Source organism: Paeniglutamicibacter sp. (assembly GCF_046714615.1).
Taxonomy (GTDB): Bacteria; Actinomycetota; Actinomycetes; order Actinomycetales; family Micrococcaceae; genus Paeniglutamicibacter.
In genome coordinates this window covers 1-52,006 of sequence record NZ_JBKKAP010000151.1, presented here as the reverse complement: position 1 = coordinate 52,006, position 52,006 = coordinate 1, and the positions used below count along the sequence as shown (strand labels likewise).

The 52,006-nt window shown below is 66.2% G+C and carries 43 protein-coding genes and 1 pseudogene; 16 read left to right on the top strand and 28 right to left on the bottom strand.

The annotated features are described in order from the left end of the window. Positions 1 to 24 precede the first annotated feature (24 nt). The 4 genes from ACLQ7E_RS18435 to ACLQ7E_RS18420 all read right to left on the bottom strand — a co-directional run bounded on the left by ACLQ7E_RS18435 (position 25) and on the right by ACLQ7E_RS18420 (position 4,908). Complete coding sequence (locus tag ACLQ7E_RS18435) at positions 25 to 1,110, bottom strand: formimidoylglutamate deiminase (protein ID WP_411734033.1); 1,086 nt, start codon at positions 1,108 to 1,110, stop codon at positions 25 to 27. Further along, positions 1,107 to 2,378, bottom strand: coding sequence for an allantoate amidohydrolase (locus ACLQ7E_RS18430; RefSeq protein ID WP_411734032.1), 1,272 nt, complete (start codon positions 2,376 to 2,378; stop codon positions 1,107 to 1,109). The genes ACLQ7E_RS18435 and ACLQ7E_RS18430 overlap by 4 nt, the downstream gene beginning before the upstream one ends. Positions 2,379 to 2,444: 66 nt before the next feature. Continuing rightward, positions 2,445 to 4,124, bottom strand: a complete 1,680-nt coding sequence (gene hutU / locus ACLQ7E_RS18425; protein ID WP_411734036.1) for a urocanate hydratase — start codon at positions 4,122 to 4,124, stop codon at positions 2,445 to 2,447. Between the two features lie 97 nt (positions 4,125 to 4,221). After that, a complete protein-coding gene (locus tag ACLQ7E_RS18420) occupies positions 4,222 to 4,908 on the bottom strand; it encodes an IclR family transcriptional regulator (protein WP_411734031.1) in 687 nt (228 codons plus the stop codon). Between the two features lie 212 nt (positions 4,909 to 5,120). Here ACLQ7E_RS18420 and hutH point away from each other — a divergent pair, with 212 nt between their 5' ends. The 4 genes from hutH (at position 5,121) to ACLQ7E_RS18400 (ending at position 8,841) form a co-directional block, all read left to right on the top strand. Next, entirely contained in the window at positions 5,121 to 6,683 is a 1,563-nt protein-coding gene (gene hutH / locus ACLQ7E_RS18415; protein WP_411734030.1) for a histidine ammonia-lyase, read from the top strand. 32 nt (positions 6,684 to 6,715) lie between these two features. After that, positions 6,716 to 7,339: a HutD family protein gene (locus ACLQ7E_RS18410; protein WP_411734029.1), complete on the top strand. Its 624-nt coding sequence runs from the start codon at positions 6,716 to 6,718 to the stop codon at positions 7,337 to 7,339. A gap of 182 nt (positions 7,340 to 7,521) precedes the next feature. Continuing rightward, positions 7,522 to 8,178 carry a LysE family translocator gene (locus ACLQ7E_RS18405; protein WP_411734028.1) on the top strand — a complete coding sequence of 219 codons (657 nt, stop codon included), beginning with the start codon at positions 7,522 to 7,524 and terminating at the stop codon, positions 8,176 to 8,178. A gap of 57 nt (positions 8,179 to 8,235) precedes the next feature. Then, positions 8,236 to 8,841 carry a HutD family protein gene (locus tag ACLQ7E_RS18400; RefSeq protein ID WP_411734027.1) on the top strand — a complete coding sequence of 202 codons (606 nt, stop codon included), beginning with the start codon at positions 8,236 to 8,238 and terminating at the stop codon, positions 8,839 to 8,841. A gap of 32 nt (positions 8,842 to 8,873) precedes the next feature. Here the strand turns inward: ACLQ7E_RS18400 and ACLQ7E_RS18395 are convergent, their stop codons facing one another. Continuing rightward, positions 8,874 to 9,140, bottom strand: coding sequence for a hypothetical protein (locus ACLQ7E_RS18395; protein WP_411734026.1), 267 nt, complete (start codon positions 9,138 to 9,140; stop codon positions 8,874 to 8,876). Between the two features lie 197 nt (positions 9,141 to 9,337). Here ACLQ7E_RS18395 and ACLQ7E_RS18390 point away from each other — a divergent pair, with 197 nt between their 5' ends. The 3 genes from ACLQ7E_RS18390 to ACLQ7E_RS18380 all read left to right on the top strand — a co-directional run bounded on the left by ACLQ7E_RS18390 (position 9,338) and on the right by ACLQ7E_RS18380 (position 11,234). Continuing rightward, positions 9,338 to 9,856: a toxin-antitoxin system HicB family antitoxin gene (locus ACLQ7E_RS18390; RefSeq protein ID WP_411734025.1), complete on the top strand. Its 519-nt coding sequence runs from the start codon at positions 9,338 to 9,340 to the stop codon at positions 9,854 to 9,856. A 9-nt stretch (positions 9,857 to 9,865) separates the two neighbouring features. Beyond that, the gene (locus ACLQ7E_RS18385; protein WP_411734024.1) at positions 9,866 to 10,729 is read left to right on the top strand and encodes a DUF4097 family beta strand repeat-containing protein; all 864 of its coding nucleotides are present in this window, start codon (positions 9,866 to 9,868) and stop codon (positions 10,727 to 10,729) included. A gap of 106 nt (positions 10,730 to 10,835) precedes the next feature. Then, positions 10,836 to 11,234 (top strand): hypothetical protein, encoded by a 399-nt coding sequence (locus tag ACLQ7E_RS18380; protein WP_411734023.1) that lies wholly within the window; start codon positions 10,836 to 10,838, stop codon positions 11,232 to 11,234. Positions 11,235 to 11,252: 18 nt separating this feature from the next. Here the strand turns inward: ACLQ7E_RS18380 and ACLQ7E_RS18375 are convergent, their stop codons facing one another. From ACLQ7E_RS18375 to ACLQ7E_RS18365, 3 genes are read right to left on the bottom strand one after another with little or no spacing between them, the layout of a single operon-like run. Continuing rightward, complete coding sequence (locus tag ACLQ7E_RS18375) at positions 11,253 to 12,665, bottom strand: alanine racemase (protein WP_411734021.1); 1,413 nt, start codon at positions 12,663 to 12,665, stop codon at positions 11,253 to 11,255. Then, on the bottom strand, positions 12,662 to 14,284 hold the full coding sequence (locus ACLQ7E_RS18370) for an FAD/NAD(P)-binding protein (protein ID WP_411734020.1): 1,623 nt from the start codon (positions 14,282 to 14,284) through the stop codon (positions 12,662 to 12,664). The genes ACLQ7E_RS18375 and ACLQ7E_RS18370 overlap by 4 nt, the downstream gene beginning before the upstream one ends. Further along, positions 14,281 to 15,273, bottom strand: a complete 993-nt coding sequence (locus ACLQ7E_RS18365) for a pyridoxal-phosphate dependent enzyme (RefSeq protein ID WP_411734019.1) — start codon at positions 15,271 to 15,273, stop codon at positions 14,281 to 14,283. Before ACLQ7E_RS18365 ends, ACLQ7E_RS18370 begins: the two co-directional genes overlap by 4 nt. Before the next feature lie 326 nt (positions 15,274 to 15,599). Here ACLQ7E_RS18365 and ACLQ7E_RS18360 point away from each other — a divergent pair, with 326 nt between their 5' ends. Then, positions 15,600 to 16,064 (top strand): peroxiredoxin, encoded by a 465-nt coding sequence (locus ACLQ7E_RS18360; RefSeq protein WP_411734035.1) that lies wholly within the window; start codon positions 15,600 to 15,602, stop codon positions 16,062 to 16,064. A gap of 1,086 nt (positions 16,065 to 17,150) precedes the next feature. On the opposite strand, the gene ACLQ7E_RS18355 is transcribed toward ACLQ7E_RS18360, so the two are convergent. Next, positions 17,151 to 17,675 (bottom strand): hypothetical protein, encoded by a 525-nt coding sequence (locus ACLQ7E_RS18355; RefSeq protein WP_411734018.1) that lies wholly within the window; start codon positions 17,673 to 17,675, stop codon positions 17,151 to 17,153. Here ACLQ7E_RS18355 and ACLQ7E_RS18350 point away from each other — a divergent pair. The 3 genes from ACLQ7E_RS18350 (at position 17,665) to ACLQ7E_RS18340 (ending at position 23,754) form a co-directional block, all read left to right on the top strand. Then, a complete protein-coding gene (locus tag ACLQ7E_RS18350) occupies positions 17,665 to 19,548 on the top strand; it encodes a biotin carboxylase (RefSeq protein ID WP_411734017.1) in 1,884 nt (627 codons plus the stop codon). The genes ACLQ7E_RS18355 and ACLQ7E_RS18350 overlap by 11 nt on opposite strands. A 122-nt stretch (positions 19,549 to 19,670) precedes the next feature. After that, the gene (locus ACLQ7E_RS18345) at positions 19,671 to 20,954 is read left to right on the top strand and encodes a serine hydrolase domain-containing protein (protein ID WP_411734016.1); all 1,284 of its coding nucleotides are present in this window, start codon (positions 19,671 to 19,673) and stop codon (positions 20,952 to 20,954) included. 61 nt (positions 20,955 to 21,015) lie between these two features. Further along, positions 21,016 to 23,754, top strand: coding sequence for an aminotransferase class I/II-fold pyridoxal phosphate-dependent enzyme (locus ACLQ7E_RS18340; RefSeq protein WP_411734015.1), 2,739 nt, complete (start codon positions 21,016 to 21,018; stop codon positions 23,752 to 23,754). A 57-nt stretch (positions 23,755 to 23,811) separates the two neighbouring features. On the opposite strand, the gene ACLQ7E_RS18335 is transcribed toward ACLQ7E_RS18340, so the two are convergent. The 5 genes from ACLQ7E_RS18335 to ACLQ7E_RS18315 all read right to left on the bottom strand — a co-directional run bounded on the left by ACLQ7E_RS18335 (position 23,812) and on the right by ACLQ7E_RS18315 (position 28,140). Continuing rightward, positions 23,812 to 24,300, bottom strand: a complete 489-nt coding sequence (locus ACLQ7E_RS18335) for a universal stress protein (protein WP_411734014.1) — start codon at positions 24,298 to 24,300, stop codon at positions 23,812 to 23,814. 53 nt (positions 24,301 to 24,353) lie between these two features. Next, entirely contained in the window at positions 24,354 to 25,541 is a 1,188-nt protein-coding gene (locus tag ACLQ7E_RS18330; protein WP_411734013.1) for a TerC family protein, read from the bottom strand. A gap of 491 nt (positions 25,542 to 26,032) precedes the next feature. Then, a complete protein-coding gene (locus ACLQ7E_RS18325) occupies positions 26,033 to 26,581 on the bottom strand; it encodes a ferritin (RefSeq protein ID WP_411734034.1) in 549 nt (182 codons plus the stop codon). 227 nt (positions 26,582 to 26,808) lie between these two features. Beyond that, a complete protein-coding gene (locus ACLQ7E_RS18320) occupies positions 26,809 to 27,651 on the bottom strand; it encodes an alpha/beta fold hydrolase (RefSeq protein ID WP_411734012.1) in 843 nt (280 codons plus the stop codon). Between the two features lie 264 nt (positions 27,652 to 27,915). Next, positions 27,916 to 28,140 carry a helix-turn-helix domain-containing protein gene (locus ACLQ7E_RS18315; protein WP_411734011.1) on the bottom strand — a complete coding sequence of 75 codons (225 nt, stop codon included), beginning with the start codon at positions 28,138 to 28,140 and terminating at the stop codon, positions 27,916 to 27,918. Between the two features lie 347 nt (positions 28,141 to 28,487). On the opposite strand from ACLQ7E_RS18315, the gene ACLQ7E_RS18310 reads away from it, so the two are divergent. After that, on the top strand, positions 28,488 to 29,858 hold the full coding sequence (locus ACLQ7E_RS18310) for an NAD(P)-binding protein (protein ID WP_411734010.1): 1,371 nt from the start codon (positions 28,488 to 28,490) through the stop codon (positions 29,856 to 29,858). Positions 29,859 to 30,554: 696 nt separating this feature from the next. Here ACLQ7E_RS18310 and ACLQ7E_RS18305 read toward each other — a convergent pair. The 5 genes from ACLQ7E_RS18305 to ACLQ7E_RS18285 form a co-directional block, all read right to left on the bottom strand. Further along, positions 30,555 to 31,634 (bottom strand): LacI family DNA-binding transcriptional regulator, encoded by a 1,080-nt coding sequence (locus tag ACLQ7E_RS18305; RefSeq protein WP_411734009.1) that lies wholly within the window; start codon positions 31,632 to 31,634, stop codon positions 30,555 to 30,557. Positions 31,635 to 31,672: 38 nt separating this feature from the next. Beyond that, positions 31,673 to 32,560 carry a glycerophosphodiester phosphodiesterase family protein gene (locus ACLQ7E_RS18300; RefSeq protein ID WP_411734008.1) on the bottom strand — a complete coding sequence of 296 codons (888 nt, stop codon included), beginning with the start codon at positions 32,558 to 32,560 and terminating at the stop codon, positions 31,673 to 31,675. A gap of 1 nt (position 32,561) precedes the next feature. After that, positions 32,562 to 34,352, bottom strand: a complete 1,791-nt coding sequence (locus ACLQ7E_RS18295) for an ABC transporter permease (RefSeq protein WP_411734007.1) — start codon at positions 34,350 to 34,352, stop codon at positions 32,562 to 32,564. Beyond that, entirely contained in the window at positions 34,349 to 35,476 is a 1,128-nt protein-coding gene (locus tag ACLQ7E_RS18290) for an ABC transporter ATP-binding protein (RefSeq protein WP_411734006.1), read from the bottom strand. Before ACLQ7E_RS18290 ends, ACLQ7E_RS18295 begins: the two co-directional genes overlap by 4 nt. A gap of 61 nt (positions 35,477 to 35,537) precedes the next feature. Further along, positions 35,538 to 36,617 (bottom strand): extracellular solute-binding protein, encoded by a 1,080-nt coding sequence (locus ACLQ7E_RS18285; protein ID WP_411734005.1) that lies wholly within the window; start codon positions 36,615 to 36,617, stop codon positions 35,538 to 35,540. A gap of 277 nt (positions 36,618 to 36,894) precedes the next feature. Here ACLQ7E_RS18285 and ACLQ7E_RS18280 point away from each other — a divergent pair, with 277 nt between their 5' ends. Further along, on the top strand, positions 36,895 to 38,325 hold the full coding sequence (locus ACLQ7E_RS18280; protein WP_411734003.1) for a glycerophosphodiester phosphodiesterase family protein: 1,431 nt from the start codon (positions 36,895 to 36,897) through the stop codon (positions 38,323 to 38,325). A gap of 316 nt (positions 38,326 to 38,641) precedes the next feature. On the opposite strand, the gene ACLQ7E_RS18275 is transcribed toward ACLQ7E_RS18280, so the two are convergent. Both ACLQ7E_RS18275 and tdh read right to left on the bottom strand, forming a co-directional pair. Continuing rightward, on the bottom strand, positions 38,642 to 39,841 hold the full coding sequence (locus tag ACLQ7E_RS18275; protein ID WP_411734002.1) for a glycine C-acetyltransferase: 1,200 nt from the start codon (positions 39,839 to 39,841) through the stop codon (positions 38,642 to 38,644). Between the two features lie 47 nt (positions 39,842 to 39,888). Continuing rightward, positions 39,889 to 40,935, bottom strand: coding sequence for an L-threonine 3-dehydrogenase (gene tdh / locus ACLQ7E_RS18270; protein WP_411734001.1), 1,047 nt, complete (start codon positions 40,933 to 40,935; stop codon positions 39,889 to 39,891). Between the two features lie 130 nt (positions 40,936 to 41,065). On the opposite strand from tdh, the gene ACLQ7E_RS18265 reads away from it, so the two are divergent. Then, positions 41,066 to 41,974 (top strand): LysR family transcriptional regulator, encoded by a 909-nt coding sequence (locus ACLQ7E_RS18265; RefSeq protein WP_411734000.1) that lies wholly within the window; start codon positions 41,066 to 41,068, stop codon positions 41,972 to 41,974. A gap of 41 nt (positions 41,975 to 42,015) precedes the next feature. On the opposite strand, the gene ACLQ7E_RS18260 is transcribed toward ACLQ7E_RS18265, so the two are convergent. Genes ACLQ7E_RS18260 through ACLQ7E_RS18250 form a run of 3 tightly spaced genes read right to left on the bottom strand, consistent with a single transcriptional unit; the run spans position 42,016 to position 43,723 of the window. Continuing rightward, positions 42,016 to 42,945 (bottom strand): aminoglycoside phosphotransferase family protein, encoded by a 930-nt coding sequence (locus ACLQ7E_RS18260; protein WP_411733999.1) that lies wholly within the window; start codon positions 42,943 to 42,945, stop codon positions 42,016 to 42,018. Then, positions 42,942 to 43,337: a VOC family protein gene (locus ACLQ7E_RS18255; protein WP_411733998.1), complete on the bottom strand. Its 396-nt coding sequence runs from the start codon at positions 43,335 to 43,337 to the stop codon at positions 42,942 to 42,944. Before ACLQ7E_RS18255 ends, ACLQ7E_RS18260 begins: the two co-directional genes overlap by 4 nt. After that, positions 43,334 to 43,723 carry an ArsR/SmtB family transcription factor gene (locus ACLQ7E_RS18250; RefSeq protein ID WP_411733997.1) on the bottom strand — a complete coding sequence of 130 codons (390 nt, stop codon included), beginning with the start codon at positions 43,721 to 43,723 and terminating at the stop codon, positions 43,334 to 43,336. Before ACLQ7E_RS18250 ends, ACLQ7E_RS18255 begins: the two co-directional genes overlap by 4 nt. A gap of 226 nt (positions 43,724 to 43,949) precedes the next feature. On the opposite strand from ACLQ7E_RS18250, the gene ACLQ7E_RS18245 reads away from it, so the two are divergent. After that, positions 43,950 to 45,008, top strand: a complete 1,059-nt coding sequence (locus ACLQ7E_RS18245; protein ID WP_411733996.1) for an SH3 domain-containing protein — start codon at positions 43,950 to 43,952, stop codon at positions 45,006 to 45,008. A gap of 121 nt (positions 45,009 to 45,129) precedes the next feature. Further along, positions 45,130 to 46,929, top strand: a complete 1,800-nt coding sequence (locus ACLQ7E_RS18240) for an HNH endonuclease signature motif containing protein (RefSeq protein ID WP_411733995.1) — start codon at positions 45,130 to 45,132, stop codon at positions 46,927 to 46,929. A 159-nt stretch (positions 46,930 to 47,088) separates the two neighbouring features. Here the strand turns inward: ACLQ7E_RS18240 and gatB are convergent, their stop codons facing one another. The 4 genes and pseudogenes from gatB to ACLQ7E_RS18220 all read right to left on the bottom strand — a co-directional run bounded on the left by gatB (position 47,089) and on the right by ACLQ7E_RS18220 (position 52,004). Beyond that, entirely contained in the window at positions 47,089 to 48,597 is a 1,509-nt protein-coding gene (gatB, locus tag ACLQ7E_RS18235) for an Asp-tRNA(Asn)/Glu-tRNA(Gln) amidotransferase subunit GatB (RefSeq protein ID WP_411733994.1), read from the bottom strand. Continuing rightward, positions 48,597 to 50,174: pseudogene (gatA, locus tag ACLQ7E_RS18230) on the bottom strand (Asp-tRNA(Asn)/Glu-tRNA(Gln) amidotransferase subunit GatA). The gene gatB and the pseudogene gatA overlap by 1 nt, the downstream one beginning before the upstream one ends. Before the next feature lie 3 nt (positions 50,175 to 50,177). Further along, the gene (gene gatC / locus ACLQ7E_RS18225) at positions 50,178 to 50,474 is read right to left on the bottom strand and encodes an Asp-tRNA(Asn)/Glu-tRNA(Gln) amidotransferase subunit GatC (RefSeq protein WP_028272567.1); all 297 of its coding nucleotides are present in this window, start codon (positions 50,472 to 50,474) and stop codon (positions 50,178 to 50,180) included. 102 nt (positions 50,475 to 50,576) lie between these two features. Then, positions 50,577 to 52,004, bottom strand: coding sequence for a CitMHS family transporter (locus ACLQ7E_RS18220; protein WP_411733993.1), 1,428 nt, complete (start codon positions 52,002 to 52,004; stop codon positions 50,577 to 50,579). Between the last annotated feature and the right edge of the window lie 2 nt (positions 52,005 to 52,006).

The following is a 52,006-nucleotide window of genomic DNA, read 5'->3' as shown; positions in this document are numbered from 1 at the left end:
GGGCCGCTCGCCGGCGGGGCGCACCTAATCGGTGCGCACCACCAGGAAGTCGTCGTTGTCGGCAAGCCCCAGGGACCGCAGCCCGCCCTCCCGGGCGGCGGCGGAGATCTCCGTGGGCGAGAACCGTCCGCGTTTCCCGCTGCGCAGGCGTTCGGCATGCTCCAGGGCGCGCTGCTCGAGGTAGGGGTCGAGCACCGCGTGCTGGTCGCTGCCCAGGGCGATGTGCGCGCCGGCGTCGGCAAGTTCCCTGGCGGGTCCGATACCGTCGCCCAGGTCGGCCTCCGTGGTGGGGCACATGACGATGCCGGCACCTCCGGCGCCCAGCGCCGCGATGTCGGCATCGCTCAGGTGCGTGGCGTGCACCGCCGAGAGTCGTGAATCCACCAGTCCCGAGCGCTCCAGCAACCCGGTGGGGCTCAGCCCGTAGGCCGCGTGGCAGGCGTGGTTTTCGGCCGGCTGCTCGGAAAGGTGCACGTGCAGCGGCAGCGTGGGGTCCAGCCGGGAGGCAATGTGCTCGAGGTCGGCGGGAGCCAGTGCGCGCACCGAATGGATGGCCGCCCCCAGGGTGAGCAGCCCGGCGCCCGCATCGAGTTCCTTCAGCGCCGCGGCCAGGCGCCCGTGGCGTTCGAGCCACCCGGCGGCGGTGCCGTCGCTGAAGCGTCGCTGGGTCTCATCGAGTTCCAGCACCGACCCGTCGGCGGCCAGGCCGCCCTGCAGGTAGCAGGTGTCCAGCAGCACCAGGCGGATGCCTGCGGCCAGGGCGGCGCGGCCCAGGGCCAGCTCCATGGCGTGCGGCTCGGTGTCCATGCCGTGGGCCCCATAGGGCGTGCCGTCGTTCCGGTGGTGCAGGTAGTGGAACTCGCCCACGGCGCTGTAGCCGGTGGCCACCATCTCCGCGAAGACCGCGGTTGCCAGCTGCTGGTACCCGGCGGGGGTCAGCGAGTGGGCAGCCGCGTACATGTGCTCGCGCCAGGTCCAGAAGGTGCCGACTCCCCCGTCTGCGCCCTCGTGGGTGCGGCCGCGCAGGATCCGGTGGAAGGCGTGGGAGTGCGCGTTGATCGGCGCGGGAACCTTTACCGTGTTGGTTCCGGTGGTCTCTTGCGTGCTCACAGCAGGTCCTCCAAGACGTCGGCGAGTGCGGCGACGCCAGCATCGGCGTCATCGTGCTCCACGTATTCCTCCGGCGAGTGGCTGATGCCCGAGGGGTTGCGCACGTAGATCATGCCGGAGGGAACCTCCGCGGCCAGCACGCCCGCATCGTGTCCGGCCCCGGTGGGCAGCAAGGGGGCCGCCGGGATCAGCCGGTGCACGGATTTGGCCAGCGCGCGGGTCAGTGCGGGATCGAAGTTCACGGTTCCGGAGAGGGATTCCTCGGTGAGCACCACGGTGCAGCCCTCGAAGGCGGCGATCCTTTGGGCCTGGCCGTGGATCTTTTCCACCAGCATCGCCGTTACCGCATCGTCGGGGTGGCGCACATCCAGCCAGAGGTCGACCCTGGAGGCAATCACGTTCGTCCCGCCGGGGACAGGTTCGAGCCTGCCCACGGTGGCCCGGGCATCGGCCTGCGCACGCGCGACCTCGCGGACCTTCACCACGAGCTGGGCCGCGGCGATCATGGGATCGGCCCGGTCCACCATCAGCGTGGTGCCCGCATGGTTGCCTTGCCCGGCAAAACTCAGCCGCCAGCGTCCGTGGCCCAGGATGGAGTTGCCGATGGCCACGGCGGGTCCGCGGCCCGCTGCGTCGGTGTGTTCCTCGGTGTTCAGCCCGCGGCCCTGCTCCACGTGCAGTTCGATGAAGTCGCCGATTCTAGCCAGCGTCGCCTCGTCCCTGCCCATCAGCGCGGGGTCCAGCCCGTTGGCCGCGGCGACGTCGGCGAAGGTGTTGCCCTGTGCATCGCGCAGGTTCAGCGCCTTCGCCGGGTCGATCGCGCCGGTGAGCAGCCGCGAGCCCAGGCAGGCCACGCCGAAGCGGGAGCCCTCCTCCTCGGGGAAGACGGCCAAGGCCAGGGCCCTGTTGCGCTGCAGGTCGCCGGAGGCCTCGCGTGCCGCCAGCACGTCGAAGGCCGCCAGCGCGCTGGCCACCCCGAGCGGGCCGTCGAAGGCCCCGCCGCCGGGCACCGAGTCCAAGTGGGATCCGGTGACCAGCGCCCCGCGGCGCGAAGCGGCATCCCGGGCCGAGCCGGGCAGGTCCCACCAGGCCCAGATGATGCCGTTGGCATCGGTGGAGACCTCCAGGGAACGGGATTCGGCTTCCGCGACAAACCACTCGCGCAGCGTGATCTCCGCCGAGCCGTACACGGGGCGCGAATAGCCCCCGCGCACGGCGTCTGGGCCAATGTCGTTGATGGCGGCAAGGAGGGAGTTTACGGTGCTCAAGAGTGGGTCATCTTCTTTCGGCAGGAGGCGTGGGGAGGCGGTGCGGGCAACCTTACCCGCACCCGGTCATTCCGACATCGGGATGCGCACGCCGCGCTCGTGCGCGACCTCGATGGCACGCTCATAGCCGGCATCAACGTGGCGGATCACGCCCATGCCCGGGTCGTTGGTCAGCAGCGCCTGAAGCTTGGCGGCCGCCAGCTCCGAACCGTCCGCGACCGAGACCTGTCCGGCGTGGATGGAGCGGCCGATGCCGACCCCGCCGCCGTGGTGGATCGAGACCCAGGTGGCCCCGGAGCTGGTGGCAGTCAGGGCGTTGAGCAGCGGCCAGTCGGCGATCGCGTCCGAGCCATCCTTCATGGCCTCTGTCTCGCGGTAGGGCGAGGCCACGGAACCGGAGTCCAGGTGGTCGCGGCCGATCACGATGGGGGCCGAAACCTTGCCCTCGGCGACCAGCTTGTTGAACAGCACACCGGCCTTGGCGCGGTCGCCGTAGCCCAGCCAGCAGATGCGGGCCGGCAGGCCCTCGAATTCGACGTGCTCCTGGGCCGCATTGAGCCAGCGGTGCAGGTGCTCGTTTTCCGGGAAGAGTTCCTTCAGCGCCTCGTCGGTGACGCGGATGTCCTCCGGGTCACCTGAGAGTGCCACCCAGCGGAATGGGCCAAGGCCCTCGCAGAAGAGCGGGCGGATGTAGGCCGGTACGAAGCCGGGGAATTCGAAGGCGCGGTTGTAGCCGCCCTGGCGGGCCTCGTCACGGATGGAGTTGCCGTAGTCAAAGACCTCGGCGCCGATGTCCTGGAAGCCGACCATCGCCTCGACGTGGGCGGCCATCGAGGCCTGGGCCTTTTTCGTGAAGCCATCGGCGTCGGCCTTGGCCTCGGTGTCCCACTGCTCCAGGGTGTATTCCACCGGCAGGTAGGACAGCGGATCGTGCGCGCTGGTCTGGTCGGTGATGATGTCGAAGGCCACGGTGCCCGCCTTTTGGCGACGCAGCAGCTCGGGGAAGACCTCGGCGGCGTTGCCGACGTAGCCCACCGAGAGCGCGCGGCCCTCGTTCTTGGCTGCGGCGACCTTGGCCAGTGCCGCATCCAGATCCAGTTCCACCTCGTCGAGGTAGCGCTTGGATTCGCGGCGGCGCAGGCGCTCCTCGGAAACGTCAACGATCAGCACCGCGCCGCCGTTAAGCGTGACTGCCAGCGGCTGGGCACCGCCCATGCCGCCGCACCCGCCGGTCAGCGTCAAGGTGTTGGCCAGCGTGCCGCCGAAGCGCTTGGCGCCGATCGCGGCGAAGGTCTCATAGGTGCCCTGCAGGATGCCCTGGGTGCCGATGTAGATCCAGGAGCCGGCGGTCATCTGCCCGTACATCATCAGGCCCTCGGCCTCGAGCTTGCGGAACTCGGGCCAGGTGGCCCAGTCCCCCACCAGGTTGGAGTTGGCGATCAATACGCGCGGCGCCCACTTGTTGGTGCGGAAAACACCGACCGGCTTGCCCGACTGGATCAGCAGCGTCTCGTCCTCCTCCAGGTCCGTCAGCGTCTTGATGATCGCGTCGTAGGCCTCCCAGGATCGGGCGGCGCGACCGGTGCCGCCGTAGACGACCAGGTCCTCGGGGCGCTCGGCGACCTCCGGGTCAAGGTTGTTCATCAGCATGCGCAGCGGGGCCTCGGTGGCCCAGGACTTGGCGGTCAGCTTGGTGCCGCGCGGAGCGCGGATAACGCGGGACGGATCGTGCTGGGTGAAGCTCATGGACTGGTTCTCCTTGTCGGTGATGCTCAAACTGGTGGTGCCCTGTGGGTTGTCGTTGGGGGGGGTCATTCGATGTGCAGGTGACGTGGGAGTCGGGCTAGTTCCCGAGGCCCGCGCCCAGAAGAGCGCGGGCCTCGGCGGCGACCAGTTGCCCGATGCGCTCGATTTCCGCCGCGTTCATCCGGTAGCTGGGGGCCACCACGGATATCGCGGCCACGGGTCCGCCGTCCACCGCAGCGCCGGCTGCCCCGAGCTGCCGCAGGGGCGCGGCGATTGCCGTGACGTCGGCCTCGACTCCCTTGTCGGAAACCACGTACCCGGCTTCCGGGGTCTTTCCGGCGAACACGACGCCCAGGCTGGATCCCTCCAGGGGAACGCTGCGGCCCACCCACGAGGCGTGGCGCACCGAGTGTGTGCCCTCGGCGATGGCCAGGTACACGGCGTGGTCGTTGCCCGTGCCCTGGTGGCCACGCACCGAAAGGTAGGCTGATTCGCCGGTCGCGTCGACCAATCGCTGAAGTGCCGGTGCAGCCAGGTGGATCAGCGACTCGTGGCTCAGCGCCTGGGCGCCGAGCTGCACCAGGCGCAGGCCGGGCCGGTATTCGCCGTCCGTGTCCTTGCGCACGAAGCCGCTGTTTTCCAGGGTCCGCAGCAGGCGCAGGGCCGTGGAGGCCGAAAGTTCGGTCTCGCGGGAGACTTCGGCCAGCGATACCGCCCCGGCATCGCAGACTGCGCCCAGCAGCTGCAGGGCTCGTTCCACGGTTCGGGTTGCCGGTTCTGCCACGGTTTTCCTCCATCTAGGTGATTCGGTGTCTGAAACACTTGCCTTTGGGTGCTATTTGGCGCCCTCGGACGAAATTCGACGCCCTGGGGGCTTGCCCCGGAGCCGATGATGCGTTTCACTTATTGAAACGCTAATTTCATCCCTTGGCAAGTGTTTGCGAGATCCGGCTCACATGACACCTCGGAAATTCCACCTTTCAGAAGGAAAAACCCATGAATGCCAGCATCACCATTTCAACCGGCGCGTTGAAGCCCGAGGACGTCGTAGCCGTTGCACGCCACGGTGCGCAGGTGGAACTGGGCGCCGAGGCCCTGGCCGCCATCGAGTCCTCCCGCGCCGTGATCGACGCACTGGTCAGCGACAGCGTCCCGCACTACGGCGTCTCCACCGGCTTCGGTGCACTGGCCACCAAGCAGATCCCGATCGAGCTGCGCGCCCAGCTGCAGCGCTCGCTGATCCGCTCGCACGCTGCATCCTCCGGCGCCGAGGTGCCGCGTGAGGTGGTCCGTGCGCTGATGCTCAACCGCATCTCCACCCTGGCCACCGGGCGCACCGGGGTCCGCCCGATCGTGGCAACCACCTACGCCGAAATCCTCAATGCCGGGATCACCCCGGTCATCGGCGAGTACGGCTCGCTGGGTTGCTCCGGGGACCTGGCCCCGCTCTCGCACGCCGCCCTGGCCCTGATGGGCGAGGGACCGGTTCGCGACGCCGCGGGCACCGCCATGGACGCCGCCGAGGCACTTACCGCAGCAGGCATCACCCCGGTGGTCCTGGCCGAGAAGGAAGGGCTGGCGCTGGTCAACGGCACCGACGGGATGCTCGGCATGCTGCTCATGGCGGCGGCCGACCTGCATGCGTTGGTCAGCATCGCCGACCTCTCGGCAGCCATGAGCATCGAGGGGCTGCTGGGCACCGACGCGGTCTTCGCGCAGGACCTGCACGCGCTGCGTCCGCACCCGGGCCAGCGCGACTCGGCGGCGAACATGCGCACGGTACTTGCAGGCTCGACCCTGATCGAGGAGCAAAAGGACGGCTCCCACAAGTTCACCCGCGTGCAGGACGCCTACTCGCTGCGCTGCGCCCCGCAGGTGCACGGCGCGGTGCGCGCGACCCTGGCGCACGCCGAATCCGTGGCTGCCATCGAGCTGGCCTCGGCCATCGACAACCCGGTGGTCACCCTCGACGGGCGGGTCGAGTCCAACGGCAACTTCCACGGCGCCCCCATCGGCTACGTGCTGGACTTCCTGGCCATTGCCGTGGCCGACCTGGCCTCCATCTCCGAGCGCCGCACCGACAGGTTCCTGGACAAGTCCCGCAACCACGGGCTCAACGCCTTCCTGGCAGACGACCCCGGGGTGGACTCCGGTCACATGATCGCCCAGTACACCGCCGCCGGCATCGTTTCCGAGCTCAAGCGCCTGGCAGTCCCGGCCTCGGTTGACTCGATCCCGTCCTCCGCCATGCAGGAAGACCACGTCTCGATGGGCTGGCACGCGGGACTGAAGCTGCGCAAGGGCATCGACGGCCTGGCCCGCGTGCTGGCCATCGAGCTGCTCACCAGCGCCCGCGCACTGGACATGCGCGACGGAGGCCTGGAGTCATCCAAATCCTCGCCGGTGATCACCGCGGTGCGCGAGGTCATCCGCACCCGAGTCGAGGGTCCTGGTACCGATCGCTTCATCTCCCCCGAGATCGAGGCCGTCTTCCAGCTGGTTGCCGACGGTTCGCTGCTGGCCGCTGCCAACTCCGTGGCCGACGTACCGCTGGCCTGATGTCCATTTCCCGTTCCACCTCAGGTCAGATCGTGGGCACTGCACAGAACCGTGACCTTTCCCCCGGCACCGTCATTGCCTATTCCGGACTTCGGCACGCCCCTTGGCGCAATGGCGGCGGGGTGACCCGGCAGATCGCTTCGGGACGGCTGAATCGCTCCGGAATCCCGGAAGCAACCTCAGGGGACGATTGGGACTGGCGTCTGAGCATTGCCGATGTCGACAGCCCAGGGAACTTCTCCGCCTTTGTCGGGATGAGCCGGATCCTGACCGTCATCGAGGGCGAGGGCCTGATGATGAGCATCGACGGGATCGAACGGCGGCTGGAAAAGTACAGTCCGTTGGGCTTCGACGGCGGGTCCGCCACCAGTGCGACGCTGCCCGACGGACCGATCAGGGACTTAAACTTGATCGCCCGCACCGGAACGGTGACCGGGCATGTTGCCATCGTGGAACTGTCACCGGAGCACCCCCTGCAACTCACCGGCGGCAGGCTCGGCGTCCTTCTCCAGGGCCAGGCCAAGGTGCTGGTGGGCGGGAAACAAGCCGGGGCCCTGGAACGCTACGACACGATCGTGGGCGGCGGGGAATCGACGCCCTCCATCAGTGGCCGCGGCTTCGTGGCCGTGGTTTCGCTGGAGCCCGCCGAGCCATAACGGCATCGGCTCCTCGATGGGCGGGACCAGGTCAAGAATTCGTTGACCTGGCCCGCCCGCTTTGGTTGCCTTTCCGACGCGCTTGCTCGCCTCGTCCACGGCGCCTTCCACCAACCCGAGCGGCAGCCCAAGCGCCACGTCAAATTGGCATGCACGGGCAGCGGCCCCAGATAATGGTTTCCATGCCTTCTTCGTCTCTCCTTGGCTTCGCCGGGGTCGCACTTGTCGTGGTGCTGGCCCCCGGACCCGACACCTTCCTGCTGCTGCGCTACGCCCTGAACCGTCCGCGCAACGGGGTCGCCGCCGCACTGGGCATGATGGTCTCGATCATGGGTTGGGCGGCACTGGCGGGCCTGGGCGTTGCAGCCCTCTTGCAGACCTACCCGGCCATCCACCAGGGCATCGCCATCGTCGGCGGAGCCTACCTGCTCTACCTCGGCCTCGGATCGCTGATCAAGGCCCGTTTCCTGGCCGGCGCGTCAGCGGCGACAGCCCGCACCACGACCAGGAAAGTGGCAGCGGCTGAAACCGAATTCACGCTGGTGCAATCGGCGAGGGCGGGTGCCCTCTCTGCGGCACTGAACCCGAAACTCGGGCTGTTGTTCCTGGCATTGATGCCGCCGTTTATTCCTGCCGGATCCAACATGCTGGGCTCGGCGTTGCTCCTTGGAGCCATCTTCGCGACCATGGGCTTCGCCTACCTGATGGTGCTGACCGCGATCGCGGCCAGGGCCATGGCCTGGTTCAAGAGCCCGACCGTGGGCATCTGGCTCGAACGGGTCTCATCGGGAGCGCTGGCCATCATGGGCGTCGTGGTGCTCCTCGGCGCGTTCACCTAACCGCACCGACCGCGGGCCGGACGCGGCATTTCCAGGCCTCCCACTAGACTTCTTTTCATGACGACAACGAACCGCTCCCTGGCAGCCGGAACCATCTTGCACCTGGCCGACTCCACCAAGCGGAAGTGGGCCCACGGGGAAATCCGGGAAATCGCCGCCGGAAAGCTGGGCACCGACGCGACCCTCTTGCCGGCCGAAGGCACCGAGTGGGATTGGCGCCTGAGCGTGGCCTCCATCGAAGCCGCCGGGGAATTCACGCCCTACGACGGCTTCGACCGAACGCTCACGGTGATCGCCGGCGAGCTGCTCGAACTCACCATCGACGGGTCGGCCCACGCGGTGGAGGCACTTCGTCCGCTGAGGTTCTCCGGCGGCAGCGCCGTTGCCGCCGCCCTGCCCACGGGAGACGTGCTGGCATTGAACCTGATCACGCGCGCCGGTGCGGTGCGTGGCAACGTGCGCATCGTGGAGCTGTCCAAGAAACGCGAACAGCACCTTTTCGGCGCCCAATTCGGCGTACTGCTGCAGGGAAAGGCCACCGTGCTGCGCGAAGAATCGGAAGAACCACTTGAGCTGCGCGACACCGTGATCGGCGGCGAGGAAGACTCCCCGCGCATCATTGGCCGCGGCTTCATGGCCGTGGTGTCCCTCGACCTGCCGTAAAGGCTTGGGCCGAGGGGTCGTGAAGTCCTCGGCTAGTTGTTCAGGCCCGGCTTGACCGGAACGAACCCGACGACATTCTTGCGGTGAATGGCCTTCTCCGGCATGCGCTTGAAGCCCTTCGCATCCATCTTGTTCTGCAGGCGGAATTCGGCCAGGGCCGCGTCATAGATTTCGTTCATCCGGCTGCCGGTGACCTCTTCCTGGGTCCCGTCGGTGAACGTGATGGAGATGGTGAGCTTGGCGGGGAAGTGTCGGCTCATCCGGACGTTGCCGTCGGTGTCCTGCTTGAGATTGATCATTTGTTGCCTTCTTTCGTAAACGGGTTCCCTCAGTCTTCACCAGGCGCGCCGGAATCCGTCATTCGCCACCGCAGGGGGAACCGACTTTCTCGCCACATTCCCGCGCATCGAGGCGCGACCGGGGGCGGCCCCATAGTGCAGTCGCTGGGCCAACTCACGCCATTGACATGACGTCACCGTGGTGTCATTCTGACATCGTGAACATCTCCCGTTACGTCAAGAACCTGCAGAACCAGCTTTCGGCCGCCGCCCAGGCCTCTGGTTCCGAGGCCCAGGAGATCGCCGAGCGGCTGGCTCCGACCCTCGATGCCTCGGTGCGCCTGCTGCTGCTCGAAGTGCTTTCGGACGCCGCCGCAGAAATCACCACCGAGCTGGCGCCCGGCTCGGTCGATGTGCGGCTGCGCGGAGCCGGCCCGGAATTCGTCGTCACCGTTCCTGAGTCCTCCTCGCCGGCCCCTGCCGCCGAAGGTGCAGCCGTCCCCGCCGGGCCGTCGCTTCGGGAGCAGGCCGAGGACACCGAATCCGCGACCGCGCGCCTGACCCTGCGGCTTCCCGAAGGCATCAAGGCCCAGGTCGAGGCGGCAGCGGCCCGCGAACAGCTTTCGGTCAACACGTGGCTGGTGCGCGCCGTCTCGGCCACACTCAACACCCCGCCCGGCGCCTCCGCGCAGCGCCAGAGGAATTCCGGCCATCGCTTCACCGGCTGGGTCAGTTAGGACAACGCCATGTACACCTTCCAGCCCACCGGCCAGGTCACCGCCTCCATCGACCTGTCCATGGGCAACATCCGCATCCTGGCCGGCGACGGCGAGACCCTCACCGTGCAGGTGGATCCGTCCAACCCCGCCAAGGCCGCCGACGTCCGCTCGGCCGAGTCCACGCTCGTCGAATTCACCGGCGACCGGCTGGACATCGTCCAGCCCAAGTCCCCGCGCGTCTATTCGTGGTTCAGCAGCGGCAGCTCCATTGACCTGCTCGTCCGTCTCCCCCGCGGATCGAAAATCCAGGGCACCACCGCGTACGGGGCCATCCGCACCGAGGGGGCGCTGGGACCATCGACGCTCAAGACCTCCTACGGGGACATCGCCGTCGAGGCGGGCGAGGACCTGCGGCTGCGGACCAGTTACGGCGACGTCACCCTCAACCGCGGCACCGGGCACACCGACATCCGCGGCGGGAAGGTCCGCGTGGGGCAGGTCGACGGCACCGCCGCGATCAAGAGCTCCCAGCACGGCACGTTCGTGGGTCTGGCCACCGGGGACCTGCGGGTCGCCTCCTCCTACGGCGACATCGAGATCGACCGCGCCCTGGCAACCGTCGTGGCCAAGACCGCATACGGGACGGTGCGCATCCACGACGTCGTGCGCGGGGCCATCGACATGCGCAGCTCCTACGGCGAGCTGGAACTCGGGGTGCGCGAGGGCAGCGCGGCCTGGCTGGATCTGGAAACCAGCCACGGCGCCGTCCGCAACCACCTCACCACCACCGACTCCGCCCCGGGAACCGACGAGCCGACCGACATCCTGCAGGTCACCGGCCGCACCTCCTACGGCGACATCGTCATCCGCCGGTCCCTGCCGGTCCGCTGACCGGGCTTGAAGCACAGCTTCACCGTTCCGCCGCCACGGGTCCACGGCGCAGCCCTGCCGCTAGACTTGTTGTTTCATTGCCAGCAACGGACGGTCATCGGCAGCCATGGACTACAACGACTTCGAGCTTGTTGCCTTTTGGGTGCTCGCCCTCGCGGCCGCACTGCCGTTGGCGGCCATTGGCATCCTGGTGCATGTGCGTGGCGGCGCCAGGGCCCCGGGGCTGTATCTGGTCCTGGGCACCACCGCCTCGATCGTGTACGGATACTTCGCCGGTCTGCTCGTGGGCACGCTGTTCCCGCCTCCCTACGTCCCCGGACTTTCCGAGGGCAGGGGCCTGGACCTGCGCGGTTTGGCCCTGATCTTCGGTTCCTGGATCGGCGGTGCCCTCGGGGTCCTCACTACCCTGGTCACCTTCGCGGTGTCCAAGACCGTGCAATGGCGCCGGGCGCGAAGGGCGCTGCAAGACCTGAACGCCGGGCTCCCGGGGACCTCCCCTCACTGACGCGCCGCCCCGCACGCCTCAGACTCGCAGCACTTTATCCTCGATCTCATCGGGAACCCAGGCGTCCCCGTCCCAGAGCACGTTGACAGCCAGCGGCAATTGGTGCGAGGCGCTCTCCACGATGTGCATGAGATAGCCCGCGGTGTTGGGAAAAGCCATGACGTCGTTCGGGGCGGCCCCCAGCGGGAACTCAAACCTCCGGCGCAGGATCAGTTCTTCCTCGATGCAGTAGGCGCCCACCAGGAAGCCGCTAAACGGTTTGCGCGGGCGCCGTGGTTCGGCCGTGTGGATGAGGATCGGGTCGAGCAGGAAGTCGGCCGAGGTCGAACGGCACTGGGTCCTGTTCATGTGAAGCCCCAGCAACGGCACGCCGTCGCTGCGTTCCTTCCCAAACGCGACCGTGGCCAGCGTCAGGCCGCACCCGTCCAACAGGGAACGCCCCGGTTCGCAGCGCAGCTGGATATTGCGCTCGACCAACAGCTCCGCGATGTTGCGTCCTCTTCCGGAGGGTCGGGCGGCAAGGATCGCATCCAGCCATTCCCCGCGGACCGGGCTCTGGTGGTAGGGATAGACACCCGCGCTCGGTTCCTTGCCGAAGGCCCCGAGCGAATCGAATTTCCAGGTGATTTGCTCCGCCCCGGAGGGTTGCTCGGCGAGCGCTTCCCAGAACTCGGTCCATTGGGCAGCGCTGTCCAGATAGGACATCGGGATGCCACCACCCATGTCGATGAAGCCGGGAGCATGCCCCAGGTCCACCAAGGCATCGGCCAGGTCCACGGACTCCACCAGCACAAGGGCACGATGCTCGGCGCTGTAGCCGCCGAGATGGAAGTGGATCCCCACGACCTGAAACTGCGCGGGGTCCTGCTGCCCGGCCAGGTATTCGAGCCAGTGGGCGGCCCGCAGGCCAAAGCGGGTGGGCGGCAGCAGGGCGTTGTCCGAGGCCAGGCGCAGGGCGACTCGGGCCCGCACCCCGCAGGACACGGCGACTTCCCGCAGATCCTCGGCCTCGTCCCGGTTGTCCAGGCTCACCACCACGTCGTTTTCCACGGCAAGCCGGAGCAGTGCCGGCGATTTGACGGCAGCCGTGACAATGATTCGCCCCGGGTCCACGCCCCGGCGCAGGCACTGGTCGAGTTCGTGGAAGCTGGCAACGTCGATCCCGCATCCGGCAGCCACCGCGGCGTCCATGGCACCGATGGTCTTGTTGGCCTTGCGCGCCAGATACACCTGGAAATCCACCGCGTGCCGGGCAGCCGCCTCGCGCAACTGCCCGACATTGCTGCCCAGCGAGGAGAAATCGTGGACATTGGCCGGGGATCCGAACGTCTCGATCAGTTCCCGGCATTGTGCGGCGTCCGCGAGCAGCCGCTCCATCCAGGGTTCAAGGCGCGCGGTCAGCGGTGCGGTGCCGTGCATCAGGGGTTTCATGAGCGATCTCCAAGGTGTTGTGGCATTCGTTGTCGCACGATGCGCTGGGCCCAGCGACGGGGTTCGGAATGCAGCGTGCGGTTCAGGGTGTCGTGGCCCAGCGTTGGGCCCTCGGTGGGACGGCCGAGCGCGGCCAGGGATTCGTTCCGGTTGCCGTTTGCATCGATGCAGGTTCCGTCCGCATCGGTCAACAGACCTCGCTCCCCCTCGCGCACCAGCACCTCTCCGGCCGCGAGCAGGCCGCCTATGACAGCTGACATGGCCCGGCCGGCCGGTGCCGCGGAGGCCAGCACGCCGCCAGACGGGGTGACGGCGTCGATCAGCACCGTGCCCCACGGCAGCCGCGGCGGGAAGGTGCCTTGGTCCAGCAGGCCGCAGTCGAAGAGTGCCAATAGCTTCAGCGCCGTGCCTTCGGGAGGACCGAAGGCCATGCGCTCCAGCTGTCGGGACACGCACTGGAACAACCTCGCTTGCGCTGGCCGCCAGCGCACCCGCGAGACGGCCTGCACCACCTCCGGATACAGGCCCGACCACACCCGTGCCCACAACCACTGCGTGGTCGGAGGCTCCTGCAGATGGTTCACCACGATGCTGCGGCGGATGTTTTCCGCGGCCGATCCGGCGTCCTGCCCATCCTCCGAGCGCCCGGTCAGGGCCGTGCGCCACAGGGCCAGGGGCGTGACCGGAGCCCCGCACAGCACCGCGCACTCGACGGCGCAGGAAAGCAGGATCCTGAACAGGCCGGTGTACGCGGCGCCATCGCCCGCCGGGCGGCATTCGAGGCCGCGGCCCCAGTCAAGGACCCGTTGCCGATGCGTATCGATGCACGAACGGATGTTTTCCGGCACCTCATCCGGCTTGGGAACCATGGGCAGGGTGCTCCGGGAGGCCATGGTGATCCTGTCCGGTTCCCGGCCACCGGGGATGTAACGCAGCGCGGGCACCCCGGAGACGTGGTCTGCGGCCTCGACCCACCGTCCGCCGCGGCCCTCGGTCAGCAGCAAGACCGCATCGTAGGCGGTCAAGGCCGCACCCCGGACCAGGACCCGGCTGCCTGCCGGGATGCTTTCCTCGCCCAGCGGCAGGTACTCCCCGATGAGCGGGCTCGCATTGCATGCCGCTTCGAGTGGCTTCCCGGGTGCATCTCCCGGTAACCCATGTCCGGTCGCGAGCACGACCTCGTCATAGAGCCCGGAACCGACATCGCTGAAGACCTCCCATTGCGCCCCGGCGCGCTCCACGCCCGTAACCCGGGCCGGGATGTGGGTCAGGCCGAAGCGAGCGGCCTCGGCCAGGTGCCGGAACTGCTCGTTCAGGTACCTGCCGACCACGACCCGCGGCGGATACCGCTGCGTGCTGCAACGCGGCTCGACCCGTGCTACCCATCGTGCGAAGGTCTCCGGGGCCGAAGCCGGCCCGGCGTCGACGATGCCCGCGGAAACATTGAGCCGCAACGCCGTCGACTGACCCTCCTGCCAGACCCTGCCGGCACCGGGCGGATAGGGGTCGAAAACATCGATGCCCAGACCTTCGGCCGCCGCGTCGGGACACCTGTCCCGGAGTTCGAGCAAGGCAAACAGGCACTTGGGTCCTCCCCCGATGAACGCCACGCGCGTCATCGGGGACTGGTGCCCAGCACCCCGGGAACGATGTCGGACTCCGGTTCGGAGCCGAGGTTGCCGCGGACCCAATCGTCGTCGTAAACGGTGTGCAGGTAGGGCACCCCCGAATCGTGGACCAGGAATCCGATGCGCGAGCCTTCCTCGATCCCCGGCAGTTGCCGCTCCATCGCAGCAACGATGGCGCCCGTCGAGGCGCCCGCGAGGATCCCCTCGCGCTTGGCCAGCTTGCGGCAGCCCCGGACCATGTCGATTTCCTCGACCCGACACACGACGTCGGGGTCCGCCTGCAGGGCCAGCTCCGGGACGATGCCCGCACCCAACCCGGGGAAGCGCCGCAGGCCCTCTTCCCCGCCGAACAACACCGATCCAACAGCATCCACCGCCACCAGCTTGGTCTCCAAGTGGTGTTGGCGCAGATACCGTTGGCAGCCCAGAAGCGTGCCCGTGGTGCTGGTGGCCACGAACAGCATGTCCAGCCGTCCGTCCACCGCTTCCATGAACTCGGGCATCGTCGTGGTGAAATGCGCGTCCGGGTTGTCAGGCGATCCGTATTGGTTGGTGGTCACGGCCCCGGGATTCTCGCCCAACAGCCTTTGGACCCTTTGGCGCCGTGCGGCCAGCTTGTTGCCGTCGGGAGGGGTCGGCACCAGCTCGATCCTCGCCCCGTAAGCGCGCATGATCTCAAGCGCCGATCGGTTGGCGTTCTCGTCGACGACCGCCACGAATCCAATCCCGCGGACCACGGATTGCCTGGCCAGCGCGATGCCGAGGTTCCCGGAGGTCGATTCCACGATGAGGCCCCCGGGCTCGAGCCGGCCGGACGCCATGAGCGATTCGATGAGACTGTGGGCAGTGCGTTCCTTGGTGCTTCCCGAGAGCTGGAGGAGGTCCAGCTTCGCGAAGACCTCGACCTCCGGCACGCCGAAGAGCCGCTCCAGCTTCACCGTCGGGGAACTCAAGGGGTGCAGTGTTCCAACGTTGGTCATGTTCGCTCCTCGCATCTGTTTGGACAGTGACATCCGGCCCGGCGGCCCTGGAACGGAAGGGGGCCCGGGCTGGAGCCGTGAATGGCCGGCGTTTCGCCTCGACGTGGGGAACGCCGATGCTGCACAGGTGGGCAAGTCCTCGTCAGCCGGTTACGACTGTGGCCAGTCTAGGAGCGGGCGTTGGATCTGACCAGACCAAAACCGAAAAATCACTTTCCCCAAGAGTCCTGCCGAAACACGGGTCCGACATGGGAAACTGATGAAATGGACACCCCCGGGAAACCGCAGCCAAACAACTTGTCGGGCGACCCTTCCCATTTGTCTAGCTGTCGGCCACCACGGGCACGAGGATGACGCCGGAGGACTTCGCCACCGGGTCGTTCGTGTTGTTCATCTACCCGCGGACCGGCAGGCCCGACCGCATCGAGCCGCCCGAGTGGTCGCTGGTCCCCGGCGCCAAGGGGTGCACGCCCGAATCGTGCGAGTTCCGCGATCTGGCCGCGGACTATGCTGCCAGCGGATTCCGCATCTACGGACTCTCCAGCCAGGACACCGAGTACCAGCGCGAGGCGGTCGGGCGCCTGCACCTGCCCTACCCGCTGCTCTCGGATCCCGGATTCGCCCTCGCCACCGCATTGGACTTGCCGGCCTTCGAGTTCGCTGGCGAAAAGCTCCATGTACGCAGCACCCTGGTCGTAACCGAGGGCACGATCACCCACGCATACGTTGGCATCACCGACGCCGTCGCGCATCCCCGACTTCTCCTCGCCGAACTCCAAGAAGGTCGCTAGGGAGCCCAAGGCAGCAGACGCCGACCACACCGATACGGGCTTGGCCTGTTGCGCGGGTTACCGGGACGCTCCGGCGACGACCACCCGGGTTGATGCCGAACGCCACTCAAGTCAATTTCTGATGTTCGGAACCCTTTTTGCAAGTGGTGCACATATTCCGGATCCCGATAGGCACAGATACGCCCGGGACGCCGTTCCGGGTTGAACCACCTAGATGACATAAAGGACAGCATCGCTACCATTTTCGGCAGGGCCATTTCACACCATGCCATTTTCGAGATTGTCCCACAATATGACCCAGGTAACATTCAGAAATCTTTCAGCCTCCACTAAAAATTCATCTGCGGTGCCGAACGCAGCGGCCGACGCCCCTTCAGGCACGGGCAGAAGGAGCCCCGCAGCACCCGAAAATAAACTCTTCGGTAACCCACATCACACCATGTCGCTTCATGATCTGCAGATCCCAATCGCTGTCGGTTGGTGGGCATATTTCCTCCTTCTCCCGGGCGCCGACAGGGACTCTGACCCGCACTCGCAGAGGCACTTTCCCATCCCATCCGAAGCGTGCCGCACGACGCGAACACCTGCCGTTTATGCGTCGTTCACCTGCCCCCACTACGTTTGCGGGACCACGCAGATGGAAATGAAGAATCCCACGAGGTCGATCGGCAGCGCCCGCTGCAGGACGGTCAGGGGGAGGCGGCCATGACCTTGTTTGCCGGGCTTCCAGTGCACTCCGTAAGACACGGAATCCACGGGAAGCCGGCAACCGGAATCGCCCGCCTTCGCAGGATTCGGCTATTTTCCCGATGAAAGGAGTTGGACAATGACCGCACACGCGAACAAGACCGGTAAGAAGATCGGCCAGCCAAGTCAGCTCACCAAGGCGGTGGCCAAACCGACGACCGACAAAAACTCGGTTGATAAAAAAGCCGCCCCGGCAGTAGCCGTGAAATCCGCCGCAGCGGCGCCAACGGCATCAAAGTCGGCAGCCGCGAGCACCACGACTGTTCCATCAGCGCAGGCCACTGCCACGAAGCCTGCAAAGACCGCAGCTGACACCACCACGGCAAAGACCGCAACCGTTCAGCCTGCACCCGCAAAGGCCACGAGCCGAACCGCTTCGTCGGCCCAAGCCACCGCCTCAAAGCCAGCCAAGATCGCGACGGAAAAACCGGCCGCTGCATCTTCCCGAACCGCCCCGGCAGCCCTCACGGCACCGGCAGCAAAGACCGCCGCAGCCAAGCCCGCAACCACTGTGAAGGCCACTGCCGCAAAGTCTGCGACAACCACAACGACCCCGGACACCGCCGCCAAGACGGCAGCGAAGACGCCCGAGACCACTACTTCCCGGACCGCAGCGGCCGCAGCTCCTGCCGCGACACCGATTGCGACCAAGACCGCAACCGCGGCAAAGTCGGCCACCGCCACCCAGACCCCTGCCGCGAAGACTGCTACGAAGACGACCGACGCCGCAACCAAGTCCGTCGGAACGGCAACGACGTCGTCCCCGACCGCAAAAGCCACCGCTACGGCACCCAAGACCACCCCTGCAGCAGCCAAGTCCACCATCGAGACAAGGTCCACAACCACAAAGCCTGTGGCTACCACTGCAGCTTCCGTCGCTTCGGCACCGGCCCCGGCCGTGAAGACCGCCGAAGCCGCGCCCAAGACCACCGCCGAGCAAAAGCCCGCCCAAGCCGCGGAAAAGCCATTGGCAGCGAACGCGTTGCCGACCTCCAAGGACACCGGCAACACTGAAGCCAAGACCGCATCCAAGGACGAGAGCGCCATCGCGACCACCACTGCGCGGACCATCCCGGCGACGAACGCGACCCCTGCAGCCAAGACCGCAACCGAGGCAAGGCCGGACTCCGCGGCCACCGCCGCACAGGTTGCCGCCCACGTTGCAGACCCGATGCCGCGCGCCACCCCGACCGGCCCGGAAGCACCCGAGGCCACCATCGGCACCGATGCCGCCTTCGCCTCCACCGTGCCGTGCGACACCGTCCTGCACACGCTGCGAAACATCTCCGAGGTCCGCCACTTTTTCCGCACCAACGACGTGCCGATCTTCTTCTTCGGCGCAACCCCGTTCAACCTGCTGGGCCTGGACCGCTGGGTCCGGAACTTCACCTACATCAGCTACTACGACGCCTGGGACGGTGCACACCCGCGGGTCTTCACCCCCGTGCACAAGCCCTACCGCGAATTCGGTTCGGGCGAGGAAATCAACAACTGTCTGCTGCTCAACGCCGAGGTCCGCGCCCGCATGACCAAGGACCTGCGCCCGGGCGTTCGCCCCAAGGTCGCCATGGTCTTCTTCGATGAGGAAACCGAGCAGATCTGCGACGAGCTGGGCTACGACTTGATCCTGCCGCCGGCGGAACTTCGCTCCCGGTTGGATTCCAAGATCGTCACCACCCGCCTGGGCAACGAGGCCGGCGTACCCTCGGTCCCGAACGTCCTGACCAAGGGTTCCGATTGGAAGGCCCTGCGCTCGGCGGCCGACAAGGCCGGGCTCGGCGAGCAGCTGGTCGTCCAGACGCCGTACGGGGACTCGGGCAAGACCACGTTCTTCATCAACAACGAGGCCGACTGGGACAAGCACAGCGCCGAGATCATCGATGAGGAAATCAAGGTGATGCGCCGGATCAACAACCTGCCGGTGGCCGTCGAGGCAGTGCTCACGCGCTCGGGTACCCTGGTCGGACCGTTCCTCACCGAGCTGGCCGGCCACAACGACCTGACCCCCTACAAGGGCGGCTGGTGCGGGAATGAAATGCACCCGGACGTGCTGACCGACCGCCAGCGCGCGCTGGCCACCGACCTGGTCAAGCGCATGGGCGACCGCCTTGACAAGGAAGGCTACCGCGGCTTCTTCGAGGTCGACGTGCTCGTTGACACCGACACCGACGAGGTCTACCTGGGCGAACTGAACCCGCGCATCTCCGGGGCATCGGCCATCACCAACGTGACCGCCGGGGCCTACGCCGACGTGCCGCTGTTCCTCTTCCACCTGCTTGAGTACATGGATGTGGAATTCGAGCTGGACGTCGACGAGATCAACGCGCGCTGGGAGGCCCTCTCGGGAGCCGACGTGTGGAGCCAGATGATCATCAAGGAGACCTCCGAGACCGTCGAGCTGCTCACTGCCACCCCGGCAACCGGCCAGTACTACCTGGACGCCAACGGCGCCCTGGTCTTCAGCCGCCCGGCCATGGACTGGCACATGCTGCAAAACGAGTCAGAGGCGTTCTTCTTGCGCATCTACGGCCCCGGCGACTACCGCTGGAAGGGTGCAGACCTGGGAATCCTGGTCACCAAGGGCCGTCTGCAGCTCGAGCGCAACGGGTCCACCCAGCTGACCATCAGGGCCAAGCACTTCATCGATTCCATCCGGGCCGGATTTACGGGTCTGCCGGTGGGCGGGGAGCTGCAGCTGGACGCCACCGCCGGGATAGGGGTCAAGACCCAGTGGTAGAGTCCCGATAAATCAGCGCTGCATCCCAAGCAGCAACTGAAAGCTGCTCCGTTGCAGCGACGATGGCGCCGCACCCGTGCGGCAATTTGAACGCTGCGATCTTGCAGCCATGGAAGGAAACAGTGTTGGACGGCGCGAACCTTGATTACCACCCATCCGGGGTGGACATGCAAAACTGGCAACTGCCGCAGAACCTTCGCTGGTCCTTCCAGCACATGGCCGAGTTCCTGCCCACCGCGGTGATATCGCGGGGGCGGGGACCGGCGGCCAAGCTTCCGGCCGCACACCGCGACCTGGACTCGATCATGCTGGCCCCGGCAGGTCCCGAGGAAGCGCCAATGAGCGTGGGCTCGGTCATGGCCGCGACCGAAACCGACGGGTGGATGCTGCTGCACCGCGGATCCGTGCTCACCGAGCAGTACTTCGGCGAGATGGCAGCCGACACGGAGCACCTGCTGATGTCGGTGAGCAAGTCGCTGGTCGGCGCCGTCGCCGGGGCGCTGTGCGATGCCGGGCTGCTGGATCCCGAGGCGCAGTTGACCGACTACGTACCCACGCTTGCCGACACCGGCTATGCCGAGGCCACCGTGCGGAACCTGCTGGACATGCGCTCGGGCATCGCGTTTTCCGAGGACTACCTGGACCCGAGCGCCGAGGTGCGGCTGCTGGAGCAGGCGATCGGCTGGGCTCCCCCGGTCCTCCCCGGCCCCAACGGCATGTACCCGTACCTGAGCACGCTGCGGCAGAAGACCGCGCACGGCGAGGCCTTCGAATACCGCTCCTGCGAGACCGACATGCTGGGCTGGATCTGCGAGGCGGTCTCCGGGTCGACCATGCCCACCCTCATGTCCCACCTTCTCTGGGGCAAGATCGGCGCCGAGTTCGACGCCGTGATCGGGGTCGACCAGTACGGCACCGGGATGTTCGACGGCGGGATCAACGCCACGCTGCGCGATATGGCCCGCTTCGGCTCGCTCTTCTTGAACGACGGGCTCGCCCTGGGCGGTGAACGCGTGTTGTCGGCCGCCTGGATCGAGCAGACCCTGGCCGGGGCGCCGGATTCCCGCGAGGCCTTTGCCAACAGCCCGGGCGACAACCGCATGCCCGGCGGCATGTACCGGAACCAGATGTGGTTCCCCTATGAGGGCAACGACGTGGTGCTCTGCCTGGGCATCCACGGGCAGATGGTCTACATCAACCGCCCCGCCCAGGTGGTGGGAGTCAAGCTCTCCAGCTGGCCGCATCCGCAGGACGCCTCCAAGCTCTTCCCCACGGTGCGCGCCTTCGACGCGATTGCCGCGACGCTGGGCTCGGAGCCGCCGGCCGTACGCCATGAGTTCCTGCCCCTGTTCACTCTCCCCGCGCGGGGAAAACCGCAGGCCGTGGCCGGAGACGCGAAATCTTAAGCTTGAGTTGTGACGCCCTGCAAGGGCACACCCTAGGAATGGAACAGAAGTGAAAGCGCCAATGTCGAAAGTCGACACCGACCAATATGCAACACCGTCCAACGTATGGCGACTGCGCACCGACGCCTGGGAATACCTTGGATATGCAGCAAAGCAGCTTCCGGGCATGGCGAATCCGGACACGGGCGCGAACGCCGTCGAGAAGGGGCTGCTGGACGAGGTCAGGCGCCAGCTGCGGTTCCTCGAGTCAGTCGAAACGTATTGGGCGGTCCCCGGCAAGGCGCACGTGCTGGAGCTCCGGACGCGGATCGAGGAGGGCGACTTCGCCGCGGCGCTGACCCTGATCGAGACCGTGACCCGCGGATTCACGCGCTTCAGGCACGAGCTCGACGAAAAGCTGACGGATCCCGATCCCGACGCAGAGCCACTTGATCCGGCGGTGCCGGCAATCGCCGACCGCCGGCCGCGCTTCGAGGTCCTGGTCATCGACGACGTCTCAGAGACGATGCGCGAGGAACTCATCGCCGAAATGGCCGGCCAGCGCAGGGATTCGGACGCCTTCACGTACCAAATCAACGTGGTGCCCAGCCTCGAGGACGCGCTCATCGCCGTGCTGCTGAACCCCACCATCCAGGCCTGCATCCTGCGCCCCGGCTTCACCGTGCCCACCCGGCACCGGCCCAGCGAAGACCTGCGCCGATTCCTGGACAACCTCATCGACCCGGGCGTCTCCGGCTACGCGCCAAGGAAGCGCATCCTGATGCTGGCCGACAACCTCAACGCGCTGCGCCCGGAACTGGACCTGTACCTGGTGGCCGACGTGTCCATCGAGGACCTTGCCGGTTCTTCCAACAAGCGCTTTGCCAGGCTCTTCCGCCGCGAGGAGTCCATGGAACTGCACCTGTCCCTGCTCGGCGGGGTGGCCGCGCGCTACAAGACCCCGTTCTTTGACGCCGTGCAGCAGCACAGCCGCAAGCCGGCCGCCGTCTTCCATGCCCTGCCGATCTCCCGCGGCGGCTCCGTGGTGAACTCCCGGTGGATCAAGGACATGGGCGAGTTCTACGGAATGAACCTGCTCCACGCCGAAACCTCCGCCACCTCCGGCGGCCTGGACTCGCTGCTGGAACCGCGCAGCACCATCCGCGACGCCCAGGTGCTGGCCGCTCGAGCCTTCGGTGCCCGACGCTCCTACTTCGTCACCAACGGCACCTCGACGGCGAACAAGATCGTGCACCAGTCCATCCTGGCCCCCGGGGATGTGGTCATTGCCGACCGCAATTGCCACAAGTCCCACCACTACGCGCTGATGCTCGCCGGGGCGCAGGTCGCCTACGTGGACGCCTACCCGCTGGACGAATTCTCCTTCTACGGAGCGGTGCCGCTGAAGACGCTGAAGTTCATGCTGCTTGACTACCGCCGGGCCGGGCGTCTTGACGAGGTCAAGATGATCACGCTGACCAACTGCACCTTCGACGGCATCGTCTACGACGTCGAACGCGTGATGGAGGAATGCCTGGCCATCAAGCCCGACCTGGTCTTCCTCTGGGACGAGGCCTGGTTCGCCTTCGCCGGGTTCCACCCGATCTACCGGCGGCGCACGGGCATGGCGGCCGCGGCGACCCTCGAGGCCAACTTCAAGGATCCCGCCTACATTGCCCGCGCCAAGGCCCAGCGGGCCGCGCTGTTCGACCCGGCCACGGGGGAACCGGCCGACGACGAGGTCTGGCTCTCCACGCGGCTGCTGCCGGACCCGGAGGCGGCCCGGCTGCGCGTCTACGCCACCCAGTCGACGCACAAGACGCTGACCGCGCTGCGCCAGGGGTCGATGATCCACGTCTACGACCAGGACTTCAGCCACCTCAACGAGGTGACGTTCAAGGCCGCCTACATGACCCACACCTCGACCTCGCCGAACTACCAGATCCTGGCCTCGCTGGACATCGGCCGGCGCCAGGCGGTGTTGGAGGGCTATGAGCTGGTCCAGCGCCAGGCCTACCTTGCCCAGTCCGTGGCCCAGATGGTGGCGCGCCACCCGCTGCTGAAGAAGTACTTCCGGGTCTTGAGCACCTGTGAGCTCATCCCCGAGGAATACCGCGAAACCCGGCGGCCCATGCCCTTGCGCGATGGCATCTCCGCCATGGACGAGGCCTGGCGCACCGACGAATTCGTGGTGGACCCCAGCCGGCTGACCCTGCACATCGGGAACACCGGGGTGGATGGCGACACGTTCAAGCACAAGTACCTGATGGACCTGCACGGGATCCAGGTCAACAAGACCTCCAGGAACACCGTGCTGTTCATGACCAATATCGGCACCTCGCGCAGCGCCGTGGCATACCTCATCGACGTCTTGGTCAAGCTCGCCGAGCATTTCGAGACCGAACGGGCCGACATGGGCCCGGCGGCCCTGGCTGCCTGCGAACGCAGGGTCGCGGAACTTGTCAGCACGCCGCCGCCGTTGCCGGACTTCAGCCGCTTTGCCGACCGGTTCCGCAGCGGAGCGGACACCATCGACGGGGACATCCGGACGGCGTATTTCACCACTTACAAGACCGGAAGCTGCGACTACCTGATGCCGCGGGAGCTGGCCGAGCGGGTCCGGGCCGGGGACGAGGTGGTCTCTGCCGGGTTCGTGACGCCGTACCCGCCGGGATTCCCGATCCTGGTGCCGGGGCAGGTCGTCACCAAGGATATCCTTTCCTACATGGAGGCACTGGACACCCGCGAGATCCACGGCTTTGACGCGGCGCTGGGCTACCGGATCATCAACGATCTCCCGACGGAGGTTTCCGGGGCCTAAGGGGCCCCAGACGGGAGGCATCGGCCACGCGGCCGGTGCCTCCCGCCCGCCTTTGGCTCAGGCCGAGGGCCGTACGACCAACACCGGGCAGGCCGCGTGCCTCACGCATTGCTCGCTCACCGAGCCCAGCAGCATCCCCTTCAGCCCGCCGCGCCCACGGGTTCCCACCACCAGCATCCGGGCCTCGTGCGAGATCGCAATGAGGCTCTTGGCCGGCGGCGCGTGGACGGGCTCATAGGTGATCGGGACCGTCTTGAACTTTTCGGCGATCGGGCGCACGTTGCGCTCCAGTTCCTCACGCACCGCCGCGGTGAACTCCTCCATCGCCGGAACGTACCCGAACTCCCACTGTGCCGGACGCGGCGCTGTCGCGATGGACCATGCCCGCGAAACGACGACGGGCGCCTTCAGCTCCTGCGCCAGCTCCAGGGCCATGGCCAAGGCGTCGTCCGCGCCGTTTGACCCGTCGTGCCCCACGACAATGCTGCCGGCCGGTGCCGGTTCCGGTGCCGGGATCGGATAATTGAATGTTCCTTCGGTGCTCATGGCCGATTCTCCTTCTTTGTCGTGAGGTGGTTGGTTGTGCCCGGGGGCGGCGGTCAAGGCTTCGTGTATTCGTCGTGCAGCCGGTGCGCCTCGGCCACCTGCTCACGGATCTTTTCGACGTCCTTGGCCTTGTTGCGGTACTTCGGGTCCATGGTCAGGATCTGGGCTTCCTCCAGCTTCAGCAGCCGGTAGACACGCTCGCGCTCGGCAGGATCTGCGGTGTAGCCGAGGTCGATGTAGCTCACCGCATGCCGCCGCGCACTGTTGATGGCGGTCTGCGCCTTTCCGGCCTTGCTCACCAGCGAGAAGATGATGGTCAGGACAAGCACGCCGATAATGAAGCCCAGCGACAGTGCCGTGGTGATTTCAATGACCGGGATGGGCTCGCCTTCGTTGATGAAGGTCAGGTTGTTTTCGTGGAGTGCGTGCAGCACCAGCTTGACGCCGATGAAGGCCAGGATGGCGGCCAGTCCGTAGGAGAGGTAGATGAGCCTGTCCAGCAGTCCGTCCAACAGGAAGTACAGCTGGCGCAGTCCCATCAGGGAAAAGGCCGTGGCGGTGAAGACGATGAACACGTTCTGCGTCAGGCCGAAGATCGCGGGAATGGAGTCCAGCGCGAACAGGATGTCGGTGCCGCCGATCGACACCATGACCAGCAGCATGGGTGTCAGGGCCCGCTTGCCATGGTGCATGGTGAAGAGCCTGTCGCCATCGAAATGGTCGGTCGTGTGGAGGAACCGCTTGGCCAGGCGCATGATGAAGTTGTCCGACTGATCCGCCGCGTGGTCCCCCGGCTTGAGCAGGTTGCCTGCGGTGATCAGCAGGATCAGGCCGAAGAGGTAGAACACCCAGGCGAAGGAATTGATCAGCGCCGCACCCAGGAAGATGAATCCGGTACGGGCGATCAGCGAGAACACGATGCCGAAGAGCAACACCTTCTGTTGGTCCTCGCGGGGAACCCGGAAGCTGGCAATGATAATGAGGAAGACAAACAGGTTGTCGACCGATAGGGCCTTCTCCGTGATGTAGCCGGCGAAGTACTCCGAACCCATCGTGGCACCGCCAAAAACAAGGACCAGGATCCCGAAGAGGACGGCAATCCCCACATAGACGGAGGACCAGATCCCGGCTTCCTTGAGCGTGGGAACGTGCGCCTTGCGGATGTGGAAGAAGTAGTCAAAGGCGAGCAAGGCCAAAATGACGACGACGGTGATGCCCCAGACAAGGGGTGAAACGCTCATATGTCCCTGCTTTCGGACGGTGGTGGCAGCGGGCCCGGCGCATTGCTTGGCGTTGTCCTTTCCGGTGCCGGAACGCGCCCCGGGTAGGGCCACGCACGGCATCCTCGATTACAGGCAACCGAGCAAAGTCCTTGTCACGAAACTAGCACCCCGCTTGGGCGTTTGATAACCCCCGGCAGGGGCGATAATTCCCCGAGGTTCAATTCCCGGACGCGGGAAAGGAACCTCCCCCGGTTGCCATCGGTCGAACCCTGAAACCGCCGCTCGAACCTGCCGCCGCGTGTGTGTTGCGATTTTCCCGGCGTCCTCGGCGTGGGGCCCAGGTGTCGCGGTCAAACACCGGGATGGAATCCTTCCCCGGAGCTCCCGGTGCAGGGGCCAGGACAGGCCCGAACCCATGGTTCAGTCAAAAATCGCGCTTGTCGAAAATTGCCCTGCCGACGTCGACACCGGACTGCTGGCTGCTCGGTGCCGACTCGCGCGGCTTGTTCCTAGAGCATTCCCCCGGCGACCTCCGGTGAGCCTGCGACACCGCCTGCACCACCGGATTGCCCGGGATCGCCCACCGTCTCGCGGGCCAGGAACGTCTCGACCTCGAAGAGGCTGCTCGCCCGCTCCGCGACGTTCAGCAGCGTGGACATCGACGCCACCTCCTCGACCTGTTCCTTGAGGAACCAGAGCATGAATTGCTCACCCAGCGGGTCGTTTTCGGCCCGGGCCGCGGCGAACAGCGCCTTGATGCTTTCGGTGACCTCGATTTCCTGGGCGAGCGCCAACTTCAACGGTTCCAGGGCAGACTCGAAGTCGTTGCGGACCTCGCCTATTCCGGGGATGGCGAACTTGATGCCGCGGTCCAGCATGTACTGGACCATCATCATCGCGTGATTCCTCTCCTCCAGCGCCTGGCGGTAGAAGTGCTTCGCCATCCGGGGCAGGTCTTGTCCGTCGAACCATGCGGCGATGGCGATGTACTGCTGGGAAGCCGCGAACTCGTTGCCCAGCTGGCGGGTCAGCAGCTCGTTGAAGTGGTGGCTCATGATGCTCTCCTTCAATAGGTATGCACGGGTGCGGACCTGGTGCGCCAAGGGCCGGGCGGGCCGGGGTGGCGGAGGACCTACATCGAGCGTCCCCCGCTCCTGATCCCCGAGTCAAGGGCCAGAGGTGCGCTGGCCGATGAAGCGGCCGTTGTGCTTCGCATGCATTTTGGCAGCCGGTGCCAAGTGCCGCGGCGGTGCGCTGCCTGTGCGTCGTCTCAGGATGTTCCGGGCTACTTCCCCATGAAGTCGAGCAGGGCCGCATTGACCTCCGCCGCATGGGTCCACAGCAGCCCGTGGGGCGCCCCCTCGATTTCCACGTAGTCGGCCTCGGGCAATAACAGGCGGAACCGGCGCGCCGTGGCGTCGATCGGCAGGATATTGTCTTCCGTGCCGTGCAGGATGAGTGTCGGCTTGCCGCTGGCACCCACCGCTGAGACGTCGTCGCGGAAGTCCTCGATCCAGGAGGAGACGACGGCGTAGGCAGCCACCGGCGCGCTGGAGACGGCGGTGTTCCAGTTCGCCGTTACCACTTCCTGGCTGATCCGCGACCCCAGGGTCTCCTCAAGGTTGTAGAAGTTGGAGAAGAAGCTCGTGAACCAGGCAAAGCGGTCTCCCCGGGCCTGCTCGGCGATTCCGTCGAAGACGTCCTGCGGAACGCCCTCGGGGTTGTTGTCCCGCTGCACCAGGAACGGCTCAAGCGAGGCCAGGAAGGCAAGCTTTGCGATGCGCTTGTGCCCGGACCTGGCCACGTAGCGGGCCAGCTCGCCGGTGCCCATGGAGAAGCCGACCAGGATCGCTTCGTTCAGGTCGAGGGTTTCGAGCACCGTGTCCAGGTCCGACGCGAAGGTGTCGTAGTCATACCCCGTGCCGACCTTGCTCGATTGGCCGAAGCCGCGGCGATCGTAGGTAATGACGCGGTAGCCGGCCTCGAGCAGGGCCCGGGTCTGGCGCTCCCAGCTTTGTCCATCGAGCGGGTAGCCATGGATCAGCACCACCGGCTGGCCCGCGCCTTGGTCTTCGTAGTACAGGTCTATCGATGTGCTGTTTTCTTTTCCAACGCTGATGAACCCCATGGAGGAATTCCTTCCATTCGATGCCGCGTACGATCGCTTTCCGGATCTGTCACTCACGCTAGAGAACCGCTGTTCCGATTTCAAGCATGGTCGGGGTCGTGAGGCCGGATGAGGCCCGCCGACGCATTCCCTTGGCTACGAAGAACCGCTGCCATGGCGAGAGGCACCCCGCCCTCCGCACGGGGACGTTGCCAAGTGGTTCGTGTGCGTCGGCGTGTGTTGGCTCGGCGAGGTCGCCGTCCCCGGCCGGTGTGGTGTCCGGCGTCAGGTGGTCCCGGGTGGGTGTCCCGGTGCCGCCGCGTGTTGCTCGGCAATCAGGTATTCCTCCACGGCCTGGGCGGGGACGCGGTAGGACCGGCCAAATCGCACGGCCGGCAGTTCCCCCGAATGCACCAACCGGTAGACGGTCATCTTTGATACACGCATATCCAGCGCGACCTCGGCCACCGTCAGGTAATGCGCGTTCTCGAACCCCTTCAGATCCACCATTTCGTCCCCAATCGAATTGTCTTCATCCCCAGATGAAACAGCTGACTCCGTGCACCACTTCAACCCCAAGTGCAACGTTGTTCCCATGGTAGACATCAGGACCCGGCAACACCATGGAAAAGACATTGCATTTGGGCTACGGTGCGCTCAAGTTGGGCATGCCGTGCAGGACAACAACCGTCCCGCAATACAGGGCGGGATTCGCGCGGCAGACGACCCCGGACATCCTTGAGGGAACGCACATTGGTTGCGCAATAAATACGCCCCTCCTGCGCCCCGCAATCTTCATTTCATGCGTCCCCGTTAGCGCTATGGATACCCCGTCGTCGCGGTGCTTCAATTGGTCCATGACGCACAATGTGCAGGCAGACTACCTCGTGGTCGGGGCCGGCGCCATGGGCATGGCGTTCGCCGATGCGCTGATTGACCACGCCGACGTACGCGTCGCCCTGGTCGACCGGCGCCACGGCCCGGGCGGGCATTGGCTCGATGCCTATCCCTTTGCCCGTCTGCACCAGGCTTCCGCATTTTATGGTGTCTCCTCGACGTTGCTGGGCGATCGCCGGGTGCAGCAGCACGGTCCGGAGGCCGGCCTCCACGAGCGGGCCGACGTCTCCGAAATCTGCGCCTACTACGCCCACATCCTGACCGACCGGATGCTGGGTTCCGGAAAGGTCGAGTTCTTCAACAACTGCGAATACGTTGCCGATCGGAAGATCGTCTCGCATATCTCCGGCCGGCGGTTCGAGGTGCCGCCGACGTGCCGGATCGTCGACGCTCGCTACCTCGCACCCGACATCCCCTCGGTCACGCCGCCGCACTTCGGCGTCGAGGACGGAGTCCGGGTGGTTCCGGTCAACAACCTCGCCCACATCGTGGATGCTCCGAGCCAGTATGTGATCGTGGGATCGGGCAAGACGGCTACCGACGCCTGCATCTGGTTGCTGGCCCATGGCGTGGATGAGGCAGCGATCTGCTGGGTGCGGCCGCGCGATCCCTGGATGCTCAACCGGGCGGTGGTCCAGCCGGATCCGGCGGTGTTCCTCGGCATGGCCGCCGACACCATGGATGCGGCGGCGGCGGCGACATCGCTGGAGGATCTGTTCCTTCGGCTGGAAGATGCAGGAGTCATGCTCCGCATCGACAGGGCGGTCACCCCGACGATGGCAAAGACGCCGACGCTGGCGCACTGGGAGCTGGAGAAACTGCGCACGATCGAGCATGTGGTGCGGCTGGGACATATCCGGCTGGTGGAACGCGGGCGCATCACCCTCCAGGAGGGGGCGGTCCCCATCGCGCGGGACGCGCTAGTCGTGCACTGTGCGGCATCCGGCCTGCGCTACCCGCCGACGATCCCGATCTGGGGACCGCAGGAGATCACGTTGCAGCCGATCCGGGCCGGGTTCCCGTGCTTCGGGGCGGCACTGGCCGGATACGTGGAAGCGACGCGTGATGACGACGCGGAAAAGAACCGGCTCTGCCCGCCGACGCCATATCCGAACACGCTGGCGAGTTGGGCTCTCATGCAGGTCCTGGGCACCCGCGCGGCGATGTCGTTCGGATCCGAGCCCGACATCAAGGCCTGGGCCGACACCGTGGCGCTCAACCCCGCGCGGGTCCCACCCCAGGACGGCAGATCGGCGGCGTTGAAGGACTCGCTCTCTCGACTAAAAGCCCAAACTCCGGCGGGAATTGCCAGGCTGGCCGAGTTGGTCTGAGCTGTGGCGGAGGTATCCCCGGTACCGCTATATTAAAGACCTTCTCCTACAACCGTAGTGAGAAGTAACAACGAAGAGAACGGAAATATGTAGATGCGCGGAAGCAATCTTGTATGGACAATCGTAGGCGTTCTTGTGGCCATTGCCTTGGTGATCTGGATCGTTTCGGCGGTCTAGAGTGACTTCTCTGTGTTGGTACGAAGAAGCCCGGCCATAGTTTTAGGGGCATCTTCTAGAAGGACTTGGAATGCAGGCACCGTTTGTATTCCAAGTCCTTCTGTCCATGTTGTGAATGGATTCCAATTGGCATTCATGAGGTCCTCAGCACATCGTTCCCAAGATCCATATTGCCGCGATCGGGTGAAGGGGCTCGTGTCACGATTCTTTGGATTTTGAACACCCCGGCCGGACCTTCAAAAAATGACAATGCGCCACCGAACCTCCTCGCAAAGCCAATCCCCAATCCACTTCCGCCAGAAATGTTCAGGACATTTTTCGTGCGCTTCAAGCCATCTCCACCAGTCTTTACGATGGACTGCGCTTAGCTCCTGCACCCGGCTCGTCGCCGCTATGGGTAGCGCCCTGCAGAGAGGCCGTGGGTGATCGCGGCTGCCCACCGGTGCGGCAGCGAGTCCGAGCCGTTATCGCCGGCCGGCGCGCGTCCCTGCAGGCCGCGCGGAGCGGGTGCCGACTTGCTTACGCGACCGGGCCCAGCGTTGTCCCGGGCACGAATTCGCCGGCAAACTTTTCGTGGCGGACCTCGGCTCCGCCAGGGTTGCTCATGAGGCGCTCGAGGACCTCGACGCCGCGTTCGGCGACCTGCTCCACCGGGATGCGCAGGGTCGTCAACCCGATCAGGTCAAGGCCAGGGATGATGCCGTCGCAACCCGTCACGGAAATGTCGCCCGGAACATCCAGTCCGGCGGCGCGGGCGGCGCGCAGGAAGATCATCGCGCGGTTGTCGTTCGGGAACATCGCGGCGGTGGCCTGGCCGTCGCGTGCCAGCTCCAGGATGCGCCCGACGCCGGCCTCGGGCTGGCCAAAGGCATCGGTCTCGACCCGGTGGACGGTGATGCCGCGGCCTTCCAGGTGGACGGCCATGGAGCTGCCCCGGCGGTTCTCCGCGGTTGAGACCCGGGCGGCCGGTATCAGCACCGCCACGGACACGTGCCCGGCGGAGGCGACCTTGTCGGCCAGCGTCGCACCATGGACGTCCTCGTCGTAGGAGACCCCGTGGATCCGGGGATGGTCCTCGACCCGGCCCACCGATACCACCGGCACGCTGTCCAGGAACGGCTCCAGGTCGGCCGCCTTGATCACGCCGGTGGACACAATCAGGCCGCCGACGCGCAGGCCAAGCATGCGGCGCAGGGCGGCGAGTTCGTCCTCTGCCCCTACCTTCCAGTGCGGCACTGCGGTGATGAGCTCCAGCCCGTGGTTGCTTACCGCTTCCTGCACGAGCGAGTGGAGCTGGCCGTACGCAGGATTCCGAGGGTCCCGCAGCAGCAGGCCGACCAGGTCTGACTTGCGCTTGGAGAGTCCCTGCGCCATGGCATTTGGCACGTAGCCCAGTTCGCGCACGGCATTGAAGACCTGCTCGCGCGTTTGGGGGGAAACCGGCGGGTTGCCCACCAGAACCCGGGAGACGGTCGCACGGGAGACATTGGCGGCCCGCGCCACGTCCTCCATCCGGACCTTCAGGCCCTCGCGCCGCACCTCCGCGACAGGGCGGGAGTGGGATTCCTCCATCATCCGCGCCCTTGGCATTTCGGGCATGCTCCGCTCCCCTTCCCTTTCTTCACTAGGTCCAATCCTCATCCTATGGCCATTCCCCCGGCGCTCCGGGCCGACTCCACCAGTCGGCGGTCGCGGTAGGGAACCAGCAGGGACGGCCAGTCGGTCTGGATGATGTCGGCACCCAGGCCGATCAGCTGGCCCCAGCCCTCGTCCGGCGATCCGAGCACGGAGGTCTCGTCGTCAAAGCCCGCGAAGAGCGGGACCCGGTTGCTCAAGTTGATCGCGTTCAGCAAGACGAACAGGCCCTGTCCGTGCAGCCACCGGATGTACCCGGGTTCGACGAACTCGTGGTCGGGGCTCGGGGCGATCAATTCCATGCCCACGGTGTTGATGCCTTCGGTCGCCAGCACCCGGAGCACCTCCTGGTGGGACCTGACTATCGGCGCGTAGGGGTACTTCACCGGGTGCGCGGCGAGCGTATCCAACAGTTCCGTCTCAACGGGCGACTTGAACAGCAGGCGGCCAGGTTCCGGCAGTCGGTCCAGGACGGGTAACAACCGCGGCCATGAATTCCAGGAGCGGTCCACGTTGAACAGGGTCGTCGGCTGAGCCAAAAGCACGTCTTCCAGCTTGGCCACCCGCAGGGGCTCCCCCGGGTGCGAGCACCACTTGTAGCCCAGCTCCAGGATCTGCGCCGTGGAGAGCGTGCGGATGTTCTCGGCAATGCCGAAGTGCATCGCTTCGTAGCCGTCGTGGAACAGGAAGAAGTCCCCGTCGGTGGATTCGACGACGTCGATTTCCACCATGTCGGCCCCCTGGGCCAGGGCCGCGGCGACGGCGGGCCCCGTGTTCTCCGCGATGCTGCCCAGCCCGGTGCCACGGTGCACCGCGACCAGCGGCTGCCGCCGTTCGAAGGCGGCGTTGAGCGGCTCGTTGATCCGTTCGTAGTTAGTCTGTCCAAACATGTCAGTTCCTCTGGTTTCGTAACTTTGCGGGCATCGCGGCGGGTTCAGTTGGGGTATCCGCCGGTGGTGCTGCATGCGCCTTTTTCCTGCGGCGCCCGGTGGAGGGCCCGCCGTAGACCAGCCACATGGTGGTCGCGGTGATCAGCATGAGCAGCACGGTGTAGACGAAGGTCAGCGCCGTGCCGTCGTTAAGCGTGTCCTCCGCTGTGGCGTTCTTGATGACAATGCCCAGCGGCTGGTAGAGCGGGTGCGAGACAAACACCGCGGTGTCGTAGTCATCGAGCAGGCTGTTGAAGTTCAGCGCCGCGATGGCCGCCGCGGTCGGCGCCACCACGGGCAGCAGCACCAGGCGGAAGGTGGTCAGCGGGCCGGCCCCGAGGATCGCCGCCGCCTCCTCGAGCTGGTCAGGGACCCCGGTGAATGCTGCCTTGAGCATGCGCAGGGTGAACGGGATCTTCAGGATCACGTAGGTGATGCCCAGCAGCGCCACCGTCCCTGTCAGCACCATGTTGCCCATGATCCAGCTGGCGTGGTCGTAGGCGATGACCAACCCCAGGGCAATCAGCGTCGAGGGCAGGATCCACGGGATGTGCAGCACGAATTCGATGAACGCGGTCACCCTGTTGCGGTACTTCTGCAGCAGGCGTGCCACGAACAGCATGCCGGCAACCACAGTGATCGAGGCGAAGGCGCCGTAGCCGATCGAGACCAGGAAGGGCCAGAAGGCCTCGTAGTCGGTGAACACCAGTTCGTAGTTCGCCAGCGTGAAGCTGCCCCACGACAGGGTCCCGGAGCTGATCGCCGAGGCGCTGGTGAAGGAGAAGACCACGATCAACAGCGGAGGCAGCACGTACACGGCCAGCAGCAGGTAGGCGGCTGCATGTACCGCGGCGTTGGCCCACCGGTTTTCGATCCTCTGCTTTTTCAGCGCCGCCGGGACCTTGGACACTGCGAAGTAGGTTCCGCCCTTCTCCATCCGATTCAGGATTCCCAGCAGGACCATGGTGGAGATCCCGAGCACGATTGCAAGCGTGGCGGCAAGGTCGCGCGAGGACGGGGAGTTGGCGAAGGTCAGGATCATCGGCGTGATGGTCTGGAATTCGGTGCCGCCCAGGACCTGGGGCGCGGCCAGCGCGCCGAGGCCACCCAGGAACGTCAGGATGGTGATGGCGTAGAGCATGGGGCGGATGGTCGGCAGCACGATGGTGAGCAGCACCCGCCACGTGGAGGCGCCCATCATCTTGGCCGCCTCCACGGTCTGGAAGTCAACGCGCGCCAGCGCATTGGTCATGAACAGCAGGTGGTTGCCGGTGCCGGCAACCGTCATCACGAACACCACGGCGGCCATGCCGGTGAACCAGGCACGGTCCATCTCCGGAAATGCGCCGGCAAGCAGGTTCGTCACGAAGCCGTGCTCGCCGTAGATGATCTTGTAGCCGGCCACCTGGACGATGCCGCCGTAAATCAGCGTGGTCGCATAACCCAGGTAGAGGAAGCGGGCGCCCCTGATGTCGAAGTACCGGGTGGCCAGCACGATGAAGACGCCGACCAGGTTGACCGTCACCGAAAGCACCACGGCCAGCCCGAAGCTGTTGCGCAGCGAGTCCATGGCCCGCTGTGAGGAGCCCAGCCGCTCCAAGGCGCGGAAGCTCGGCTTGCCGTCGGGTACGAAGACCTCGCCCAGCAGCCGCAGGTTCGGCCACACCAGGAAGGCGGCCGAGAACCACAACAGCACCACTGCCACCACGATGAACAGCGGGGAGCGCAACATCTTGCGCACCGAGGTGCTCATCGGGAACCCTCCGCGACCATCGGCGCGCTCTCTGCCGGTTCCGCCACGGCCTGTTCGGTTTCGGCCCGCGCATCCTCGTACTGCAGCACGTCCGCCGGATCGATGCCCACGACCACCGGGTCGCCCGCCGCGAAGCCGGGGTGCCCGGTCTCTTGGAGCATCCCCTTGACCACTCCCTGGTCGCGTCCGGCCAGCTGGACGCGGTAGCTGCTGTAGACCCCGTGGTACTGGCGCGAGAGCACGGTGCCCGGCAGCATGAGCCGCGCGCCGTTCCCACGCGAGACTTCGTCCGGGGTGTGCAGCCCCACCTTCTCCACACGGAGGTACGACGGAGCGCGGGCATCCAGCCCGCCCGTTCCGCGGGCGCCGCGGGCGTTCTCGGCGAGGGCGGCGACGGTTCCGGCGGCAAGCCGATTGACGTCGCCGATGAAGTTGCAGACGAACTCGGTGGCCGAACGCATGTAGACCTCCTGCGGGGTTCCCACCTGCTCAATCCGGCCCTTGTTCATCACGGCGATCCGCGTGCTCATGGTCAGCGCCTCATCCTGGTCGTGGGTGACGTAGACGGTGGTGATGCCGAACTGCTCCTGCAATTCCTTCAGCTGGCCACGCAGTTGGTGGCGCAGCTTGGCATCCAGGTTGGACAGGGGCTCGTCGAGCAGCAGGATCTTGGGGCGCAGCACCAGGGCGCGGGCGATGGCGACGCGCTGCTGCTGGCCGCCGGACAGCTCCGTCACGCCCTTGCCCAATTGTTTGCCGTCCAGTTCCACCGCCGCCGCGATCTCGTCCACGCGCCGCATGGTCTCGGCCTTGGAGACTCCGGAAACCTTCAGCCCGAAGCCGATGTTCTCACGGACCGTCATGGTCGGGAACAGCGCATAGTTTTGGAAGACCATGCCGATCTGGCGGCGCTGGCTGGGCAGGTGGGTGACCCGCTTGCCGTCGATGTGGACCTCTCCCGCGGTGGGATCGATGAACCCGGCCAACGTGCGCAGGGCGGTGGACTTGCCGCAGCCCGAGGGGCCGAGGAGGGTGAAGAACTCCCCTTCCTCGATTCTCAGGTTGAAGTCGGGAAGCGCGTGGAATTCGTCGAAAACGACGTCGATGTTCTCATATGTGATCATGGCGGTGGTCCTGTCCTCTCAGGTGTCCGGGTTTCCACGGGCACCTGAGAGTGGGGAATTCCTACTTCCGGTACTCGAGTTCGATCTTTTCGACCCAGGCATCGATGTTTTCGGCCACCAGCGCCCAGTCGATGTCCTGTGGGGTGAAGGCGTTGGTCTGCGCGATGGCCTGCTGGTCGGCGTTCGCGACGGCCTTGGTGTTGGTCGGCGCGGTGAAGAACTCGTTGGACCAGTCGGCCTGCACCTTGGCGCTGCCGAACCAGTCGATGAAGTCCTGCGCGGCTGCGGCTTGGTCGGTGCCCTTGACCATCGCCACGTGCTGGACGGAGAACGGCACGCCTATTTCCGGCTGGACGGCCTGGGTCTTGAGGCCGTACTCCGCCTCGCGACTGTTCTTGCCGGCGAGCCACATCTGGCCGGCGTCGATCGTGCCGGCCTTCATCCGCGCGTAGAGGTCCTCGCCCTTGACGGCGGTGTTTCCGTGTTCGAAGTACGCGGCCATCTGGTCCCAGCCCTCCTGGCTGATGCCGAGCTCGCCCTTCGGATCGGCGTAGCGGTCCAGGATGCCGGAGTAGACCATCTGCGTGGTCGCGCCGGTGGAAGCCAGGGGCACCTCGTAGCGGCCCTTGAACTCGTCCTTGGTCCAGAGGTCGGTCCAATCCTTGGGTGCATCGGCGGGCTCGTAGGCTGCCTCGTTGAAGACCAGCATGATCGGCTCGCGTACGATCGGCCAGAATGTCTTGCCCTCTTCATCGCCCATCGCGGCGTCGACCTCGCCGGACCAGGCCGGGGTGTAGGGCTCGAGCACGTCCTGGGCCTTGAGCTTCTCGAAGTACACGTTGTTCATCCCGAAGGTCACATCGGCGATCGGGTTGTTCTTCTCGGCGCTGAGCCGGTTCATGACATCGCCGCCGCCGAGGTCGACCAGCTCCACGTCGAAGCCGGCTTCGGCGGCCTGGGCCGTCAGCCAGTCGCCTCGCCCGTCGGAGACGGAGTTGCTGTAGACCACCAGGGTGTCGCTGCTTCCCCCGGCCGAGGCCGGGTCGGACCCCGGCGCGCAGGCAGTCAGGAGGATCGATCCGGCGACCAGGGCGGACGCCGTGGTGAGGATGCGGTGTTTGGTGAATGGTCGGACATTCATGGGGTAGCTCCGGCTTCTTGGGCTCGATGGGTGTATCCACAGTTGGGATGAACGCGCGATCATACGTGAGCAGACTTTTCCCCGCACCATCTGATTTGTGGGATGCACCCGAATGAACGCGCGTTCATTACCCAGTGTGCAGGCGGTCTTCAACCGGGCGGCCAATATCGGGTGAACCGGAAATGAACAGAGCGCCGAAAGGACTATTGCCTCCGTCACCTGCAGTTAGGCTGGGAACGACTTTTCTCCGCTCCGCACCGTAGTAGGAGCGATTCCGATGAATCACCGCACACTTACCGCAACCGCCTGCCTCTTGCTGGCTCCCCTCGGGTTGGGCCTCGCCGCACCGGCTCTTGCCGCACCGGCTCTTGCCGCACCTTCCCCCGGCGCGGGTTCGGACACCAACCTGTCCTTCCAGCAAATCAAGGAAGAGCTCGCGAACCATTCGCCGTCCGCCAAGCTGCTGGTGGCCGCCCACCGCGGCCAGTGGCGCGAGGCCCCGGAGAATTCCCTCACAGCCATCGACCTGGCCATTCAGGACGGGGCCGAGATCGTGGAGATCGACGTGCGCCTGACCAGCGACGGCGTGCCAGTCCTCATGCATGACACGACTGTGGACCGCACCACGGACGGCAAGGGCCGCGTGGACGAAATGACCCTTGCCGAGATCAAGCAGTTGCACCTGCGCGAGGGCCTGGGCAGCAAGAAGGCCTCCGTCACCAGCCACACCGTCCCAACGCTCGAGGAGGCCATGGCCGTGGTGAAGAACCGGGCCATGGTGAACCTGGACAAGGGCTGGGACTACCGCGAACAGATCCTGCCGGTCCTCAAGGCGACGGGGACCGTTGATCACGGCATCTTCAAGGGCAGCCCATCCGTCGACGCCGCCGAGGAATTCATGGCCCGCGACGACCGGATCCAGTACATGCACATCGTGAACGACGCCACCGCAGCGGAAGCCTTCGCCTTCGAAGGCCGGCAGCCCGTGGCGGTGGAGGTCGTCTTCGATTCCGTCTCCGATGCCCAGGCCCAGCCCGCTTACCTGGAAAAGCTGGCCGGCCAGAGCCGCGTGTGGGTGAACTCCATGTGGAACTCGCTGGCGGCGGGGAACACGGACGAAGCCGCACTCCGTCAGGATACCGCGCTCGGCTGGGACAACCTCGTCACCAACTACCGCGCCACCATGATCCAGACGGACAACGTGGAGACCCTCGACTACTGGCGAGATGGCGGATCCCTCAAGCTGTGGGATCGGCAGCCCGGCACCAACACCGTCCGTGTCCAGGCCGAGGACTTCCTCGGTGGAGCCGACAACCAAGGCGAAACCGACGAGAACAAGTGCCTCGAGCGGACCCTGCGCCCCACCGAGACCGTCGACGCCTGCAACTTGGATGGCTCCAACATCCTCCAGTACATCCGCGACGGCGAATGGGTGACCTACCAAGTCGACGTCGCCACTCCGGGCCGCTACGCCATTTCCGGACGCGTTTCCTCCGACGTCGAACCCGCCGGCACTGTCGCGCTGGACTGGGGCACTGCCCGGGAGGAACCAGTCGCCATCCAAAACACCACCCACAACAGGAACTTCGAACGCCAGGAATGGGACCAGCGCTACCTTGAACGCGGAACCCACCGCTTCACCGTGCATTTCACGGCACCGGATTACGTCTCCCTCGACTACATCCAGTTTGACCGCGCCATCGGCTAATTGATCGGTCTGGGCTTCCAACCGCAAAGCGTCGGCGCCGTCCCATAGGGTGTGCCATATCTGCACCAGCGGCAGGAAACCCCGGAGAGGCGGTGAAACATGGGTAAGTCGTCTAAGCCGTCACAGGCCGCGCTGTCCAAGGCCGGATCCAAACTTGCCTCGGATTCTTCGAGCAAGTCCGCCAAGTCCAAGGCGGGATCGACGCTCGGCAAGGGCTAGGCAATCTAATAGTGTTCGCGGTTCGATTGCGCCTACTTAACGTAGGATCGCCTGCACTCCCTCAATAAGGGAGTGCAGGCGATCCTTTTTGCTGCGTCTAGCGGCTGGCGATAAATGCCTGCACGCAGGCCTCGATATCCTCGGCCGAGTGTGCTGCCGAAAGCTGGACGCGGATGCGCGCGGCTCCCTTGGGCACCACCGGGAAGCTGAAGGCAGTCACGAAGACGCCGTGGTCAAGCATCTTGCCGGCGACCTCGGCGGCCTTGACCGCATCCCCGAACATCACCGGGATGATGGCGTGCTCGCCCTCGAGCAGGTCGAAGCCCTCCTCGGTCATGCGGGTGCGGAAGAGCGCCGCGTTGGCGAAGAGCTTCTCGCGCAGCTCGCCCGAGCCCTCGACCAGTTCCAGCGCCTTCAAGGTTGCCGCGACGATGGCAGGGGCCAGCGAGTTGGAGAACAGGTAGGGACGCGCCTTCTGGCGCAGCATCGCCACGATCTCGCCGCGGCCCGAGACGTAGCCGCCCGAGGCGCCGCCCAGGGCCTTGCCGAAGGTGCCGGTGTAGATGTCCACGCGGTCCGAGACACCCGCGTGCTCGGGGGTTCCGGCGCCGGTGGCGCCCATGAAGCCCACCGCGTGCGAGTCATCGACCATGACCAGGGCGTCGTACTTGTCCGCCAGGTCGCAGATCGCCGCGAGCGGCGCGAGGTAGCCGTCCATGGAGAAGACACCGTCGGTGACGATGATGGTGCGGCGCGCACCCGCCCCGTCGTTCAACGCGGCGGCGGCCTGCAGCTGGGTTTCCAGATCCGCCATGTCCTGGTTCGCATAGCGGAAGCGCGCGGCCTTGGACAGGCGGATGCCGTCGATGATCGAGGCGTGGTTCAGCGCATCGGAAATGATGGCGTCCTGCGGGCCGAAGAGCGACTCGAAGACGCCCCCGTTGGCGTCGAAGCAGCTGGAGAACAGGATGGTGTCCTCGGTGCCCAGGAACTTGGAGACGGCGGCCTCGAGCTCGAGGTGCAGGTCCTGGGTGCCGCAGATGAAGCGGACCGAGGCCATGCCGAAGCCGCGGGAATCCATGGCGTCCTTGGCGGCGGCGATGATGCGCTCATCGTCTGCCAGGCCCAGGTAGTTGTTGGCGCAGAAGTTCAGGACCTGCTTGGCGCTGGAGCCAAGCTCGCCGGCGGAGATGCGGGCGGACTGGGCCGAGTCGATGTGGCGTTCGGACTTGAACAGGCCGTCGGTGCGCAGCTGTGCGAGTTCGGCGGCCAGCTCGTCTTTCATGGTGGTGTACATGTGCTTCTCCTGGAAGTCGCGTCGGAAGGTGGAAGAGGCTTGGGGTTTTAGAAGACGGTCCAGTCGAGGACGACCTTGCCGCCGTGGCCGGAGCGGGCGGCGGCGAATCCGGCCTCCCACTGCGTGGCCGGCAGGTAGTCGGTGACCACCGAGGAGATGCGTTCGCGCAGCACCGGGTTGGAGGTGAGCATGGCGCTCATGGCGTACCAGGTCTCGAACATCTCGCGGCCGTAGATGCCCTTGAGCGTGAGCATGTGGGTGACGACCTTGCCCCAGTCGATGTCGATGGAGCTGGAGGGCAGGCCCAGCATCGAGATGTGCCCGCCGTGGTTCATGTTCTCGATCATCTCCGGCAGGGCCGTGGGGTGTCCGGACATTTCCATGCCGAAGTCGAACCCCTCGACCATGCCGAGCTCGCGCTGGGCATCCTTGATGCGGGTCGCCGACACGTCGATGGCGATGTCCGCTCCCATGCCGCGGGCCAGTTCCAGGCGCTCGGGCGACACGTCGGTGATGGCGATCTTGCGGGCCCCCGCGTGGCGGGCGACGGCGACGGCCATCAGCCCGATGGGTCCGGCACCGGTGATCAGCACGTCCTCGCCCACCAGCGGGAAGGACAGGGCGGTGTGCACGGCGTTTCCGAACGGGTCGAAAATCGCACCGAGTTCCGGGGTGATCGAGGGATCCCGGTGGACCCACACGTTGGCCTCGGGGATGACGACGTATTCGGCGAAGGCGCCGTCGCGCTGCACGCCCACCGAGACGGTGTTGATGCACATCTGGCGTCGGCCCGCCCGGCAATTTCGGCACATCCCGCAGACCACGTGGCCCTCGCCGGAGACCCGGTCCCCGACCTTTACGGTGTGGACGTCGGAGCCGACCTCCACGACCTCGCCGTAGAACTCGTGGCCCGGGATCATCGGCGCCTTGATCATGGCCTTCGCTGCGTCGTCGTAGGCCTGGATGTGCAGGTCGGTGCCGCAGATGCCGGCCGTCATCACGCGGATCTTCACGTCGTGGAAGCCGGTTGCGGGTTCGGGGCGGTCCACGAGCTCGAATCCGGCGTGGGGTCCGGACTTGTACAGTGCCTTCATCGGTGTTTCCTCACTTGCGCCGGTCCGAGCGCGTTCATGGACGATTCGACTCCAGTCTGGCATCTTGCACCCGCGGTGGATACCTTAGAAGATACACAGGTTTCTCAATCAACGATTTAGGATTTACTACATGGAAGTCCATCAGTTGCAGATCCTGCGCGAACTCGGGGACCTCGGCTCGGTCAAGGCCGTGGCCAGCGCCCTCTATGTCACCCCTTCGGCGGTCTCGCAGCAGCTTGCCCAGCTGCAGCGCAACATCCACGTGCCGCTGACCCGCAAGGAGGGGCGGAACCTGGTGCTCACCGAGGCCGGCGAGGTTCTGGCCGCCGCCGGGGCCTCGGTGATCTCCTCGCTGGCGGCAGCGCGCGCGGCGATCGGCGAGTTCCAGGAGAGCCCCGCCGCCCCGGTGTCCGTCGCCGGCTTCCACTCCGTGGGCCAGGCGCTCTTCGGCCCGCTACTGGCCAAGCTCGACGCACCCGGCGCCCCGGTGCCGCAGTTCTTCGACGAGGACGTCGCCCAGCAGGATTTCCCGGCGCTGACCGCCCGCTACGACCTGGTGCTGGCCCACCGCATGGACTACTCCCCGCCCTGGCCCGCTGACAGGGTGGTCGTTTCCGCGCTCGCGCATGAGCCGCTGGACATCGCGATTCCCGCCCACCACCGGCTCGCGGCCAGGGAGACGCTGCTCCCGGCGGACCTGGTCGGCGAGCGCTGGGTCGTCAGCCGCGAGGGCTACTCCCCCGCCGACGTACTCAAGGCCATCAGCGCGGTCTCCGGCGACGCGCCGCGGGTCATCCACCGCATCAACGACTACGCCACCGTCGCCGCGCTGGTTGCCTCCGGGGACGTGCTGGGCATCATCCCGCGCTACACCGCCGGATCCGCCCTGGGCACCTCCGTGGTGCTCCGTCCCCTCGAAGGCATCGCCAACCGGCGGCGCATCGACCTGCTGGCCCGGCCCGAGTCCATGCACCGGCGCAGCGTGCAGCTGGTGGCAGCGGCCATGGGCGAGGCCATGGCCGAACTCAGCGCCGGCTGACAACGCCGGGCCGCACCGATGCGTGGAGTCGACGGCTGCGCCTATGAATCCTGCAGCAATTGCTCGATGCCGTGGGTTCCGACGCCGTGCAACGGGTCGCCGGCCGGCAATCCGGCCATCAGCGCCGCGTAGTTCGCCGCCCACGCCCTGGCCCGGACCCAGGTCCCGGGCGAATACAGTCCGTGGCCCGCCAGCCGCTCGCGGAATTCCGTGCGTCCCCGCGGCGTGAAATGCAGCCACGCAACCGCCAGGTCGCTGGCCGGGTCCCCCGCGGTCAGGTCCCCGAAGTCGATCACCGCGCTGAGTCGGGCCACCGCGTGCCCCGCACCGGCGCCGGCGTCGGACGCGTCGTCATTAACGAGCATGTTGTGCGGGTGCGGATCCCCGTGCAGCCACAGGCGCGGACCGACGTGCGCCGCCTCGGCAAGCCCCCGCTCCCAGATGGCCAGCAGCGCCACGCGCTCCGGGGCGGCCACTGCCTGGAAGCGCGCCCGCACCGCCTGGTCCCGATCCCGCAGTGGCACACCGCGCACCGGGTTGCGCGGCGCATCGGCCGGGGCCGGCACATGCAGCGCCCGGAAGAACGCCGCCAGCACCGCGGCATAGCCGTCGCGCGCCTCCGCCGGCACCGAAGCCGCGCTGTCACCGGCCAGCCAGGGCACGATCACCCAGTGGTACGGGTAGCCCTCCCCCGGCTTCCCGCGATGCACCGGAACCGGAACCGGAAGCGGCAACCGCGGCGCCAAAAACGGCAGCCAGCGCATCTCGTTGAGCAGCAGCGCATGGGCCACGTCCCGGCGCGGCAGGCGCACCGCCAGGTCGGGACCCAAGCGGTAGATGACGTTGTCCCAGCCGTCGTCGGCGAACCCCGGCTCCAGGTGGGCCAGGTCCGGGAATTGCGCGCGCACCAAGGCACCGACCAATTCCGGATCGACGCCCACGTCGGCGGCCGGTCGGGGCGTGGGGTTCACGCGCCCTCGTTCATCGCCGCGATCTGGATCAGGTTCCCGCAGGTGTCATCGAACACCGCGGTGGTCACCGGCCCCATCGCGGTCGGCGGCTGGGTGAACACCACGCCCAGTCCTGTCAGCCGGTCGTACTCGGCCTGCACGTCGGCCACCGCGAACGAGGTGAACGGGATCCCGTCGGCCACCAGCGCATCGCGGAACGGCCCCACGGCCCGGTGGCCGGCCGGTTCCAGCACCAGCTCCACCCCGTCGGGATCCTCGGGCGAGACGACTGTCAGCCAGGAGACGTCCCCCATCGGGATCTCGGTCTTCTTCTCGAAACCCAGCGTGGTCGTGTAGAACTCCAGCGCCTGAACCTGGTCGGTGACGAAGATGCTGGCAAGGTTGATCCTCATGGCTTTTTCCCTTTCGACGATGACGAAGCGCCCGCGCGCGGTGCGCCCGGGTCCGTGGTCTTGGTGTGCGTGGTGATGGTGTCGGATTCGGTGCCGGCGTAGGCCTGCCCGGCCGCCGGCCAGCGCACCGCGATCTGCTGCAGCGGCGAGGTGTCCAGGTAATGGAATTTGTATCTGCCGGACCGCTCGCTGTGCACCAGCCCGGCCGCCTCGAGCACCTGCAGGTGTTGCGAGATCGCCTGCCGGCTGGGATTGATCCCGTGCCGCGAAGCCAGCCGGTTGCAGATCTCAAAGAGTGTCTGCCCGGAGCGCTCCACCAGCTCGTCCAGGATCACGGCCCTGGTCGGGTCCGCCAGTGCCTTCAACAGCTCTTCCACAACAACCATTAAGGCAAGCCCACGCTTGCCTGTCAAGGGTCCGGACCCGATCTTCGAACCCTTCTGACCCGCCGTAGGTGTTGAATCCGTCCCCCCGGCGGCACTGACCACGATAAATCGGCACCGGAACAGGTAATTCCCGGGCACGGCGACCCCTTGTCCACGTGGTGTCCGCGGACGAGAATGACCCGGTAAGAGACCTGCTTGGGGCTGGTCGGACTTGGGGGGAAGCGTCATGGTTCTGTCTACGGGCCTGTTCAGGGCAATCTCCGGCACGGCTTGCGGAATTCTGGCGGCCGCCAGCATTGCCACCGGAGCCGCCGCGGCTCCGCCCACGGTGCACCAAGCGGCCACAATCACGGTTGCGCAACCCGCGGCCATGCTGCCCGCCGCTTCCGGGCCCGTGGCGGTGGCGACGGCCAAGTTGGCCTCGTGGCTGACCACCCAGGCCAACTTGAATCTTCGCACGGGGAACAGCACGCGCAAGAGGATCATCCTCACCATGCCCAAGGGCACGAGCGTCAAGGTCCATGCCCGCGCCTCCAACGGCTGGTACAAGGTCACCCACAAGTCGCGCACCGGCTGGGCCAGCGGCCGGTACCTGGCCGCCAAGAAACCCGTCAACTCCTCAAAATCGAAGCTGCCGTCCATTCCGCTCTCCCACCAGAACCGCGGGCCCAACAAGACCTCGCGCGTAGTCTTGACCTACGACGATTGCCCGCGCAACCTGTCCTCGTTCAAGGCCGTGATCAACTACGCGGCCAAGTCGAACATCGGCCTGGTGATCGCTCCCACCGGAGACTGCCTGGTCTCCTTCAGACATCGCTACGGGGTGGACCTGGCTGCATTGGCCCGCGCCAAGGGGCAATGGGTCATTAATCATTCGGTCAATCACGTGGACCTGCGCTGGCTTTCCTGCACGCAGGGAGCCCGCGAGCTGCGCGGCACCGGTGTCCGCACCAACTACGGCCGCCCTCCCTACGGTGCGATCAACTCCAGGGTGCGTTGCGCCTATTCACGAGCGGACATGAAGATCTGGACGTGGACCCACGACACCCTGGACTGGATGGTGCGTTCGAAGTCGACCACCGTCGCGCGGGCCGGGGCGGCTCGACGAGGCGACACCGTGCTGATGCACATGCAGTGGGAAGGGTTCACCCCGGATTCCATTCGACAAATCCGGAATCGGCTCTCCGACCGCGGAATCGGCCTCTGCCGTGCCTACCACGGGAAGGACGGCCGGGGTGCCGTGGCCAGGACACCTGTCTACCTCCCGTCCTCGTTGCCCTGTTGAATATTCGGCGTTCCTAGATTGGCCGCATATCCCTATTCAGGTGCTTCTGCCCCCTGCAGCAGTTATCCACATCCCCGCGCATCGCGCCCCGCAGCGGCATTCAGCGGCGCATGCTTGAACCATGACCACAGCAGCAGCCATCGCCCTGCTCGCGGGAGACCGCGAGGATCCGAGGTACCCCGCGACCCCGGTCGATGAGCTGCGCGCCTACACCGCTTTGGTTCGGGGGCTTGAGGAGCTGGGGCCGCGCATCGCCAAGCACACGACCTCGCCCGCGGATGCCGCCTACTTCGTCCAGGTGGTCGAGCGCGCCGACCGCACCATCGGCTTTGCCCAGCTCTCGGCCACCGATCTGGCCCAGCGCACCCTGGTCCACGAATTGCCCGAGGACGCCTTGGTCGGGATCAACCAGTGCCTGGCGAACCCGGAAGCCTACATCGACGGCGACATCGCTCTTCCCGAAGGCCCCGCCACCCCTCCCAAGGGACGGCCCACATTCAAGGACACCGCCGAGTTCCTGCAGCACACCTTTCGCATCGGCTTCATTGAGGCCCGGGACCGTGTGCAGGCCGCCACCCGCTTCTTCCCGCACACCGATGTCCACGGCATCGAGCAGCCCCCGCAATTCCCGTTGCTGGCCGAAGCACTCGCGGGTGGCAAGGCCTCACCCAACCAGCTTGCCGAGGCCGCCAAGAAACTTGAGCGGTTGCAGCCGGAGATCAAGCAGTACCCGAACTCCGAGGAGCTTGCCGCCCGGCTCGAGGCCAACGTGGCCGACTCCGTGCGGGAAGAAGACCCCCGAACCACCAACAAGTTGTTCAGCGCCATCGGGGTCTCGCTCGCTGGGGGCGTCAAGGAACCTTCCGAGGAAGTGCTGCGCGCCAAGCTCGGCGCGTTCTACCGCGGCACAAACGCCGGGATCGCCGAGTTTCTGCTGCGCGTCCGGGCGGCCGACGCCGAGGCCCTGCTTGCACTCTTTGCCCAAATGGACAACCCGCGCACCAAGGCAGGGAACCGCGACGCATTGCTTCAGCAGGCAAGCAACGGATGGAACGATGCCGATGCCTCCAATACTTCCAACGATTCCAACGATTCCAACGATTCCAACGATTCCAACGAATCAGATGCTGCCACCCCCGAGGACGGAAACGACACGCAACCCGGCACCGCGCCCTCGCTCCCGGACTTCCCCGATTTCCTGGTTGATCCGTCAACGGGCCTCCCGCTGACCGACCCCGCCGAAGCCAACAAGCTCACCTTGGACCCGGTGCCCTCCGAAACCAACATCCTCGAAGCCATGAACAACACCGAATATGGCTCCGACGGCCTCACTCCACCGCAGCGGCATCTTCAGGGTTTGATGAACCTGCTCAAGACCAACGGCAGACCACCCAAGGGAACCAAGACCACGGGGCTTCCCTCACCGGAAATATTCATCATCACGACGCTGGCCGAGCTCGAGGGCCGGGCGGCGCAAACCGGTCTCACGCTGCACGGACAGAAATACACCCCGGCCGAACTCAGGCATGCCCTGTGCATTGGCGGCGCGATCCCCATCACGATGAACGGGGAAAGCCGGATCCTGGATCTGGGCACTGAGCAGCGCTACTTCCCCGACTACATGCGCAAGACAATCCTCGCCATCTACGGCGGGTGTATCTTCCCCGGGTGCACTGTGCCACCGGAGCACTGCGAGATCGACCATGACGACGAATGGGCCAAGGGCGGAACAACCAGGATCAATGACGGGAGGCCGTTCTGTTCGGGGCACCACCATGCCAGGCACACGGGGCTGATCGACGTCGTTCGGGACACCGACGGGCTCTTTTCCGTCATCCTGCCCAAATTTATGGATCCCGAGCAAACGCCCCGACGCAACAACTTCTGGCGGCAGTTCAACAGCAACCCGTCGTTGTTCTAGTTTTCCTGGCTTGCCAAACACGGAAGCGCCCGGGCGGGCACTCCCCGACTCGTGGTCGACAGCGGTGCGAACCATGAACCAGTCCGTTCCCTAACGAAGTCGAGCCCCGGTCCCCCACACAAGGTGGGGAACCGGGGCTCGATGCGTTACGGCGAGGAACTAGCCCTCAATGCCCAGCTTCTCCAGCACCAATTCGCGCACACGGCCCGCGTCGGCCTGTCCGCGGGTGGCCTTCATGACCGGGCCCATCAGCGCACCAATGGCCTGCAGCTTGCCGCCCTTGACCTTGGCGACCACGTCGGGCATGGCCTCCATGGCGGCGTCGATGGCGGCACCAAGTGCCGAATCGTCGTTCACCACGGCCAGCGAGCGCTTTTCGACGATCTCCGACGGGGTTCCCTCGCCGGCGACCACGAACTCGAGCACCTGGCGGGCGATCTTGTCGTTGATCTTCTTGCCCTCGATCAGCGAGTTCAACTCGACGATCGTGGCCGAAGTGACGCCCATGTCCGAAACGTCCTTGTCGGCGTTCTTGGCCAGGCGGGCGATCTCGCCCATCCACCACTTGCGCGCCACCGCGGCGGTCGTGCCCGCGGCAATGGTTTCCTCGATCTGCTCGGTGACACCGGCATTCACAACGTCACGGAACTCTGCATCCGAGTAGCCCCAGTCGGCCTGCAGGCGCTTGCGGCGCTCGGCCGGCGGCTCCGGCAGGGTGGCGCGCAGTTCCTCCACCCATTCGCGGGAAGCGACGATCGGCACGAGGTCAGGCTCGGGGAAGTAGCGGTAGTCGTCGGCGTCGGACTTGGCCCGGCCCGACGTCGTCGACCGGGTGTCCTCGTGCCAGTGGCGCGTTTCCTGGATGACAGGCTCGCCGGAGTCCAGGACGGCGGCGTGGCGCTGGATCTCGTAGCGGACGGCGTGTTCGACGGCGCGCAGCGAGTTCACGTTCTTCGTTTCCGAGCGGATGCCGAAGCGTTCGCGGCCGTGCGGGCGCAGCGACACGTTGGCGTCGCAGCGCACGTTGCCGCGCTCCATCTTCGCGTCCGAGACGCCGAGGTTCTTGACGATCTCACGCACCGCGGCGACGTAGGCCTTGGCCAGCTCAGGCGCACGGCTGCCGGCACCCTGGATCGGCTTGGTGACGATCTCCACCAGCGGGACGCCGGAACGGTTGTAGTCCACCAGCGAGTAGTCGGCGCCCTGGATGCGGCCTGCTGAGCCGCCCATGTGCGTCAGCTTGCCGGCGTCCTCTTCCATGTGGGCGCGCTCGATTTCAACACGGAAAACGGTGCCGTCAGACAGTTCGATGTCCAGGTAGCCGTCGTACGCGATGGGTTCGTCGTACTGGGAGGTCTGGAAGTTCTTCGGGGTGTCCGGGTAGAAGTAGTTCTTCCGGGCGAAGCGGCAGGTTTCGGCGATCTTGCAGTTCAGCGCGAGGCCGATCTTGATGGAGGACTCGATCGCGGTCCGGTTCACCACGGGCAGCACGCCCGGCATGCCGAGGTCCACCTCGTTGACGTTCGTGTTGGGCTCGTCGCCGAAGACGTTCGGCGCCGAGGAGAACATCTTGGTCTTGGTGTTGAGCTCCACATGGACCTCAAAGCCCAGGACGGGATCGTACTTCTCCATGGCCTCTTCGAAGCTCAGGGTTGCGTCAACGCTCATTATTTTGCCTCCTGGGTTTCGAGGGTCTCGACAGGCTCGACCACCGAGGTGGCCAGAGCCGGGGCCTGGGCCAGGAGCGGTCCGCCCCATTGAGCCTCAAGCAGGGATTCAAGGACAGCACCCACCCGGTACAGGCGTGCGTCCTGGCGGGCCGGGGCCAGCAGCTGGATGCCGACGGGCAGGCCGTCCTCGTCCGCCAGGCCGCCGGGCAGGGACAGGCCCGGAACGCCGGCCATGTTGGCCGGAATGGTGGCGACGTCGTTCAGGTACATGGCAAGGGGGTCGTTCAGCTTCTCGCCCAGTTTGAAGGCCGTGGTGGGGGCCGTCGGGGAAATCAGCACGTCCGCCTTGGCGAAGGCTGCCTCGAAGTCACGCTGGATCAGGGTGCGGACCTTCTGGGCCGAGCCGTAGTAGGCGTCGTAGTAGCCGGCGGACAGCGCGTAGGTGCCCAGGATGATGCGGCGCTTGACCTCGTCGCCGAAGCCTGCTGCGCGGGTGGCACCCATCACGCGTTCGATGGTGAGCGGAGCATCCTTGGGCAGGACGCGCAGTCCATAGCGGACGCCGTCGAACTTGGCCAGGTTGGAGGAGGCCTCCGAGGGCATGATCAGGTAGTAGGCGCCGAGCGCGTACTTGAAGTTGGGGCAGGACACCTCAATGATTTCCGCGCCGGCCTGCTTGAGCAGCTCCAGCGATTCGTTGAAGCGGTTCTCGACACCGGACTGGTAGCCCTCGCCGTGGAGTTCCTTGATGATGCCGATCTTCATGCCGTCCACGTTGCCCAGCCGTGCGGCGGCAACGAGGTCCTCGAGGGGGTCCGGCAGGGACGTGGAGTCATAGGGGTCGTGGCCGCCGATGACCTGGTGCAGGAGGGCCGAGTCCAGCACGGTCCGGGAGACGGGGCCGATCTGGTCCAGCGAGGAGGCCATCGCGATGGCGCCGTAGCGGGAAACGCTGCCGTAGGTGGGCTTGACGCCCACGGTGCCGGTGACGGCGCCGGGCTGGCGGATGGATCCGCCGGTGTCCGTGCCGAGTGCAAGGGGTGCTTCGAAAGCGGCGACGGCCGCTGCCGAGCCCCCGCCGGAACCGCCCGGGATCCGGTCCAGGTCCCACGGGTTGCGGGTGGGGCCGTAGGCCGAGTGCTCCGTGGAGGAACCCATGGCAAACTCGTCGAGGTTGGTTTTGCCCAGGATGGGCATCTTGGCGTCCCGCAGGCGTTTGACGACCGTGGCGTCGTACGGGCTGTGCCAGCCTTCGAGAATCTTGGAGCCGGCCGTGGTGGGCTGGCCGACCGTGACGATGAGGTCCTTGACGGCGATGGGCACGCCGGCGAGCTCGTGGAGCTCTGCGGCGGCGGCGCCGCCAGCGGCGCGGATGGCGTCAACTTCGGCGGCGACGGCCAGCGCTTCCTCGGTGTTGACGTACAGGAAGGCGTGGACGCCGCGGGGGCCGCCGTCAACTGCTGCGATGCGGTCCAGGTAGGCCTGGGTGACCTCGACGGAGGTGACCTCCCCGGCAGCAAGCTTCTGGGCGAGCTAGGCCGCGGAGAGGCGGATGAGTTCGTTGGTGTCAGTCATGTGTCAGTCCTCATCCAGGATGGCCGGAACCTTGAAACGGCCTTCGTATGCGTCGGGGGCACCGCTCAGGGACTGCTCCGCCGTGAAGGTGTGGCCCACAACGTCCTCGCGGAACACGTTCGTCAGCGGGATCGGGTGGGAGGTTGCCGGGACGTCGTCGCCGGCGGCTTCACTCACGGATTTCACTGAATCAACGATGACGGCGAGTTCGCCGGCCATCCTGTCCAGCTCTTCAGCACTCATTTCGATGTGAGCGAGCCGCGCGAGGTGCGCGACGTCGTCACGGTTGATCGCAGCCATGGATCTCCCCTGCAAAGTTCGAATTGTTTTCCGAACCAGTCTAGTGGGGAAACGTCAGTGCCGCGGTCCCGGCCACGAGGGCCAGCCACAGGCAGCTTCAGACTAACCGATACCGATGGCTCCCGTCAGCATTCCCACACCAAGCATTACGAGGGAAATGACAGCCGTGCGCCACAAGACCTTCTTGTGGTGGTCGCCGAGGTCCACTTTGGCCAGCGAAACCAGCAGCAGGATGGCCGGGACCAGCGGGCTCTGCAGGTGGAAGGGCTGTCCGGTGATGGAGGCCCGCGCCATTTCGGCGGCGCTGACTCCGTAGTGCGCGGCCGTCTCGCTGAGCACCGGCAGGACGCCGAAGTAGAAGGCGTCGTTGCTCATAAAGAAGGTCATGGGGATGCTGAGGACGCCGGTGATGACTGCCAGGAACGGGCCCATTTCGGTCGGGATGATCTGGACCAGCCACCCGGACATGGCCTCCACCATTCCGGTGCCGGTCAGGACACCGGTCAGGACTGCGGCCGCCATCACCATGCTCACCACGGCCACGATGGACGATGAGTGGGCCACCAGCTGAGCGCCCTGTTCCTTGACGTTGGGAAAGTTCACTACCAGCGCGATGGCCGAACCGACCATAAAGACGAACGGCAGCGGCACGAGGTCGGCCACGAGCATAACCATCACGGCGACAGTCAGGACAAGGTTGAACCAGACCAGCTTGGGGCGGAGCGTGGAGCGGTTGGGGTCCAGGGCGGTGTCGGCCAGCCCTCCGTCCTGTTCTTCCACCAGCGTTTCGGTGCGTTCCAGGACAGCTACTGACGAACCTTCCGGAGAGTAGCCGCCGACGGCGGGACTTCCAGTTCCGGGGGTACGTGACCCACTGCGGCCGGTACCGGCGGAGGAAGCGGCCGTGCCGCCGTCGGAAGTGCCGCCGTCGAACTTTCCAGCAGTGAACTGCTCTGCCGTAAGCGGCATTCCCCAGATTTCCGGCGCAGTGGCGCGGAGGCGGTTGCGTTCCTGCAGGCCCAGCAGCCAGGCGAAGCCGAAGACCACAACAAGGCCGGCAATCAGGGATGGGATCATCGGGGCAAATACGTCATTGACGTCCAGGTGGAGCGCGGTGGCGGCGCGGGCAGTGGGGCCGCCCCACGGCAGGATGTTCATGGTGCCGTTGGCCAGGCCGGCCACGCAGGTGAGGACCACGGGGCTCATCTTCAGGCGAAGGTAGACCGGCAGCATGGCGGCGGTGGTGAGGATGAAGGTGGTGGAGCCGTCGCCGTCCAGGGAGACCGCGGCCGCCAGGATGGCCGTGCCGAGCACCACCTTGGCGGGGTCATTGCCGAGCTTGCGAAGGATGAACTTCACCAGCGGGTCGAACAGCCCGACGTCGATCATCAGGCCGAAGTAGATGATGGCGAACATCAGGAGGGCCGCCGTGGACGTCATGGACTTCATGGACTCCAGGACCATGTCCCCGATACCCAGCCCGGCACCGGCGAACAGGCCAAAAACGGTGGGGACGATGATCAGCGCCAGTA

Coding starts and splice junctions, on each gene's coding strand:
- ACLQ7E_RS18305 (WP_411734009.1), bottom strand. CDS start 31,634: ATGCCCGAAATGCCAAGGGCGCGGATGATGGAGGAATCCCACTCCCGC.
- ACLQ7E_RS18310 (WP_411734010.1), top strand. CDS start 28,488: ATGACGCACAATGTGCAGGCAGACTACCTCGTGGTCGGGGCCGGCGCC.
- ACLQ7E_RS18295 (WP_411734007.1), bottom strand. CDS start 34,352: ATGAGCACCTCGGTGCGCAAGATGTTGCGCTCCCCGCTGTTCATCGTG.
- gatC (WP_028272567.1), bottom strand. CDS start 50,474: ATGGCTGCGATCAACCGTGACGACGTCGCGCACCTCGCGCGGCTCGCT.
- ACLQ7E_RS18315 (WP_411734011.1), bottom strand. CDS start 28,140: ATGGTGGATCTGAAGGGGTTCGAGAACGCGCATTACCTGACGGTGGCC.
- ACLQ7E_RS18330 (WP_411734013.1), bottom strand. CDS start 25,541: ATGAGCGTTTCACCCCTTGTCTGGGGCATCACCGTCGTCGTCATTTTG.
- ACLQ7E_RS18400 (WP_411734027.1), top strand. CDS start 8,236: ATGACGACAACGAACCGCTCCCTGGCAGCCGGAACCATCTTGCACCTG.
- ACLQ7E_RS18245 (WP_411733996.1), top strand. CDS start 43,950: ATGGTTCTGTCTACGGGCCTGTTCAGGGCAATCTCCGGCACGGCTTGC.
- ACLQ7E_RS18285 (WP_411734005.1), bottom strand. CDS start 36,617: ATGAATGTCCGACCATTCACCAAACACCGCATCCTCACCACGGCGTCC.
- ACLQ7E_RS18375 (WP_411734021.1), bottom strand. CDS start 12,665: ATGAAACCCCTGATGCACGGCACCGCACCGCTGACCGCGCGCCTTGAA.
- ACLQ7E_RS18265 (WP_411734000.1), top strand. CDS start 41,066: ATGGAAGTCCATCAGTTGCAGATCCTGCGCGAACTCGGGGACCTCGGC.
- ACLQ7E_RS18370 (WP_411734020.1), bottom strand. CDS start 14,284: ATGACGCGCGTGGCGTTCATCGGGGGAGGACCCAAGTGCCTGTTTGCC.
- hutU (WP_411734036.1), bottom strand. CDS start 4,124: ATGAGCTTCACCCAGCACGATCCGTCCCGCGTTATCCGCGCTCCGCGC.
- ACLQ7E_RS18335 (WP_411734014.1), bottom strand. CDS start 24,300: ATGAGCACCGAAGGAACATTCAATTATCCGATCCCGGCACCGGAACCG.
- ACLQ7E_RS18300 (WP_411734008.1), bottom strand. CDS start 32,560: ATGTTTGGACAGACTAACTACGAACGGATCAACGAGCCGCTCAACGCC.
- ACLQ7E_RS18340 (WP_411734015.1), top strand. CDS start 21,016: ATGTCGAAAGTCGACACCGACCAATATGCAACACCGTCCAACGTATGG.
- ACLQ7E_RS18275 (WP_411734002.1), bottom strand. CDS start 39,841: ATGTACACCACCATGAAAGACGAGCTGGCCGCCGAACTCGCACAGCTG.
- gatB (WP_411733994.1), bottom strand. CDS start 48,597: ATGAGCGTTGACGCAACCCTGAGCTTCGAAGAGGCCATGGAGAAGTAC.
- ACLQ7E_RS18380 (WP_411734023.1), top strand. CDS start 10,836: ATGGACTACAACGACTTCGAGCTTGTTGCCTTTTGGGTGCTCGCCCTC.
- hutH (WP_411734030.1), top strand. CDS start 5,121: ATGAATGCCAGCATCACCATTTCAACCGGCGCGTTGAAGCCCGAGGAC.
- ACLQ7E_RS18385 (WP_411734024.1), top strand. CDS start 9,866: ATGTACACCTTCCAGCCCACCGGCCAGGTCACCGCCTCCATCGACCTG.
- ACLQ7E_RS18395 (WP_411734026.1), bottom strand. CDS start 9,140: ATGATCAATCTCAAGCAGGACACCGACGGCAACGTCCGGATGAGCCGA.
- ACLQ7E_RS18280 (WP_411734003.1), top strand. CDS start 36,895: ATGAATCACCGCACACTTACCGCAACCGCCTGCCTCTTGCTGGCTCCC.
- ACLQ7E_RS18240 (WP_411733995.1), top strand. CDS start 45,130: ATGACCACAGCAGCAGCCATCGCCCTGCTCGCGGGAGACCGCGAGGAT.
- ACLQ7E_RS18255 (WP_411733998.1), bottom strand. CDS start 43,337: ATGAGGATCAACCTTGCCAGCATCTTCGTCACCGACCAGGTTCAGGCG.
- ACLQ7E_RS18290 (WP_411734006.1), bottom strand. CDS start 35,476: ATGATCACATATGAGAACATCGACGTCGTTTTCGACGAATTCCACGCG.
- ACLQ7E_RS18405 (WP_411734028.1), top strand. CDS start 7,522: ATGCCTTCTTCGTCTCTCCTTGGCTTCGCCGGGGTCGCACTTGTCGTG.
- ACLQ7E_RS18365 (WP_411734019.1), bottom strand. CDS start 15,273: ATGACCAACGTTGGAACACTGCACCCCTTGAGTTCCCCGACGGTGAAG.
- ACLQ7E_RS18320 (WP_411734012.1), bottom strand. CDS start 27,651: ATGGGGTTCATCAGCGTTGGAAAAGAAAACAGCACATCGATAGACCTG.
- tdh (WP_411734001.1), bottom strand. CDS start 40,935: ATGAAGGCACTGTACAAGTCCGGACCCCACGCCGGATTCGAGCTCGTG.
- ACLQ7E_RS18250 (WP_411733997.1), bottom strand. CDS start 43,723: ATGGTTGTTGTGGAAGAGCTGTTGAAGGCACTGGCGGACCCGACCAGG.